This window comes from Mycobacterium uberis, from assembly GCF_003408705.1.
GTDB classification, from domain to species: Bacteria; Actinomycetota; Actinomycetes; order Mycobacteriales; family Mycobacteriaceae; genus Mycobacterium; species Mycobacterium uberis.
In genome coordinates this window covers 1-49,889 of record NZ_QAYL01000005.1, presented here as the reverse complement: position 1 = coordinate 49,889, position 49,889 = coordinate 1, and the positions used below count along the sequence as shown (strand labels likewise).

Below are 49,889 nucleotides of genomic sequence, written 5' to 3'. Positions count from 1 at the left end.
CGCACTCTAAACCGGAAAAACCAGTTTTCCTCGTTTTCTAGGGTTAAGACCCTGGCGTCGCAAGGCAACGAAATCAATCGAAAGAGACAGCAAATAATGACAGCACGTTTTATGACCGATCCGCAGTCGATGCGGGATATGGCGCGCCGTTTTGAAGTGCATGCTCAGACCGTGGAGGACGAGTCTCACAAGATGTGGGCGTCGACGCTGAACATCGCGGGTGCGGGCTGGAGTGGGGCGGCTCAGGCGACGTCCTTTGACGTCATGGGGCAGATGAATCAGGCGTTTCGCAACATCGTGACCATGCTGCACGAGGTTCGTGATGGGTTGGGTGCTGCTGCCACCCGCTATGAGCAGCAAGAGCAGACTTCTCAGCAGATCCTGCAGGGTAGCTAGCTCCGAAAACCGCTGCTGTCCCACTACTTTCTCATTTACTTTACTAATTCAGGAGGACGATAGTTTATGCCCAGTATTAACTACCAGTTCGGGGATATTGATGCGCATGGTGCAACGATCCGCGTACAAGCGGCATCGTTGGAGGCCACGCACCAGGCCATCTTGGCGAGTGTGCGTGATGCCGCTGACTTTTGGGGTGGACAGGGTTCGGTGGCATGTGAGCAGTTCGTCAGTGATTTGGGTCGCAACTTTCAGATGATTTATGAGCAGGCCAACGCTCACGGCCGAAAGGTGCAAGCTGCCGGTAACAACATGGCTGACACGGACCGCTCTGTCGGTTCCGCTTGGGCCTAACCTCAATAAACTGGGCTGGCTAGCCAGTATGTGAAGTGGCAATCCCTTCAAATCGTAAAGACTTTAGTTTGTAGGAGGTTTGATCTTGGTGTCAGTCGAGCACTGTGGTGAGTGATCGCAAAAACTCCGCGATCAAGGGTAGACTGCTAGTCCGTCGTGTAGCGACTCTTGAGCTAGGGAGGGGCAGCTTCACAGCCTGGCAGGTACTCGGCTAAGAGGGCAGGGGCAGCGCAGTCGTCTGTATCCTAGTTCATGCTACTTGTCCGTGGTTGGGCTAGGCAGCCGGTGTTGTGTTTTTCGGCTATGTCCAGACAGATGTATTTCGTAGTCGACAGGGCTAAAGTATGCCGTTGAGGGAATGCCTGCGTTGACGGGCTTCTTCCTTCGGTATGGGAAGTCCTTGTTACGGAACAACTTTCATTCAATAATGGAGTTGTAGTATTTCACTGACTGTGTTTGTTGTGTGGTGTTGTCGGTTGTAACGGCGTCACCGGGTTCTATAGTTGAGAATCCGGTGATGGGGGGCCGTGCTCGGCGTTGTGGGCGGGGCCATGGTGGCAGGGTGTCCATCCGGTTGATGTGAATCGAGTTCAGTCCGTGGCGGTTTCCGCGATGGCTATGCATATTGCCTTTTCATCAACGATGGCATAATCGGTGGCGAAAACGGTGTTCAATGCATGCAGAGCTAGGTTGTTGACCGTGTGGGGGAACCGTGAGAAGCGTTGTAGATCAGCTGGATCGCGTCTCCGGAGAAGGGAGTGTCGGCTCTTCATGGTGGTTTTACAGCGATGTTGCTCATCAGGCGGATGGCTATCGAGCTGTCGATTGTCCAACAGGTGGGCTTCAGTCGATCACCAGAGCGGGGTTGCCTCCCCGTTCGGTGGTGAGCGCCTCGGCGGCTTGGGGTCAGGGTGGATTTGTGGTAGGCGGGGATATGCTCGAAGGTGGTCACGATGTGGTGTGTGAGCATACTGCGCACCTACATCGTGGGGTTGGCTGTTAGGTGATCATGTGCCGGGGCGGACCTCGCCGCTAGTCGAGAATGATCGTTAAGGAAGACAAGCCGGTAGGTTTTGCGATCATTGCTCCGCGGCCCATGTAGCCTGTTGCTGCCCCCGAGCTCGTTGGGGTCAGCTGTCTCGAAAACCGGCCTATGCTCGTTGGCGTTCGGGTCCGTCAACTTCAGCCGATGAAAATGGTGCAGCAGGGTGAAGTCCGAGGACACCCACCCGGTGGTGGTGCGCAAGATCCGGACCGCCTGCGCCACCGTGCGGGTGGGGTTTTCTCTTCAGTGATACGGCCAGCTCCAGCACATGTATGTCAGTGCTGGCGGCTAGCAGCTGCTGGAGCGAGTATCAGCGCTGTCAAGCCTGTTGGCCGCGGGAGCGTTGGATCCATCGGTCCCGTGTCTCCCGCAAAATGCGGATTTGGCTACCGAACAGGTCGGTATAGGTGTCAGCGGTGATCTCGCACATTAGTTTGCCGTGTTGTTTGGTCAATAGCCCTTCATTGAGGGCCGGGCAGGTCATCTGATAGCAGAATAACCTGATCGCTTGCGCGCACTCGCGGCGTTTGTGCTTTTTCAATGACACCTTCTTGGTTCTTCTTTCCCCAGCGAAGGTCTGCCCGAAACCGTTTGTCGAGCAGGCACCTTGACGAGGACCGCCGATCGTCACCCCGTAGCAAGGGAGACTGTGTTGCACAGGCTCAGCTGCGTGGTGGCGGCCAGTCGGTTGCCAACAGCCGACCATCACTTGCCGCGACCGCCATCAGATGTGGTGTTATCGCGCCCAGCAATTCGGCCTCACCGAAGCGGAACCGGATTGCCATGGTCGGTAATTACCACCGCGGCCAGTGTGTAGCGTCATCCGCATCCTGTCGCGTTTGGGATCATTACGTTCACTCCGGCTAGTCACCGCCACACCGAGGAACCAGCAGTGAAGTGCCTTTTGATAGCTCGTCTGCGCAGGCGAGTGGCCAATAGATTTGTGCTATTCTCACGGGTGACGGCACCCTGGTGACCGAAGCGGGTGCGGCAAGTATTTCCTTATGTCGTCATTTAAAGCAGGGAGTCAATTTTTGTTACCCGAGAGCGATTAAAGGAGTTAATTCCGCGTAGTTTAGCCTCAAAATTTCACGGTCGCCTGAGTTTTCCTTTCGTGCTACTGAGATCACGAGTAAATTTTTATTTACGGCGTAACCGTACGACATACGGCACCATCACCTCGTCAGACACCCCCAAGTCACACTCAACGAGCTTCTCTCAACCGATTGAGGCCGCTTCTCGGGATAACTCATACCTGAGTGAAAAATTTCGAAGCTACCGGATACGGTCGACAATGGTCCGAAGATTACTCGAAAAACCGTGGTGTGGTGGCTTACTGTCTTGGATATCATGTCGAGCGGCCGCGCCTGACAGGGCTGATCGGCATCACGCGAGCGGGTTTCACGGTAGCGCGCCGGCGAATAGCAAGCCTAGTGAGTTCGAAGTCAACCCGGCTTCCCGGAAGGGGTTAATGGGTTTGGTGCTTTGGAGACGGTACCGAAGATTATAGCTCATTCCGAATTCGCTGTGTTGATTCAACAACTTAAATGGAGCAGAAATAAAGCAGAAGCTTCCTCGCCTTTGCGTCGCGCTATTAATTTGTGCTATACTAACTCAATTTTCTGTTATAGTTGTCAGTGCTGAGCTGATCTGCCAAACTCGCACAGGCCGGACATGACGAAGGGTTATTGCCCGGATGATCGATGAGGTTGGGGTGAATTAGTCGTGTGCAACGGTGAGAAGTATCCCGACTGGTCGTTTTGGCACCAGTGGATGAAACCCTGGATGGCCGTTGCTCAGTTCTACTACGACTGTGTCGGGGCAACAGGGCAATTCCGCCCGAGCAGTCTGCCCCGCCCGGAACCTGACCGCAGCGGGTGGACACTATAGCCACCTTTGAAAATTGGCAGTAGTACGCTGTTTGCAGGAGTGTGAGTTGATCAGGCTGAAGTAGATACGGACGCGCGTCACCTCGCCTAGATCGCCGTGGCAGATATGTTTTCTCCCTGAAGCAGTCTATGTTTCGTGTTTACGAGGCAGGTAGGGCGGGCTACCCCTGGCGTCACTATATTGGGCTGTTCGTCTCACTCCTGTCGCTCACACAGTTTCGGAAGGCTGGTAGCGAGGGAACACGCCGGTGGGTGGCGGCAGCACCGTGCCAGGGGTCAGCCGCACACCGACGGCAGAGAACATCCGTTGCTCTCCGGCCTGGCCAAGCAAGTCCAATAGCTTGGCGGCCGATTCCGGCATGACAGGCTGAACGAGCAACGCTGCGATGCGCACCGTCTCGCAGGTCGTGTAGAGGACGGTGCGGAACCTGATCTGATCCGCTTCGGATTCGCTCTTGCGTAAGACCCAGGGCTGCTGTGCCGAAAAGTACTTGTTCGCCTCGCCGAGCATTAGCCAGATGGTTTCCAAGGCCAGATGCATCGTTTGTCGGTCAAAATCGTTGCGCACCTGCTCTAACAAGCCGTCGGCCGCCGTGAATAGTGCAGTGTCGGCGGTGGTGAACTCACCGGGTTCGGGCACCACCCCGCCCAGGTTCTTGGCTACCATCGACAGCGACCGTTGGGCCAGATTGCCTAGCTCGTTGGCCAGGTCGGTATTGATCCGGGTGATGATTGTTTCTTTGCTGTAGCTGCCGTCCTGGCCGAACGGGACTTCGCGCAACAGAAAATATCTGACCTGGTCCACGCCGAACGTTTGTACCAGCGCCACCGGGTCGACGGTGTTGCCCACCGACTTGCTCATCTTCTCTCCGCGGTTGTGTAAGAACCCGTGTGCGAAAATCCTTCGCGGTAGCTCGATTCCGGCTGACATCAAAAACGCCGGCCAGTAGACAGCATGGAATCTGATGATGTCCTTGCCGATCATGTGTAAATCGGCGGGCCAGTAACGACCGAACAACTCCGAGTCAGTGTCGGGGAATCCGGCCCCAGTGAGGTAATTGGTCAGCGCGTCGACCCAGACGTACATGACATGGTCAGGATGTTCTGGGACCTGTACACCCCAGTCGCATGAGGTGCGCGAGATAGAGAAATCGTCCAGTCCGCCGGAGACAAAGCTGATCACTTCGTTGCGCCGCACCTCGGGTCCGATAAAATCGGGGTTGGCGTCGTAGTGGGCCAGCAACTTGTCGGCATATGCTGACAGCCGGAAGAAGTAGGTCTGCTCCTTCTCGGTCCAGGTGACCGGCGTGCCGGTTTCTGTTGCGATTCGGGTGCCGTCCTCGAGAAGTTGGGTCTCTGAGTCGACGTAAAACCGTTCGTCTCGCACCGAGTACCACCCGGAATAGGTGCCTAGGTAGATGTCGCCGGCCGCATCCATCCGCCGCCAGATTTCCTTAGACGCTTTGTGGTGGTCGGCGTCGGTAGTGCGGATAAACCGATCGAAGGAGATGTTGAGCGACTCTTGCATACGCTGAAATACATCCGAGTTACGCCGAGCAAGTTGCGTGGTCGGCACACCGGCGGCCTCGGCGGCCTGTGCGACCTTCAGGCCATGTTCGTCGGTTCCGGTCAGGAAACGCACGTCGAAGCCATCGAGCCGTTTGAAGCGGGCAATCGCGTCGGTGGCGATGTATTCGTATGCGTGACCAACGTGCGGTGTAGCGTTCGGATACGCGATGGCGGTGGTTACGTAATAGGACCTCATCGAAACTCCACCTTATTGTGTACGCGTGAGTTCTCACCGTCCAGTTAAACAAGACGTGTCGCCCGCTCCGGAACCCCTGTCGCCGTTGATCGACGCCCATACTCATCTCGACGTATGTGGCGCCCGTGACGCCGATGACGTGAAAGCCATTGTTCAGCGAGCCGCGGCTGTCGGCTTGGTTGCGGTCGTCACTGTCGCCGACGACTTGAACTCTGCACGTTGGGTCACTGCGGCCACCGAGTGGGACCGGCGGGTGTATGCGGCGGTAGCGTTACACCCGACGCGCGCAAACGCGCTAACCGATGCCACTCGGGCCGAGATCGAACGACTGGCGGCCCATCCTCGGGTAGTAGCTGTCGGCGAGACCGGTATGGATCTGTATTGGCCCGGCCGCCTCGATGACTGTGCCTCACCTGATGTGCAGCGTGAGGCGTTTGCTTGGCATATCGATCTGGCCAAGCGGTGCGGCAAACCGCTGATGGTCCACAACCGGCAAGCCGACGCGGAGGTGCTGGACATCTTGCGCGCCGAAGGTGCCCCCGACCAAGTAATCTTTCACTGCTTTTCGTCGGACGTTGGGATGGCCCGCCACTGTGTAAATGCCGGGTGGGTGCTCAGCTTGTCCGGGATGGTGAGTTTCGGTACTGCTCGTACCCTGCGGGAAGCTGTTCCATTGATCCCAGCGCAGCAGCTTCTAGTGGAAACCGACGCGCCATTTTTGACCCCGCATCCCCACCGCGGTTTAGCAAACGAACCCTACTGTCTTCCTTACACCGTTCGGGCGGTTGCTGAACTGCTAGGTCGCACCCCCGAAGAACTGGCACAAATCACTACCAGCAATGCTCGCCGTATATATCAAATAGGATTTGGTTAGTTCAGACGAAGGGAGCGCCGGCGCGATTTTTCTTCCAGCCTGCGCATCGGAGTTGCTACGCATTGATCGGTTCGTTATGATCTTGTGATCAAACGGTGGCCTTGCTGGCCCTGATTTTGTAATTTTCAGAGCCGAAAAGGTCGATGAATTGGTTGCTGAGGTCAGAGTAGGCGAGCGTTGAACCTACTAATCAGGCTCCATCAAACCCCGTCGCCGATGTTGCGACTCATCGTTGGGGTATTGCTGTTAGTCCTTGCGTTCGCTGGCGGCTATGCGGTCGCCGCGTCCAAGATGGTGACATTGACCGTCGACGGGACTGTGATGCGGGTTTCGACCATGAAGTCACGGGTAATTGACATTATTCAGGAGAACGGGTTCACCGTCGGTGCGCGTGACGACCTGTATCCCGCCGCTGATGTCATGGTGCATGACACCGATAACATCGTGTTGCGGCGTAGTCGGCCGCTAGAGATTTCGCTGGACGGCAAGGATGTTCAGCAGATGTGGACGACAGCATCCACTGTGGAAGAGGCCTTGGCTCAACTTGCGATGACCGATACGGCTCCTATTGCGGCGTCGCGCGGCAGTCGTGTTCCGCTGATGGGGATGGCGTTGTCTGTCGTGAGCGCCAAAACGGTGCAAATCAACGACGGTGGCGAGATACGCATGGTGCACCTGGCCGCGCCGGATGTCGGAGGACTGCTGACCGCCGCCGGTATTCCGCTGCTTGCGAGCGATCAGATAGTGCCGAGCGCGACGTCGCCAATTGTGGAGGGCATGCAGATCCAAGTGACCCGCAACCGCATCGAAAGGGTCACCGAGCGGATTCCGCTACCTCCGAATTCCCGCCGTATCGAGGACCCGGAGATGAATATCAGCCGTGTGGTCGTCGAAGACCCGGGTACCTCCGGCACACAGGATGTGACATTCGCTGTGGCCACGGTCAACGGTGTCGAGACTGGCCGGTTACCCGTCGCCAATGTTGTGGTGGAGCCGGCCCGCGAGGTGGTGATGCGTGTTGGCGCCAAGCCTGGCACTGAGGTACCCCCGGTTAGCAACGGGTCTATCTGGGACGCTATTGCGGGCTGCGAGGCTGGTGGCAACTGGTCGATCAACACTGGTAACGGGTACTACGGCGGTGTACAGTTCGACCAAAACACCTGGGTGGCCAACGGCGGGCTGCGATATGCGCCCCGTGCGGACCTCGCTACCCGGGAGGAGCAGATTGCGGTTGCCGAGGTGACGCGGGCGCGCCAAGGATGGGGTGCGTGGCCAGTGTGCAGTGGAAGAGTAGGTGTACGCTGACCATCCGGCTGCTTGGACGTACCGAGATCAAGCGGCTGGTCAAAGAGCTCGAACTTCGGCCACGGAAGTCTCTCGGCCAAAACTTCGTGCATGATGCCAACACGGTACGACGTGTGGTGTTGACTTCTGGGGTAAACCAGTCTGACTTTGTTCTGGAGGTCGGTCCTGGTCTTGGGTCGCTCACACTGGCACTGCTGGCCTGCGGCGCTGCCGTCAGTGCCGTCGAAATCGACCCAGTTTTAGCGGGTCGATTGCCGCAAACGGTTGCTGAGCATTCAAACAGTGAGATCAACCGACTTACGGTGTGCAACCGCGACGTTTTATCCCTTCGCCGTGGCGATCTGGCTATAGGGCAGACAGGCCCGACAGCTTTAGTGGCCAATCTGCCGTATAATGTTGCGGTTCCGGCGTTATTGCATTTGCTCGCCCAGTTCCCGTCTATTCGGACCGTGACGGTGATGGTGCAGGCCGAGGTCGCCGAACGGCTTACCGCCGAGCCGGGTGGCAAGGATTATGGTGTGCCCAGTGTCAAGCTGCGCTTCTTTGGACGGGTCCATCGCTGCGGCGTGGTATCGCCGACTGTTTTCTGGCCGATTCCCCGTGTCTATTCTGGTTTAGTCCGCGTCGACCGTTATGAAACTCCGCCATGGCCGACCGATGAAGCCTTCCGTCGGAAGGTATTCGAGCTGGCGGACATCGCGTTCGCGCAGCGGCGCAAGACATCGCGCAACGCGTTTGTGGAGTGGGCTGGTTCGGGCAACGAGTCTGCGAATCGATTGCTTGCTGCCAGTATTGATCCTGCCCGTCGCGGTGAGACGCTGTCCATTGAGGATTTTGTACGACTGACTGCTGCGACGTTCCGATAATCGGGACGACAGTAGCCATGGTGCGGCGGTACGGCCTGCTTCGGAGTAGGCTTCGGCGAGCTGACGGGCGGTTGATGGTATGCAGCGATAGTCTGCTGCGGTGCCCGCGTCTAATCGCAATACGGCTACACAGTGGGTGCCCACTGGGTCGGTCACCGTTCAGGTGCCCGGAAAGGTCAATCTCTACCTCGCTGTGGGTGATCGCCGCGACGATAATTACCACGAGCTGACGACGGTTTTCCAGGCCGTGTCGCTGGTCGACGAGGTGATGGTGTGCAACGCGGACGTGCTGTCGCTCAAGCTCGTTGGCGAGGGCGCTGACCACGTGCCCACTGACGAACGTAACATCGCCTGGCAGGCGGCCAAGCTTATGGCCGAGCACGTTGGTCGGACGCCAGATGTTTCGATCTTGATAGACAAGTCCATTCCGGTGGCCGGTGGGATGGCGGGCGGCAGTGCCGATGCGGCCGCGGTGTTGGTTGCGATGAACTCGTTGTGGGAACTCGGTGTTCCCCGCCGCGACCTGCTCATGCTAGCAGCGAAGCTAGGTAGTGACGTGCCATTCGCACTACACGGCGGCACCGCGCTGGGGATCGGTCGTGGCGAGGAGTTAGCCACCGTGTTGTCCCGTGGCACCTTCCACTGGGTGTTGGCATTCGCCGACAGCGGTTTGCTCACTCTGGCGGTGTATGCCGAGCTTGACCGGCTCAGGGAGGTCGGAAATCCACCACGGTTTGCCGCGCCCGAGCCGGTGTTGGCCGCCCTAGCCGCCGGTGATCCCGAGCAGTTGGCACCATTGCTGGGCAATGAATTGCAAGCGGCCGCGGTCAGCTTGGATCCGGTGCTGCGGCGTGCTTTACGCGCCGGTGTGGAGGCGGGTGCGCTCGCGGGCATTGTGTCGGGCTCGGGTCCGACCTGTGCGTTCCTGTGTGTCTCGGCGGCCTCAGCGATCGATGTTGGCGCACAGTTGTCTGGTGCGGGAGTTTGCCGCACTGTTCGGATCGCTACGGGGCCGGTACCCGGTGCCCGGGTGGTATCCGCGCCAGTTACTGAAATCTGAACGAAGTGTGAAATCTAAATTCAAACCACGTCATCGTTTGGCATATACTTAAGAAAATTTTAAAATGCTTAGTGGTGACGAGTATCGATACGCAAGAGTATGTAGTGTTTCTGCCCGCCGGCGCACCTGGCGAGCAGTTAATGAGTTGCCCGGTCGTCGGCTCATTGCTGATTCGAGACCTAACCGCTCTCCAACTGTGCATGCGTGCCTGCTATACAGCGATATCAGGCAGGGGAGCCTGAGATTCCATCCAGGTCCTTGGGGGAAACATCGGAACTGAGGAGGGTTTGTGAGCAGGTTTACCGAGAAGATGTTCCGCAATGCCCGCGAGTCTTCCAAGGGCATGGTGACGGGTGAGCCACACAACCCGGTTCGCCATACGTGGGGCGAGGTGCATGAGCGTGCTCGCCGTATAGCCGGTGGGTTGGCGGCTCTAGGCGTTGGTCACGGTGACGTAGTCGGTGTGCTAGCCGGTGAGCCAGTGGAAATTGCTCCGACTGCACAAGGGTTGTGGATGCGCGGCGCCAGTCTAACCATGCTGCATCAGCCTACCCCGCGGACCGACCTGGCGGTATGGGCAGAGGACACAACCACCGTCGTCGAAATGATCGAAGCTAAAGCGATGGTCATCTCCGACCCGTTTATGGCGGCAGCGTCAGTGCTGGAGGTTCGCGGTGTCAAGGTGATGACCGTCGAGCAACTACTGGCAGCCGATCCGGTCGATCCGATCGAAACCGGCGAGGACGATCTGGCGCTGATGCAATTGACATCAGGCTCTACGGGTTCTCCCAAAGCGGTCCAGATCACTCACCGCAACGTGTATTCCAATGTTGAGGCGATGTTCGTTGGTGTCAGATACAACATTGAGAAAGACGTGATGATCAGTTGGCTGCCGTGCTTTCACGACATGGGGATGATCGGGTTTTTGACTGTACCAATGTACTTTGGTGCTGAGCTGGTTAAAGTCACCCCGATGGACTTCCTGCGCGACACCTTGCTGTGGGCCAAGCTGATCGACAAGTATAAGGGTACCTTTATCTGTGGCCCGAACTTTGCCTATGCGCTGTTTGCGAAGCGGCTGCGCAAGCAGGCCAAACCTGGTCAGTTCGACTTGTCAACCCTGCGGATTGCGATGTCAGGCGCCGAACCGGTGGACCCAGCAGACGTCGAGGACCTGATCGACGCGGGCAAACCGTTCGGCCTCAAGCCGGAGGCTATTCTGCCCGCATACGGAATGGCCGAGACCACGCTGGCGGTGTCGTTTTCGCCGGTTGGAGAGGGATTGTTTGTCGACGAGGTGGATGCTGATTTGCTGGCTGCGCTGCACCGTGCGGTGCCAGCCACCAAGGGCAACATTCGCCGGCTGGTCTCGCTTGGTCCGCTGCTGGACGGCCTGGAGGCCCGCATCGTCGACGAGGATGGCAATGTGCTTCCGCCTCGCGGTGTCGGTGTGATCCAACTGCGTGGTGAGTCGCTGACCCCGGGCTATATCACGGTGGGCGGTTTCATCCCGGCCCAGGATGAGCACGGTTGGTATGACACCGGTGACCTTGGCTACCAGATGGAAAACGGTCATGTCGTGGTGTGTGGTCGGGTCAAGGATGTCATCATCATGGCCGGCCGCAATGTCTACCCGACCGACATCGAACGGGCAGCTGGCCGGGTGGGTGGTGTCCGTCCGGGTTGTGCGGTAGCCGTGCGGCTCGATGCCGGACATTCGCGTGAGACCTTCGCTGTCGCTGTCGAGTCAAACGCTTTCGAGGATGCTACCGAGGTGCGCCGCATTGAGTATCAGGTGGCACACGAGGTGCTCAAAGAGGTGGATGTGCGGCCGCGCAACGTCGTGGTTCTCGGCCCGGGCACTATTCCGAAGACGCCGTCGGGCAAGCTGCGGCGGGCCAATTCCGTTACCCTCGTAACCTAACGTTCGGTCGGCATGGCGAGCGGACGCAAACTGCTTTGGTTTGCGGGCGCGTCGTCGTACGGATATGTGCGCTCGCTACACGCAGCTGGAAACCAGGCGGCTACCAAGCGTGAACGCGGTTCTGCGCTAACTCTAGGCCCAGTTCGACCAACAACTCGGTGGCGTCGGCGGCCTGCTCGCAGATCGTAGGCACCTGTACGCGCTCGGCAGTGGTGAAGTTGTCTAACACGAACGACGCCGGATCTTTGTGGTACGGCGGGCGACCAATTCCAATGCGCACTCGCTGAAAGTCTTTGGTACCCAACGCAGCCGCCACCGAGCGCAGCCCGTTGTGGCCCCCTTCGCCGCCGCCAAACTTGAGTCGGATGCGTCCGAATTCGAGGTCGAGGTCATCGTGTATGACAATGATATCCGTGGGCGCCACCGAGTAGAATTTAGCCAGTGGCTCCACCTGCTGACCAGACTCGTTCATGTAGCTGCGCGGTTTGGCTACCAACACCGAGTACCCCGCCAGCCGGCCGCTGACCACGTCAGCGCCGGAATGCTTATGCGCCTTGAATTTTGAGCTCAGCCGCACAGCGAGTAGGTCGGCAACCATAAACCCAACGCTGTGCCGGGTACGGGCATAGTTTTTTCCGAGATTGCCCAGACCCACCACCAAGAGGGGGCACCGCCCTCTGGCCAGGGTGGGTTCGGCCACCACGCGAGCCGTCTACTCGGCCTTGACGGGGACTTCGACGACGACTTTTTCTCCGCGATGTACGAGCAGCAGGTCGGCGTGCATGATGGTGCGGCGGATCGGGTGGACGTCGATTGCCTTGGTCAAGGCGAACTGTTGCTTGCCGGCGATATCGAGGGCTAGCATCGCATTGGGACCAGCGTGCCGGAGTATAGCGGCGAAGTCGTGTGCCGGTAACTCCAGATGTTGTGGCTCCTCACCGTGGCCGTAGAGGACGGCGGGAACCTTACCGTCACGCCGGGCTCTACGGGAGGCACCTTTGCCTGTGTTCGTACGCACCGAGACACTCAGCTGGTTGACCGCTGACTTAGCCATGATGTCGCTCCTGTATGTTCTAGTACCCCGAGGTTCGGGGGCGTGGCCAGGAGCGCGACATTATGTCGGTCTCCGTTGATAACGGTGCTATGGACATCTGGATAAACCGCCATCCACCTTCGCCGTGGTGCCGGGACAGGGTAACGTATTGACATCCCAGAGGGGAAATCGGGTGCCTGTGAACTACTTGGACAGCCTCCAGAGCACGGTGGCGATAGCCTTGTAGCCTAGCTATCCATTGTTTCGACATTCTGGGCCCAATACCGTTTACTATTGCTCCTCGAGGCCAGCGATCATCACGGAATTTCACAGCATTGTTAACTGCCGCTTCGTAGGCCTCTGCGAGGATCAGGGTTTGTCGGGCGATCAGATACTCGGCTTATTCGTCAAGTCCCATCAATCGTTGGCCGGATGCATGCATCGATCCTGCCCCAACATAATACATATGTCCATATATTATATGCATATATGTTGGCGGAGGTAATCCCTGGTGATAGCATTCTGAAATACAATTATCTTTGTTTTGTCCTTTCCCGCCGATAACAACTAGGAACGACTACCATTTCTCGTAGGTTGCGGCCGTCTAGGGTTATTCACTGTGGTGTGGAGGCAGTCATTATTATTTTGGGCCCGGGTTACTTGGTGGCTACGACAAATCCGCGGATGATCGCTTCAATATCGTTTGATTGTGCGACCGCTTCGTTGGCCAAGCTGGTAATGGTGAGCTGAACGAGGTATTGCTGTTTGGCGGGCGGGGGTCCGGTGGGGATTACGATCCGGTTCCATGCATGTAGTCGCCTGCCGTCGAGGTCATAGCTGCCTTGGATCATTGCCGACGGAAAACCGTTGTAGTTTGCTGTCGAGGCGTCCAGCTGCCTGAAGTTCTCGAAGAGTTGGGCGTCGTCGTTTCCGTGCTTGATAACTTGGTCTGGGTCGAAATCCCCGCGTAGCTTGAACACCACGAGCCTTGCCGTCGGGTATTTGCCGCCTTTGGCAATGATCAGTGTCTCCGGCATGATGTTTGGATTGGTATATGGTGACCAGCCCGGTGGCGTCGGTATCGACACTGCCAGATCCGGCAGGGAGCCCGGCGCCACCTGCTGCCCGGTGACGCCGATGCTTTCTAGGTACTGCGGCAAAGGGACGGGCTTGTCGGTCGTGATTGTTGTTGTGGTGGTTATCGAGCTTTTCGACAGGATCGATTGGTAATCAAGGGTTTTCGGACCGCAAGCTACCGCGGACATGCTCACCGTGACCACCGCGGCAGCGGCGGGCAGCCCAGGCCAGATTGTCCGCCTCCTTCGCACGTTGTTCCGGTGCATATCGTCGCCGGAGGCTTTCACAGAAAATCGCGGACCGCGTCGATCGGCCGGGTTAGTCGAGTGCCCTTTGGTGTGACAACCGACCGCCGTGCGATGAGGATGTGGTGTTTCGCCATGGCGTCCAGTAACTGCACATCGGTCGTTGCGGCGAGGTTCGGTTCGGCGTAGATTGGCTCATGTTTGCGCACGACAGTGCGCACATCGACACCGGCAGCGTGGATCGTTCTTATCAGCTTGCTCCGGGAGGGTGACGTCTTCAGAGATTCCGCGATGCTAGGCTCAAAATCGTTGTTCTGCAGCAAGTTTAAAGCTTTATGTAAAGCATTGTATTTGGGATTGCTATAGATAACAGCGTCGTGGGGCTCAACAGCCATCTATGCTTCTCCATCGAATAGCCCTGTGACTGAACCGTTTTCGAAGACTGCGCGTATGGTGCTGGCTAGCAGCGGCGCAATGGACAATACCGTGAGCTGGGGGAAAAATTTGTCTCCGCCGATCGGCAGCGTGTTCGTGACGATCACTTCCCTGGCGCCGCACTGGGCCAGTCGTTCAGCGGCTGGGTGCGACAGCACGCCATGGGTAGCTGCGATGATCACGTCACTGGCGCCGTCGTTACGCAGCAGCTGCACCGCGCCGGCAATGGTGCCGCCGGTGTCGATCATGTCGTCGATTAGCACACAGGTGCGCCCCTGCACTTCGCCTACGACCCGGTTGGATACCACCTGGTTAGGCACGCGTGGGTCGCGGGTCTTGTGAATGAAGGCCAACGGGACGCCGCCCAATGCATCGGCCCATTTCTCAGCGATCCGCACTCGACCGGAGTCGGGGGAGACCACCACCATATTGCCGTCCGTGTAGTTGTCCTTGATATAGCCAGTCAGTAGGTTTTGCCCGCGCATGTGGTCGACAGGCCCGTCAAAGAAACCCTGAATTTGGTCAGTATGTAGGTCGACGGTCACGATTCGGTCGGCACCCGCCGTCTTCAGTAGGTCAGCGACTAGTCGTGCCGAGATCGGTTCGCGGCCGCGGTGCTTCTTGTCTTGTCGAGCATAGGGATAGAATGGCATGACGGCAGTGATCCTCTTGGCGCTGCCCCGCTTGAGCGCGTCAATCATGATCAGTTGCTCCATCAGCCAGATATTCACCGGTGCCGGGCAGGATTGCAGGACGAACGCGTCGCAGCCACGTACTGATTCGTGGAAGCGCACGAAAACCTCGCCGTTGGCGAACTCCCGCGCGTCCTGGGTGGTGACGTGCACGTCGAGTTCTTTGGCTACTTGCTCGGCTAGCTCGGAATGCGCACGGCCCGAAAGGAGCATCAGGTTTTTTCGATTATCGGTCCAGTCGTGGCTCAACGTGCCGCCCCTCACTGTCTCGGGGTTGAGGTAGAGAATGGAAAAGCCTCATCGTACGCAAGCGTCTGGTCCGGACATGTGGCTGGGTTTCCAGAAAACGAATTCACGGTAGCCGGTCGGGTTCAGGCTTCTGTTGGGGCTGTTTGCCGGCATGTGCCGAGGCCTTTTCTGCGGCTTGAGCCGCAGTACTGCCGGGTCGCTTGCGCTGCACCCAGTTTTTGATGTTGCGTTGCGGGCCAGCGGAAACAGCCAGTGCCCCGGGTGGGACATCGTCGCGCACCACCGTGCCGGCGCCTGTGTAAGCGCCGTCACCCACGGTCACTGGTGCGACGAACATGGTGTCCGACCCAGTGCGCACGTGCGACCCGATAGTGGTGCGTTGTTTTGTCGTGCCATCATAGTTAACGAAAACGCTGGACGCGCCGATGTTGCTGTGTTCGCCGATATCGGCGTCGCCAACGTAGGTCAGATGTGGCACCTTGGTTCCGGTCCCGATGGTGGAATTCTTGGTCTCGACGAACGCGCCCAGCTTGCCCTCGGAGCCCAGTACAGTTCCGGGCCGTAGATAGGTGAACGGACCGACCATGGCGCCCTCACCGATCGTCGACGATGTGCCATGCGTGCGGATCACTGCGGCACGCTGACCAACCGAGACATCGGTCAGCGTAGTGTCTGGGCCGATAACGCAGCATCCGCCGATCTGAGTGCGACCGAGCAACTGAGTGCAAGGGTGGATTATGGTGTCCCGGCCGATCGTCACGTCTATGTCGATCCAGGTGGTAGCAGGATCGACAATGGTGACGCCGGCCATTTGGTGAGCGATCACAATGCGACGGTTGAGCTCGGTGCTAAGCTTGGCTAATTGGACGCGGTTGTTGACGCCAACTACCAGTGTACTGTCGTCGACGTGTAGGGCATTCACCGTTTGGCCTTCCTGGCGAACGACGGAGATCACATCGGTGAGATAGAGCTCCTGTTGGACGTTATTGGAGCTCAGTCTGCGTAACGCCGACCGCAGGGCCGCGATATCAAAGGCATAGACACCCGTGTTGACCTCGCGGATTTTCCGTTGTGAAGGCGATGCGTCTGCGTGTTCGACGATTGCCATCACTTCGTTGTCCTGAGTGCGCAGGATTCTACCGTAGTCACGCGGATCACTAAACGTTGTGGTCAGGACCGTCACCGCGGCCGATGTGGTGGTGTGGTTTGCGATCAGATTGGCCAGGGTGTCGGCGTCTAATAGCGGTGTATCGCCCGAGGTGACAACCACAATGCCGGCATAGTTGTCGGGTAATGCGGACAGACCACACAGCACGGCATGCCCGGTACCGCGAGGTCGATCCTGCAGTGCGACGTCGATCGTGCATCCCAGGGTGTCGGCCAGCTCGGCGACCAACGGCGCAATGCGTTGGTGTTTGTGGCCAAGTACGACGACCAGACGCTGAGGTGCCAGCTTGGCGATCGCGTGTAGCGAATGTGACAGCATGCTACGACCGGCGATGGTGTGCAGCACTTTGGGGGTATCTGATCGCATCCGGCTGCCGGTCCCGGCCGCTAAGACCAGGACTGCGGTATCGCCACGGAACGTCACGAATCTCCTTTCGCTCGCGAGCGCGCGTGTCAGTACAGCGACACGCCATCAAGCGTGGCATTGCAAGCGCACTCGCGGCAAAAACACAGCTCCGTCGCCAGGACTCGAACCTGAACTCTCAGAACCAAAATCTGATGTGCTGCCGATTACACCACGACGGATTGCATACCAACGGCGAGTGGTCCACCTTGGTCAGCGGTCGGCGCCATCACGTGACTCTAGTCTGGCGACGAAGCTGGCCGCTTGCGGGCCGAGAGAAGTCGGACAATTCGACCATATGACCCGATACCCTGAATGGCGTGGCGGTGCTGGACAGGGAGCCTGACAAGCAAGATAAAGAAATGCGGGCGCCACGCACTCGGATGACCGGTAGCGAGCGCCGACGCCAACTCATTGGTATTGTGCGCTCGTTGTTTGCTGAGCGCGGCTATGACGGTACCTCAGTCGAAGAGATAGCGCAGCGCGCCAATGTATCTAAGCCGGTCGTGTATGAACATTTCAACGGCAAGGAAGGTCTCTACGCGGTGGTGGTCGACTGTGAGATATCAGCGTTACTGGATGGCATTACCTCGTCGCTAACCAATAATCGGTCTCGGGTTCGTGTCGAGCGAGTTGCACTGGCGTTGCTCACCTACGTCGAAGAACGCACTGACGGCTTCCGAATCATGATCCGTGACTCACCGGCATCGATCAGCTCGGGCACCTATTCCAGCTTGCTCAACGATGCCGTCAGTCAGGTCAGCTCCATCCTGGCCGGAGACTTCGCTTGTCGCGGCCTAGACTCGGGTCTGGCCCCGCTGTATGCACAGGCACTGGTGGGCTCGGTGTCGATGACCGCGCAATGGTGGCTCGATACCCGCGAGCCCGAAAAGGAAGTTGTTGCCGCGCATCTGGTTAACTTGATGTGGAATGGCCTGACTCATTTGGAGGCTGATCCTCGGTTGCAGGACGAGTAATCGAACGAGTGGTCCGGTTGGGGCTCGAGTCAACCGCATTCGTGCGACAGCAGGTCGGTGATCGTTTCGCGGCGGACCAGTGCCCGGGTGCCGACCGTTCTTGACCGCCACTACAAGGTGCCCTGCCGACTATGCTGTAGTTCGATACCGTGTTGTGGCAGTAGGCGCCGGTGCGGGCCACGGCCAGCAAGTTGCCCGTGTGCATGTCCGTTGAGTTGAGGCTTCACCGAATACACTCGGTACAGCGTTACACCGGCCCGGCTGCTGGTCGCCCAACCAGGTCCCACCCTGCTGGCTGGGCAGATGTCAAAGCCGAGCCCTCCTTTGCGCGCCCAGCGTGCTGCTATGATGGTCAGCAGGGATTTTTCAGCGTAGATGATCTCGGTTCTGTGCAAGGCGCGACGGTAACGGCGGGCGCGATGTCGAAAATCGGCTTCGTCAACCACGTAGATCGGAGTGCGGGACTCGTCGGCAATGTCGGTGGGAGGAGCATCGCCTACGTAAAGCCGGTCCTCCTCGTCGGAATATGCCGTAACCGACCAAATCGCGGGATCGAATCACAGGGACGCGGTCTTGCCGATAGGCGGCATGATCTCTAGCAATGGTGCCATTTCCAGGGTGCGCCCTGTCTGTGTTAGGTGCAGTTCTAATATCAATAGTTGCTCGGGTCGATCTTGACGCAGTCCAGTGTTCTCGATGGGGCCCCTAGAATGGCGCATCGTGACCGCATCGGGGCCTGCTTGCCCAGACACCCCAATCGCAGGGCTTGTTGAGTTGGCACTTACGGCGCCAACCTTCGGCCAGCTGGCCGAGCGCGCGGGCCCTCGGCCAGCTGAATTGAGCTTGGTCGGCCCTGCTTGCGTGCGGTTGTTCGTCGCTAGTGCGCTGGCCCGGTTGAGTCCCTTGCTGGTGGTCACTGCCACCGGTCGGGAGGCAGACGACCTTACCACCGAGCTGCGCGGCGTCTTCGGCGACGCGGCGGCGGTGTTCCCGTCCTGGGAGACGCTGCCGCACGAACGACTTTCTCCTGGCGTCGACACCGTCGGTACACGGTTAACGGTGTTGCGCCGGCTAGCTCATCCCGACGATGCTCGGTTGGGTCCACCCCTGCAGGTGGTGGTGACTGCAGTGCGCTCGCTGCTGCAGCCCATGACGCCACAGCTGGGCCTGGTGGAACCTGTCATCTTGAGCGTCGGCGACGAGATCGGTTTTGAACGAGTTATCGCGCACCTGGTCGAGCTGGCCTATAGTCGGGTGGATATAGTTGGCTGTCGCGGTGAGTTCGCTGTCCGCGGTGGGATTCTTGATATTTTCGCTCCGACTGCCGAACATCCGGTGCGCGTCGAGTTCTGGGGTGACGAGATTACCGAGATGCGGATGTTCTCGGTGGTCGATCAGCGATCAATTCCCGGGGTCTGTGTTGACACGTTGGTCGCGGTTGCCTGCCGGGAACTGCTGCTTAGTGACGATGTTCGGGCGCGGGCCGCTGAATTGGCCGCGCAGCATCCCGCCGCCGAGGGCACCATTACCGGCAGCATCAGCGACATGCTCGCCAAGTTGACTGAGGGGATCCCGGTCGACGGCATGGAGGCGTTGGCTCCAGTGCTTCGACCCGGTGATCACGCGCTGCTGACCGACCAACTGGCTGACGGCACACCGGTGTTGCTGTGTGACCCGGAAAAGGTACGTACTCGAGCCGCCGATCTGATCAAGGCCGGTCGGGAGTTCTTGGAGGCGTCGTGGTCTGTGGCCGCACTGGGGACTAACGTTCCTATTGATCTTGAACAGCTGGGAGGATCGAGTCTCGTCGAGTTAGGCGATGTGCAGGCCGCCGCTATCTTGTCCGGTCATCCATGGTGGACGCTGAGCCAGCTGTCCGACAAGTCGGCGTTGGAGCTCGATATCCGGGTGGCACCGTCGGCGTGTGGCCATCAACACGATATCGACGGCATCTTTGCGATGCTGGGTGCACACGTAACCGCCGGTGGATACGCCGTAATCGTCACGCCTGGAACCGGAACCGCCCATCGAGTGGTGAAACAGCTTGCTGATTCCGACATTCCGGCCGCCATGCTGGAATCGGGCGCGGCACCCGGATTCGGTCTCAAACCGGGCGTGGTCGGAGTGCTCAAAGGTCCGCTGTTAAATGGTGTGGTGATACCGGGTGCCAACCTGGTGATCATCACTGAAACCGATCTGACTGGCAGCCGGGCGATGGCGGTCGAAGGCAAACGGCTGACCGCCAAGCGGCGCAACACTGTCGACCCGTTAGCGCTGACAGCCGGCGACCTAGTGGTGCACGATCAGCACGGCATCGGACGGTTCGTAGAGATGGTCGAACGCATCATCGGCGGTGCCCGGCGTGAGTATCTGATGCTGGAATACGCTTCAGCGAAGCGAGGGGGAGGTTACGACAAGCTGTATGTGCCGATGGATTCGCTGGATCAGTTGTCGCGGTATGTGGGCGGGCAGGCGCCGGCGCTGAGCCGGCTCGGCGGCAGCGACTGGGCCAACACTAAGACCAAGGCCCGCCGCGCGGTGCGAGAAATCGCGGGTGAGCTGGTGTCGCTCTATGCCAAGCGGCAGGCTAGCCCGGGACATGCGTTCGGTCCGGACACGCCCTGGCAGGCCGAAATGGAAGACGGGTTCGACTTCACCGAGACTGTCGACCAGCTAACCGCGATCACCGAGGTCAAAGACGATATGGAAAAGCCGGTGCCGATGGACCGGGTGATCTGCGGCGATGTTGGTTATGGCAAGACCGAGATCGCGGTGCGGGCAGCGTTCAAGGCAGTGCAGGACGGTAAGCAGGTTGCTGTATTGGTACCGACCACGCTGTTGGCCGACCAGCACCTGCAGACGTTCATCGGTCGGATGGCCGGATTCCCGGTTACCGTCAAGGGGCTATCTCGGTTCACCGACGCCACCGAATCCCGCGCGGTGATCGACGGCCTGGCCGATGGGTCGGTGGACATTGTGATCGGCACTCATCGCCTGTTGCAGACTGGGGTGCGCTGGAAGGATCTAGGCTTGGTCGTTGTCGACGAAGAGCAGCGGTTTGGCGTCGAGCACAAGGAGCACATAAAGTCGCTGCGTACCCACGTCGACGTGCTGACCATGAGTGCCACGCCAATTCCGCGCACCCTAGAGATGAGCTTGGCTGGGATTCGTGAGATGTCGACGATCCTGACGCCGCCCGAAGAGCGCTACCCGGTGTTGACCTATGTCGGCCCGCACGACGACAAGCAGGTCGCGGCCGCGCTGCGGCGCGAGCTGCTACGTGACGGGCAGGCATTTTATGTGCATAACCGGGTCAGCTCCATCGATCAGGCCGCCGCTCGGGTACGTGGCTTGGTGCCTGAAGCACGGGTGGTCGTCGCACATGGGCAGATGCCTGAGGATCTGCTGGAAACCACCGTGCAGGGGTTCTGGAATCGCGAATACGACATCTTGGTGTGCACCACAATCGTGGAGACCGGCCTGGACATCTCCAATGCCAACACGCTCATCGTCGAGCGTGCCGATACATTCGGGCTGTCCCAGTTGTATCAGCTGCGGGGTCGGGTCGGCCGCAGCCGCGAGCGTGGTTACGCCTACTTTCTCTATCCATCGCAGTCGCCGCTGACCGAGACAGCTTACGACCGGTTGGCGACCATCGCGCAGAACAACGAGCTGGGAGCGGGCATGGCAGTCGCACTCAAGGACTTGGAGATCCGTGGTGCCGGTAATGTGCTGGGCGTCGAGCAGTCCGGGCACGTGGCAGGAGTCGGGTTCGACTTGTACGTGCGGCTGGTGGGTGAGGCTGTCGAAGCGTATCGAGCCGCTGCAGACGGCAAAACGGTTGTTACCTCCGAGGAGCCCAAGGACGTGCGGATTGACCTGCCGGTGGACGCCCACCTGCCGCCAGACTATATCGCCAGTGATCGACTCCGACTTGAGGGCTACCGACGACTGGCTGCGGCGTCTTCTGACCTGGAAGTCGCGGCTGTTGTGGACGAGCTCATCGATCGCTATGGGGCACTGCCAGAACCGGCCCAGCGGCTGGTGGCCGTGGCTAGGTTACGGCTGCTGTGCCGCGGCTCGGGCATAATCGAGGTGACTACCTCGTCGGCTGCGACTGTGCGGCTGTCCCCGATTAGGTTGCTAGATTCCGCCCAAGTGCGGCTCAAGCGGATGTACCCCGGTGCGCAGTACCGCGCCACCACAGCCACAGTCCAGGTTCCTATCCCGCGATCTGGTGGCTCCGAGGGAACCTTAGGTGCCCCGCGTATCCGCGATGTGGAGTTGATCCAGACGGTGGCCGATTTGATAACGGCGCTGCAGGGCATACCGCGGGAGGATATTAGCACACCGAGACAAGAACCAACGCCGAGTGAGGGGCAACAGGTTCGATGATCCAACTCCAGCACTGGCGGCGATGCAGAGCGAAGCGATGAGGATGAGGTGGGGCACGTCCCCCAAGTGGGAAGTAGAAGTAGTGTACCTGCTTTCGGGGGAGAGCGGCGCTCGTGATCGTGGTTTTATTCGACCCGCGTCGTCTGTCGCTGGTTCTGGTCGAGGCAATTGAATTCTTCCAAGGCAAGGTGCAATACGCCGACGAGATGCCCGTCGCGGTGCCCCGATCGCTGCTCGCCGCATGGCGAACGACTGGTCGATGCCGTCGCAATGATGGACAAACTGCGTACCGCTTGTTCCTGGGAAAGTGAGTAGACCCATGGCTCGTTGCGCAGGTACCTGATTGGAGCGGACCCACGAGCTAGTGGATGCGGTCTACAGCGGCAACGCTGAGGCGCTGTACGAAAAATGGCGACGTGTTGTTACAGGTTCTCTATCTACGCCCGCATCGTCGAAAACGCATCGTAACTTCCTTTCACCATCGACGATGTCGCTGTCACGCTAATGTGTGAACTGGGTCATCGAGTATCGGGAATTCTTGTAGGGAAAAAGACTTTCACTTGAGGAGCAATTGGCGCAGTGGGATAGAGTGCGAGGCCGTCGAAAAGCTGCGGAATGTAGTGGTGGACGACGTCCGTACTGGCTAGCCGACATTAGCATGGGTGCAGAAAGTGATTCAATGCGTTCAAAAAACTAGGTTGTCCACTGACCTGATCTCTGTCTAGATAACTCCAGTCTCTATGTCTTCTATGCTATAGAAGCCAAGAACTTGCTTTGCGCAGCTCTCTTGAAGTTTGTGGATGCAGTCCGAGGTGTTGAGAAAGCTGTTGCTGCCGCGTGTCGCGGGAAAACGTTCCGGAGTAATTCGATATGACTTCGCTTGGCGAGATCCTCGATGACGAGTGGCGCGCCCATTGGTCATCCAGTCAATCAGCTATCGATGGGGAGTCTTAGTCGCTGGAGTTTGGGGCGTACAACGCCGATGTTTGCTGATGAACCCTAAGTTTCCAAGCGGTGCAGACAGGAGTCCACATGAATTTCAAAACAGCGATCACAGTAGTGCTTGCTGGATTTATTTATTCACACGGAAACAAAATTTATATCTATAAAAAATGGCTAGCATATGAACTAACCCACATTATCTAATAGCTAATTGATGGTCTGCTGGATTGGTGTGTTATGGCCCCGCAGCTACGGGGTAGTCAGTAAACCCATGGGACGATGATGAGGTCTAAGTTGGTGCCGGGGAGTCATAGGGAGTGTGGTGTCGCCGAGACATTGGTTGCATGTGGTTGCTGTGATTTGCGCGACTGCTATGCTGCTGGCGTCCAGTTGCACCTGGCAGTTGAGCCTTGTCATTCCCGAAGGTGTGCCGCCGCCAGCTGGGGATAGTGTACCACCAGTGGACACTCACACAGACGGTCGGCCCGCTGGCCAGTTGCGTGCGTGGGCAGAGAAACGTTCTGCGGTGTTGGAAATTCCTGTTATCGCGCTGGAAGCCTATGCTTATGCCGCCCGCGTCGCCGAGGTTGAAAACCCGAAGTGCCATATCGCCTGGACTACGCTGGCGGGTATCGGGCAGGTGGAGAGCCGTCACGGCACTTACCGCGGCGCGATGCTGGCACCGAACGGCGATGTACGTCCCCTTATACGTGGTGTTCGTCTCGACGGCACCGGCGATACTGTCTTCATCGTCGATGACGATGAAGACAGTATGCAGGCTGATGGCGGGGTGGTGCGCGCGATGGGACCGATGCAGTTTATTCCGGAAACATGGCGTTTGTATGGGGTTGACGCCAACAACGACGGCATCGCCAGCCCGGACAACATCGACGATGCCGCGTTGTCGGCCGCTGGCTATTTGTGCTGGCGCGGAAAAGATCTGGCGACACCACGAGGCTGGATCACCGCACTGCGCGCCTACAATAACTCCGGCGTTTATGCACGGGCCGTTCGAGACTGGGCGACCGCCTATGCATCCGGTCATCCGCTGTAGAAGGATTAGGCGGGGTGGCCCAGACTTTACGCTAAAGGCGGCTCGGGACCGATGCGTAAGTGGAAGTTATTCGCTGGCGGGGTTAAGCCGGGTCGAGTCAACCCACAGGATGTCCACGCATCAGCCACGACACAAGGAGAATCCCAGTGCCGATTATCGAGCAGGTCGGGGCCCGCGAGATCCTCGATTCCCGTGGCAATCCGACGGTCGAAGTCGAGGTGGCGCTAGTTGACGGAACGTTTGCCCGCGCAGCGGTGCCTTCGGGTGCATCGACCGGTGAGCACGAAGCCGTCGAGTTACGTGATGGTGACAGTCGTTACGGCGGCAAGGGTGTGAAAAAAGCCGTGCACGCCGTGCTCGACGAGATCGGCCCGGCTGTGATCGGCATCAACGCCGATGACCAGCGGCTGGTCGATCAGGTGCTGTTGGATCTCGACGGCACTCCGGACAAGTCTCGGCTGGGTGGCAACGCGGTCCTGGGCGTATCACTTGCCGTCGCTAAGGCGGCCGCGGATTCAGCGGAATTGCCGCTGTTTCGCTATATTGGCGGACCCAATGCGCATATCCTGCCGGTGCCGGTGATGAACATCCTTAACGGCGGTGCGCACGCCAGCACCGCTGTCGATGTTCAGGAGTTCATGGTGGCGCCGATCGGGGCGCCTAGCTTTGTTGAAGCGCTGCGTTGGGGTTGCGAAGTATACCACTCGCTCAAATCAGTCCTGAAGAAAGAGGGGCTAAGCACCGGTCTGGGCGATGAGGGTGGTTTCGCTTCTGACGTGCCCGACACCACTGCGGCGCTGGACCTGATAAGCCTGGCTATTGAAGCGGCAGGTTTCAAGCCGGGTGTCGATGTGGCACTTGCCCTTGATGTGGCGGCCACTGAATTCTATACGGACGGCACCGGCTATAACTTCGAGGGTACGACCCGCACCGCTGATCAGATGACTGCGTTTTATGCCGATTTATTGGGCTCGTATCCATTGGTGTCCATCGAAGACCCGCTATCCGAGGACGATTGGGACGGTTGGGTCGCCCTGACTGCGTCGATAGGGGAGCGGGTGCAGATCGTTGGGGACGACATCTTTGTCACCAATCCTGAACGACTGGAGGAAGGGATCGATCGCGGTGTGGCAAACGCGTTGCTGGTCAAGGTGAACCAGATTGGTACGTTGACCGAGACGCTCGACGCTGTCGCATTGGCACATCACAGCGGATATCGCACGATGATCAGCCATCGCAGCGGTGAGACCGAGGATACGACGATCGCCGACCTGGCTGTCGCTCTTGGTAGCGGACAAATTAAGGCGGGAGCGCCCGCTCGCAGTGAGCGCGTCGCCAAATACAATCAGCTGCTGCGAATCGAAGAGACACTTGGCGACGCCGCCCGTTATGCCGGCGATCTGGCATTTCCACGGTACGTCGTGGAAATGAGATAAGTGACAGCCAATCCGAAACATGGCTAGATTTTCCATGCCCGATGCGAAACGGCCAGATCCGAAGCGCCGATCTCCGGCATCGCGCCCGGTGAAAGCAGGCGACCCGGTTCGAGGCCATCGCTCCACCAAGCCCGTCGTTAAGCCGTCTGTCAAGCCTTCCCGGACCCCGTCGGCGTCGTCCCAGGTCGGTCGTAACGCGACGCGAGCGCTGACTGAACATGTCGTCGAACCCATCAAACAGTCGATAATCGAATCCCTGGAACGGCGGTCGGATCAGAGGTTGGGCTTCACTGCGCGGCGTGCAGCAGTCCTGGCCGTCGTTGTTTGTGTGCTGACGCTGACCATTGCCGGACCGGTACGCACCTACTTCGCGCAGCGCACCGAGATGGAGCAGTTGGCGGAAACCGAAGCTACCTTGCGCCGCCAAATTGCAGATCTTGAGCAGCAGAGAGGCAAACTTGCTGACCCGGCCTATATTGCGGCGCGGGCCCGGGAGCGCCTCGGCTTTGTGATGCCCGGAGATGTCCCGTTTCAAGTTCAGCTTCCATCGAGGGCTGCAGTGCCCTCGCAGTCAGGAGACCACGCTGCGAAACCGGTCAACAACGACCCGTGGTACTCTGCCCTATGGCATACCATTGCTGATGTTCCGCACCTACCGCCGATTGTCGACTCGCCGACGCTAGGGCCAGGTGGTCTCGTGCTACCGTCTGCTCCGACCCCTATGACGTCCGATGGTTGACCGTGCTGACCTAGAAGCGGTGGCTCGGCAACTGGGTCGCCAGCCTCGTGGGGTCCTCGAGATCGCCTACCGTTGCCCCAACGGTGAACCCGGCGTCGTGAAAACCGCGCCGAAACTTGCGGACGGTACTCGGTTTCCAACCTTGTATTATCTTACACATCCGGTGCTCACTGTTGCCGCAAGCCGGCTGGAATCGACTGGACTGATGCGTGAGATGACCGAGCGACTGGGCCACGATCCCGAGTTGGCTGCCTCGTATCTGGGAGCGCACGAGTCGTATCTGGCCGAGCGGGACGCAATCGAGTCGCTAGGTACCACGTTCTCTGCTGGCGGCATGCCCAACCGGGTCAAGTGTTTGCATGTGCTGATTGCCCACTCGCTGGCCAAGGGGCTTGGGTTGAACCCGCTCGGCGACGAGGTGCTCGCGCGGTTGGCCGCCGGTCCGGCGACGGTCGCGACTTTAGTGGCAGGGCCATGGAAGGAACGTGGGCAGTGAGCCGGGTAGCCGCGATTGATTGTGGTACCAACTCGATTCGGTTGTTGATCGCCGACATAGCGGGTGGACAGTTACGTGATGTGCATCGCGAGATGAGGGTCGTGCGTCTGGGACAGGGAGTCAATGCAACGGGTGAGTTTGCGCCGGATGCAATTGCTCGGACCCGAGTCGCGCTGGTCGACTATGCTGCGCTGCTCAGTGCTCATCGCGTCGAGCGGGTGCGGATGGTTGCCACGTCAGCCGCGCGGGCTGTCGCCAATCGTGATGTGTTCTTCGCGATGACAGCCGACGTGCTTGGCGCTGTGATCCCTGGTTCGGTTGCTGAGGTGATCACCGGAGCCGAGGAAGCTGACTTGTCTTTTCGCGGCGTGGCCGGCGAATTAGATAGCTCCGGTGCGTCTTGCGTGATCGTCGACTTAGGTGGTGGTTCCACAGAGATCGTGCTTGGCAGTGGGTCGACAGGGCGTGGGATAGTAGCGAGCTATTCGGCCGACGTTGGCTGCGTGCGGCTGACCGAACGTTATTTGCACTCCGACCCGCCGACATCCGAGGAAATTGCTGCGGCCCGCCAGATGGTGTGTGAACAGCTCGAAGTAGCGTTGCAGGTGGTGCCGGTTGAGCAAGCGCGGACCTGGGTTGGGCTAGCCGGAACGATGACAACGTTGTCTGCCCTGGCTCAGAATATGACGACGTATAACGCTGCGGCTATGCATCTTTCGCGGATTTGTAGTGCTGATTTACTGGTGGTCTGTAACCGGCTGATCGGTATGACATGCAAGCAACGCCTCGCACTTCCACCGATACATAAGGGCCAGGCTGACGTAATCGGTGGTGGTGCGATCGTGGTCCAGGAGTTGGTGCGCGAGCTGCGTACCCGGTCGGATATTGACGAGCTGACAGTCAGCGAACACGACATTCTGGACGGTATCGTGTTTTCAATTGCCGGGTTAGCCTCGGTCGATGTTTCAACGGCACGGTCAAGTTGTTGACTGGAGTGGTGGATTGCTTAAGGTTTTTGGTGTGCGCGGACACCGAGGAATTGATTTGTCACCATCTGGTAAGTGCCCCCAATGGTGAACAGAGATGATCAATCACTTCGCTGCTGCATTCGGCTGTCACAATGACTGACATCGACTGCGTCGCAATCTTTTCAAATCACTTTCTGATGCCTATCAACGAGGTCAATGTCTGCTGCAATGCAAAATCTATATAATGGTCGACTGCGCGCACGACTCCAATACCCGCACGTGCGCGGAAAGCAGTTAATCAATGTGGATGATCCACGTGTTTGCGGTGCCTACTAGGTGCCTACTATTTTGGGATTTTGTGCTAACTATTTACGTTGTTCCTATCGTCTTCGCGTCATGACTGGAGGCAGTCGAGCAGGGGTGTTCGGTGTCCACTGAGTCCACTGGAAACGCCGTCATACACAGTGATTCAGATGCATTGGCCAGGTGCTCCACGAAGAGTACTCCGCCAGTTCTGCGGTGATCATATTGGAGGGCGACCAGCTGCTCGGTGACATGGTGTATAAATATTACGATACGGAAGTTGTGAGCTGATCACAAGCATGTTCAGAACGTGCAATACTTCATGGGTTGATCTCATCACTGTGACGGCCGAGCAAAGCAACGATGACAAGGCCGTGTCGGCCCAGTTGCTTCTGGTGGGCAATCGAGGTGAGTCGCTTGCCAGTGAATCCTTGGAAGCCGTACGTAAGGTTGTCGCGGAAACGCAGGCTCTGTCTTGGGAGCAAGACCTATGCCAGAGGGCATCGTCGCTCATTATGGATATGCGGCACAGTGATGAAAAATAAATTTTTTAATGATAACCGTGACTTCGATCGCGATGATTTTCGTGATATTGTTCCTTTTTTATCGCTCGTCCATTACTGTTACAGCTTTGCTGTTAATAGTCGGAGTTGATTTAATTGCGGTGCGCGCAGTTGCCACTCTTCTCGCACATAGTGGGGCCGTTGATCTTACTATTTTTGTGATCAGTATAATTATGTCGTTGGTAATTGTCGCCGACACAGATTACAAGACTTTCCTCTTAGGGCGATATCAGGAGGCACGCTAGGCCAGCTAAGACAAAGAGGCCGCCCTTACCCTACATACTCTGGAACCACCTCTAGCATTTTGTGCATTGGCTTGACCATTGCCGGTGCAACTATGCGTCTCGACTTCACCCGGGTGCTCTCCTTATAAGAGTCTGGCGATTCCCACTACGGTAGGGATGCTTATTACCTTGGCGGTCCGTGTTGATGCTGGGCTCGGCAATGCTGTTCGTTGGCAGCCGTTTTGGCCTGTTCGACTCCCGGCTGCTGCTCAAAGTTTTTGGTTAGCGATGGGTTCGGCACCGCGGTAGGGTGATGACCCCTGCCTCTGCTGATCGTCACTGTGACGGTTACTTGCTGGCTCTGCTCGGATTTACAACGACCGGGCATACTTTTTCGCCTCCGCCCCGGCGAATGAAGGATTTGCTACCGTGGATCGTAACTGCTATCAGGTCTGGATGAAGCCGGGTATTTTAATGATCAAGCCGGATCACAATATGCGAAATTTGACGTATTTTTTGATTCTGGAAAAGCTAATTAAAGGGCTATTTCGTGTTCTGGTTATTTCGTTGATTGAGGCCACTATTCGACCCAAAGGAACGGCAATAGACAATGCGTTAATATGATTGTATATCAAAATGAGAAGCGCCAATAAGCTACTATCAATACGACCGGATTAACTGCCTGCTAAAACAAGCATATGAGATGGACAAAATGGCTATGATTCTGAATCATCTAAATGCTTTGCTGCCACAGCTTACTGATAATAACTACCGTGCGGCTGGTAACACGCTATAGATACAAAAAGTTGCTAACTATGTTTGCGAATGTATCATAGATTTTGACAACTTTGGCAAGCAGTTCGCAGGAATTTATATCAAGAAATATGCTAGTTGTATAGTAAAGTACTGAGCTAATCTAGATCAATTATTTACATATTTAGATGGACTGGAAAAGTACATGAAAATATGAATCTTTAGTGCCAGATTTAAAATAACCTTAGACACGACGATTTTCTGAATGCTCAGACTACTACGACTACTAGTCGTAGTAGTAGATGCTATGAAGAGCATACTAAACTATCAGATAAATAGTGCCCAGAAGAATGTCTGTGACTATAGATAAAGTGCATTATATAAGCGATAATTTGAATGCCATAGAAAATGCTTTAAATGCTGCTAAGAACGATGACCAGTTCTACCTTCCGTCGGAAGTTTTAAAAAATTTACTATTTCCAATTTTTCATGCACTCATGACTAGTTCTAGACGGACACTAGGCGTAGTTTAACATTTTGCATCATAAATACCCTAAAATAACTGAGTTAATAGCGAGTATTGACACTATAAAGACGGTGACAGAAGAGTTACTCACAGGAACGCCTTTGGCGTAAACCAAGATCTACGTAACCCGTACGGAAGCTGCCGTCAAAGATATTGCCGAGGGTACCAACTGGGATCTCCTGGTCGCCGGTATTGTCATATCATGCTTCATTTTCATCGTCATGCTTATCCGTACTCACGTCTTTTGTCGCCGCCGAGGTGATTGTCAGTACGGCGGCCTTGTTGCTAGGTGCTTCCCTTGGGCTGTCGGTATTGATTTGACAGCCCATTGTTAGTATAGATTTGTATTATATGGTAACGATGATGTCGATCATAGCCCTTTTGGTGGTTGTTGGTTTCGCGGTTCAAATGGAAAATTGATACTGGACTGAACATCAGAATTATTCGTTCGATGAGCAGTACCAGGAAGGTTGTTACGAACGCGGACTTGGTATTCGATTTTTGGTTGCTCGAGATGACTACGAATCTCTGAAAGAGACTGTGCACTTGCTATAAAACCCGACGAATGCACGTAGCCTGCTTACCGCGATCGAACGGCTCGAAGCCGGTGGCAAGGTCCCTCGGGATCTCGTTGAATGCAACTGGTCTGGGAGGAATCGGTTTGGGAGGACTACCTGTACTGGCAGTTGCAAGACCGCAAAATCCTTCGCCGTATAAACCAAATTATCGCCGATATTCGGCGTAACGAGAGTGGGAGAATTCGGGAAAATCTGACTCACTCAAACATGGATTGCGCAGTTACTAGCCACGTCGACGCACTGCTGAACTCCGCCTGGTTTATAAGATTGTTGATGACAGCGTTCGGATCGAACAACATCAATTCTATTAGATCTAACTAAAGTACTGCCATGTGGCACCGTGCTCAATAGTAAACATCTTTCATAGATGAGGATTGGGTACCCTGTAGTTCTTCGAAGACTCCCTAGCGGGCGTGCAGGACATAGAGGCTTAGTTTAGACACCTGCACTCGGATGTTCGATCATCGGAAGCCGCACCCGAAAAACAGTGCGGCCGTTAGCGGATTCGGCGACAACCGAGCCATTATGCGCTTGGACGATCGAGCTGACGATAGCAAGACCCAATCCATTGCCTAACCCACTGGCCCGGGACTTGTCCGCGCGGACGAACCGCTCGAATAACCGGGGCAGGACATTGGCGTCAATGTCGGGCCCGTCGTTACCGACCGTCAGTTCGGCGTATAGCCCACCGGGGTCACAGCGGTGGCAGGTAATACCCGTTGTCACTGTTACGCCCGGCGGTGTATGTACCCGTGCGTTGCTGAGCAGATTGCTAACCAGTTGGTGGAGTCGGGCGTGATCCCCGCGGACCCATACTGGCTCGTCAGGTAGGTCATTAATCCAACGGTGCGTCGTTGCCGTGACCGCCACGTCGTTCACCGCGGTAACCACCAGTTTAGCCAAGTCGACGTCGTCGGTTTGTAGGTCTTCGCTTTCGTCTAACCAGGAGAGCAGCAGCAGCTGGTCGACGAGCGACGTCATGCGTCGTGCTTCTGATTCAATACGAGCTAAGGCGTACTCGGTGGTTGGCGGCAGCGCCACACTATCTTGGCGGGTGAGTTCGGCATAACCGTGAATTGCAGCCAATGGCGTTCGCAGCTCGTGGCTGGCTTCGGTGATGAATTGGCGCATTCGTAAGTTGGACTCAGCGCGTTGCGACAACGCGCTATCTATGTTGTCCAGCAACCGATTGAGCGTTTGTCCGATGATACCGACTTCATTGTCTGGGTCGATATCCTGCGGCTGAATTCTTGCGTAGATTCGGTCGTCATCGCCTGTAAGTGGTAATGTAGCCGCCTCCGCGGCGGTCGCGGCAACCCGATGCAGCGGGCGGAGGGTATACCCGACCACCCAAACTGTGAGTGCCGCCGTGAGCAGTAGCGCGCTAGCCACAAGAACGATGGTGGTGATGTTTTTGCGCGCAATGATTTGGTTGGCAAGGGTAAGCGACACGCCGACAACGAGGATGTCGGATCCTTCCACGCGGCAGTCGACCCGGTAGGATCCCAGGCTGCCGAGGTTTTCGGTGTGGGCTGAACCGTCGGCCCATGTCTGCGCTTCGATAGCACGGACTACGTCCGGCGGAGCAGGTCGCGGCTGGTCTTTGGAGAAGACTGCCGAGCCGACCACGACACCGTTGTGTATTATGGCGATCAGACTTCCCGGCGTCTGTTCGGTGAACTCTAACAGTGCCTCTTCCACCGACGGAGTGCTGGCGTGCATCGAAGTATGTTCGCCGTTGCGGTATCTCGCGTATGCGTTGCCGAATGCATTCAGAGATTCGGCAACCGCTGCGTCATTCATCGTGGTGACATATCCGCGTAGACTCAGCATGGAGAAGAAGCTGGCGGCTACCAGCACTACGGTGACGACGGCCAATACACCCAACAGCAACTGGTGGCGCAAGGAACGGGGGAGCCACCATGGAACTTTTCTGGATGGGATATTCTGGTCCGTTATCATATGGAGGCCGTTCGAGAGTTATTCTGATGGCCGCAGCATATATCCAACACCGCGGACGGTATGGATCATCGGCTTTCTGCCGAAGTCGATTTTTTTCCTCAAATAAGAGATGTATAGATCGACGATGCTGGTGCGGCCGGCGAAGTCGTAGTTCCAGACCTGATCGAGGATCTCGGCGCGACTCAGTGCCCGGCGGGGATTGCGCATCAGGAAGCGAAGCAGTTCGAACTCGGTTGAGGACAGTGATATCGGTGTGCCAGCGCGGGTGACTTCGCGGCTGGCGGTGTTGACTCGCAAATCGCCAACTTTGAGAGCCTCGGCTGCTGGTGGGGTAAGCTGAGCGGCAGAGCGTCGTAACAACCCACGAAGTCGCGCGACCAGCTCCTCGAGGCTGAACGGCTTAGTCATGTAGTCGTCGGCGCCTGAGGTTAGGCCGGTGACCTTGTCCATGACCGAGTCGCGTGCTGTCAGGAACAGTATCGGGGTGTCCAGGCCCGACTCTCGGACTCGCTCCAGAATCTGTAGTCCGTCCATGTCGGGGAGCATGATGTCGAGGACCAGCACGTCGGGGATGACCTTGTCGAACTTGGCTAAGCCCTCGCGTCCGTTGTGGGCGATTTCGACCACCCAGCCTTCATAGTGCAAGGCCATCGTCACCAGGTTGGTCAGCGCCGACTCGTCGTCGACCAGCAAAACTCGGATTGGTGTTCCGTCGGCCCGATAGATTCGGGGCAATTGTCCAAGAATAGCCTGGCGCGGTCCTTGACTATCCGCGCATCCCGACATTGCGGTCATTTTCCCTCACGTCTTAAGTGCATATCCGATTGTCATCTATTTCATGGAATTCTCCAATATAAACGTTAGAGCTCAACACACTGTCATGTATAGCTGTTGTTCTGGTGGGGTTTCGCGGTTTTCGAAGTGTAGTTATCAAATCGTCGGTTTACGAATAGTTTTCGTCGGCGAAATGACGTTGTCGTTCGGCGTGTGAGCCCTCGATGAACTACATGCTTGCCGTTGACACAGGACGACGATGTCTTGGTCATGGCCAGCGTGACGTTACGATAAGTTGTGGATGCCAGGAGAGTTCAATATCTTTTATGGCAAGCATGGTGCACCAACGCCATCTACTGATCAGACGACCTGTCTTCGTGGGTGTGGTCACCGAGGGTTGCCACCCAGAGTGGGGGTGGTCCAGCGGGCCGGTAACAATGCTTTGTCGGTCGGCTAAGCCACGTTACTCGGTACTTGGCGGTGCCGTCGAGTTGGGCCGGAGCGCTTCTTGTTACATTAGTGGACCCGGCTGACACCATGTGGGTCAACGCAGTTCGGAACAACCCCGTCCGGTTACTATGTGGTGCGGGAGTTTTCAAGCTGTTGCTGTGAGCGTGAGTATGAAAGGTAGTGCAGCAAGTCTAGTTCTGCGCCTAGCTGATTTGACGTTCTCCGGTTGAATAAAGCTGTGTCCAGTAAACAAAAAGGTAAGGTTACGCACACACGCTTCGTGTGCGGGTTTCTCTGTTATGTGGTGTCAGGCTCAGTTGGCTTCGACGGTGTTGGCGGGGCGGGCCGTGTTGTTGCCGGTGGTCTGTACTTTTTGGCTATGGGAGTTGGCCTGCTCTTACATCACTGGAGCCGCCCCAAAAATAGGCAGGATCAAGCATATTACGGATGCTAGCCCCATGGGCATCGACGTCGCCGAACTGGCAGTCGGCCATCGTGATAGCTCTCCTGATATGTGAGCTAGCTGCCCAAGATCTGCTGCGAGGTTTGCTCTTGCTGCTCGTAGTTGTTGATGTAACGCACCCCGTGCAGCATGTTCACGATGTTGCGAAACGCTTGATTCATTTGTCTTATGGTGTTTTAGAATGTCGTCTGTGCGGTCTCACTCTAGCCCGTACCTGCAATATTCGGCGACAACACCCACATCTTGTGGGCCTCATCCTCGCCCGTTTGGGCGTGAATCTCAAACGGCTCATCATGTCCTGCATTGCGTGTGGATCGTTCATAAGGCATGGTATAACGTTAAGTGTCGCCTAATCTAAAAGTATTTAGTTTGTCGAATTTCTTTGTATTTAATGGGGTATCATGAGAGCCACATAATGGATAGATTATGGCCTAGTGGTTAACCCATGACCTCAAATGCGTGACGTATCTCTTCCTTTTTCACATCAGACCATGGCTTGTTTGGGTATGGCGATGGGATTGAATTGCGTGTCGCAGGCCGGCAAACACGCCGGCACCCTTAGTGGTCGCCGTTATCCTGGGCGTCCTCGGTATCCGAATGAACGGCCCGGCTTCATTCGGTACGGTTTAGCCACTGCCTTACTGGTGGGGCGGTAGAGGAAGTCAAGGTCACCGGGGTGGCCGCAGACCAGCTGGCAGGCACGGATAGATCGCCGACTACGGACGCCTCGCCCAGATCAGCCGCCAACGCCCTTCTTAAGCCTGTTTGCGCTACCGTGTGCGCCAGGTCCGCTTCCCCGCGATGGCCCGCACCAGCAGCGCCAGCAACGTCACTGGTGGTAACTGCTGGTGTTACAGTGTCAAGTGTGTGCCAACGACACTGCGGTCAGAATAGGTGGTACTAACAAACCAAGCCGCAATGGCACCGACCTGTTGAACGCTATATAAATATCAATAGAGTGCCCAAAATGCCGTCGACCGCATTCCCGGAAGGTCTGAACTTCGGGGGCAAAAGGCCCCCCCAAATTCGAACTAAGAGCGGTCGGGTTGACAAGCAACGACACCGTGTTCTGCAGGTTCGAGAGCGGAATTCAATCTCCGGATTGGGGAGGACGCCGTAGCCTGGCTAGCGGCGGCAGCTTGCAGGGCTGTCTCACCCGGATTAGTGGTCTGCGTTACCGGCGTCAGCAGCCGAAGCATCCCGGTCGTCGCCGAGAAGACGGCGTAAGTGTATAATAATGGCGGTATCTTGGCTCAAGATCTCGGCGTAGTGCGCCTCGGTGGTCCATAATTGTTTGGTGTGCTGGTACCCAGGATGTTCGTCGCTACTAAATCGACCTAAATGGCGGTGAACACTTCCGGCGACACCGCCGCATAGGAGGGCAGCTTGCTGGGTGGCCGCCGTCGTGGTGCGCAGCCAGCTCAATAGAGTGGTTGGGCTGCGGTCGCAACTGCTGCCGATCCCGCACCGGTACATTGCTCGCCGGTCAGCCTGTTAACAACTGACTCCTACGAGGAAGCTGTAGTACTTAATTCTGTGGCTAGGTTGTTTCAGGTGGTCGCGGCGGTTATTATCAGGTCGGCTCTTGCGCCAGTGTATATGCGTGCGAAGTTGGTATACCGAAGGTATAGCCGCAAAATCTAATGCCATTTCGATACCTTGTTGCTAGTGACTGAATTTCGCTTCTTTAATTTAAGTACGTTGGGCTGTGTTTACGCTTACTACGTTCATCGGCTTCGGTATGACGACCGGTGTGACGCCGTAGTGCAGCACACCGAAGCCGGCGGAATTTCGGACGGTGGAGGTCAACCCAAACCTGTCTGGCGCCAAGGTGTCCGACGCGGCTTGCGGTGCGGCGGTACTCTAAACTTACGGTCTTGACCGCCGTGGTGCTCGTGACCGGAACTATACCGACCCAACTCGGCGGCATCGATAACTTGTTTCCGGCCATGGCCGCCTGGGCCCAATCTCGCGGCCAACGGTAGCCTGTACATGTTCGCACTAGCTGCCCCAGGGCCGGCTGGCCCCGTCGTCGTGGTGCGGTTAGCTGCACTGGCGGCGCCATCAGCGTCAGCCGAAAGTAGACTGCCACTCGCCATCCCGATCAGGCACTACATAGCAGAGGCCCAGTTCCCATCCTCATAGCTAAGAAAATTCGCCAAGGTACCGGATAAGCTCAACGCGTTTCCGTCGGTGCTGCTGACGGGGCCACTGAGCATTGTGCTCACCTTTTTATATTGAGTGATGTCAAGGGTATCGATGGCTCCGCCGGACCGGATACTGGCCGCGGACATGTTAGCGGCTTAGGTGGTTTCCATATGGACTGGCACTGAGCCCCAAAGTGTTTACAAATTGCTCTTTAGTAGCTTGGACTTCGGTGGCGATTTGCTGATAAAGAGTGCTCTAGATGACAAAGATCACCGTCTGCAGGGTCGATACCTCATTAGCGATTACGGGAGTGGGCAACAACGGCCGCGTTTTCCGCTGTCAGCAAACTACTGATCGTTACTAGCTGCGTCGCTGTGGCGGCTAACTTTTCGAATATCTTTTTAGATAATGACATCAATCGCTCCTAAAGTAAAGTGTGAAGATTCCGGCCCAAAACTCCGGGCCAACTCTGTGTGTTGTCGTAAGGCCAGTGATCCCCGTCTCCACCGTTCTGATCGAAAGAGCCAGGGGCATAGGAGTGTACGGTTTCTTAACGCCAATGCAGGCAGTTTCAGCAAGCTCCAGTCGGGTGACATGGTGGTGTCATCTTATTCCCATCGGAGGTGCCCATTAATGCACGTTGTGAGCGGGTTTTACGCTAAGCGAGGCTTCAGCGCACGTCGGGTAATCAAGCGGTGTGGCGTTGGGATGCGATGTCCCAGAATCGGCTTCCGCACGCTAGATTCGCTGTCGGGCCCCCATAGCCCAATTGGCAGAGGCAGCGGACTTAAAATCCGTCAAGTGTCGGTTCGAGTCCGACTGGGGGCACTGGTAGCAGGCATGCTGAAGATTGTCTCGATACATCTAGCTGTTGGGGATTCGGTTTGCGGTGCTGTTGGCGCGGCACAGCGTCGATTCCGGCCGTGTCAGCGAAGGTGATGACCGCGGGCGCATTTCCGGGCATCGGTGTCAACGATCCAACGATCAGTGTGGCAGTGCCGCGGCGACCGGCTATGCAGCAACAGATGTGGCATTCTGTCAAGCCAGCTGGGTGCCGTTGGAAGCAGGTCAGCAACATGGCGTTGTTCTTCCCGTCATTTCGGTAGTGGCTCCAGGGTTGTCTGCCGGCGTCATATCCGAGATGTCGCCTGGCTGGGACACTTGGACGTTAAGGGTTGGGTTGCTGGCGAACGCAGCAGCTACGTGAGGGTAGTGGGGACTTCAGCATGTCGTGCTGATCTGTGCAGCGTGTAACCCACCTGGGGTGTCTCGACGACGCCAAGCATCAGTGTTCAGGTGAAGGCCCGGCTATCGAGGCTGAAGTCTTTGCTCTCATATGAAGCGGTGCGCCCGATAATTTTTCTCGGCGCACTATAAGACGACATCATCTACGGGCTGTGAGCGGAGAGCGTTATCAACCGGGAGGCTGTCGGCACCTCAAGGTTGGTTTTCCACCGCGATACAGAGCGCGTCGACTTCGAGATGATCAGGGTTCCCGGGCCCTGGCCCGAAGTAGGTTTATGCCGATGAGTCGGCCGTTGGCTTTGGCAAGCCACATCGACCGCCCAGGTTAGTTTAGCCGGTGGGTATATTTGTTGTTGCTCCAGTTTTGCCCACTGAACATGTCCAAGCATAGAGGGTGCCAGGATTCCGGCGTAGGACTGTTGCCAACATGGATAGTGCATCTTCACGACGCTGTCGTAGCCCGCGGGATCAGCTTGCCGGATCTGGATACCGTCGAGAGTCTGTGTCACTTCGACTGCACTAGTTCATTGGTTGTATGTTGGAGTGTTCCGAGCCCTTGGTCACTGATAATCGATTGTATATATTTAGTGGAAGCGCTTGCCCGGAAACGGATAGTAGAGCCGATTGGGTCGCGAACGCGGTTGCACTGGACTTTGCCGTCGAGGACAGGATCAATGCCCATACACTGGCTTGTTGTGGGTGTGTTAACTGTCTTTGTGCTGTGGATCGTCTATGTTGGGTGCTTGTCGGTAACATCTCTTCACAGTTGCGGTGTCGGTCGTGTTGGTTCACGACGCGGGTCGACCTCTGTGCCAGCGTCAGGGGAACGGCTGGAAGACTGGACAACCGGACTGGGGAGTCATCGACGCTATTGAGATTGAATTGCCCATCCGTAACGTCGCGGTCAGCCACAACTGTTCTATACGTCTATGTCCCCCAGGTGCAGCCCTCAATTCGGTGCAGTGGTCGCCTTCGTCGATGTCAGAAGCAACACGTTCATCGGCACTTGCAGGTTTGGCTAGATCGGTGACCTTTTCACCGGGTTGACGCTCAGTGTAGACGGTGAGCGTGCTTGCCTAGTCGGCGATGACAACGTCACGGGGCTGTGTACGCTGACCCGCGACGTCATCGGTATCGTTTTGCTGGCAGAGTTGCCGTCGTGCGAAATCGAAATCCCGGACGAAAAAGTACCTGTACAGCGCTGACTTGCCGGTGAGGTTATCGTGATGTCGGTTGTCTCGGCCACCGGGTCAGATGTTGTGAACACGCTACTGGCATGCGGAGCCGCGATAGCGGGCATATAGTGCTTTCCCACCGAATGTGTTGCGGTGCCCCTGCCGAGATTCATAGGGCGATATATCCATGTACAGCACGATGTTGACAATCACCGCAATACTGCTGCATGGCTGCGGTGTGCACAGTGACAAACGATTAGCGTCAACTAGCAGGTTGATTGAGAAGAGTAACAATGGCGAACCGGAGCGCATTCCGCTGCCCAGCAAGACACTGGCTCAGAAACCTAAACCACCACCACTGCCGATACAGCGGGAAACCGAACTGAGTACGAGTACCCAGGGCCGTGAGGCTTCTTCATTGGGGGGTGCAGCTATCGATATTGTGCGGAAGGTGATTGACGGTGACAACAGCGATGGATGAGTAATGCAGCGAATGGGTTGCGTTAATCGCAAAGGAATTTGATCGGAAGTATGAGCGGCGGGATAGATTGAACACGCGTATCTGCCTACGGCAATAACTAGCGCTAAGACGCTGATAGTCTTTTCAGTGACGGTTGTCACGGTTTTGAAGGGCCTGCACTGTATAGTCTCGCGAGTCCTCAAGGTGGGTGCTTATTAGGTGCGTTGGTATTGCTGTTGGCTGCTGCGTTCTCCGCCTTTTGGCGGAAGTGACCCACGGGAACTTCTAGTTCGCCGCTGTCAACGATATGAATCGAATGTTTAGCGTAGAGCTGTGGTTCGTGTACAACATCGAAGCGCGAAACTACATGGCACACCTCAACTTTGTGTCAATCCGTTCATTACGTGCTGGGAAAAATCGTTAAGTACCGATTTCTAATACTCAGCTTGTTTACCCAAGTGATAGGAGTGTCTCTCCCGGTTGTCGGCTGTCATGGGCTGAGCGCAGCTCGTCGCGCTCCCGCCCTATCCGCAGACATCAAGGTCACCAGTGCAGCCTAGACCGTTAATTTGCCGGCTAGTCATTGTCGTGCAGCAGCGACTGCGGCCTGTCTCTTTTCTGCGATGTTCAGCCGAGAGAGAGATGACAACACCGCGACCCAACTGTTGGCAGCGTCGGCGACATAGTGGTGGCCATGTCCGTCTGGCACATCGACGGCGACCGTCATGTCGGAAGAGACCGGCCGGGAAGTAGTGACCATCGGAATACATTGCTTCTGGGGAAGTACATCGTAGCTCCGCTTTTCTTGCCGCCAGTTTCGGTCTAGAGATTAAAGCCAAGCTTCAGAGTTTACCGCGCGATCGGGTTGGAGGCGTGCTGCAGGTACACCGACCTTCGGTCTGTCTCGCGGCGCGTTCGAGCGTTGAACCACGATCGCGGGTCGCGGCCAGTTGGGTCCAGATGGTGTTGTTGAACGTCTGTCCGCTGAACAACGAATGCGCCGTCGATGCTGGTGACAACGTTGTTAAGGTTCATGAACGGCGCCTCGCCACCGGGCGATCCCAGAGTTTCGTCGAACACGACGAGCGTAGGTTGCTGCGCGTACGGCATGCGCCGGACCAGTTTGTCAACGGCTTCAAAGAGTGCTTGGCCGGCGCGCCGGGCATTGTCCTTGTCCACCCACGAAGGACAGCCAGCTGGGCATGAACGTATATTTGCATATTCACGATCGCGGTGTTGCTGTTGTGCATGCACTCCAACGTGTCGGCTTCCGCCTCCGTTGATCCACCTGGTTCTGGTGGTCGTTGTGGTCGCGACGCCAGGACGCTGCAATCCGCCGGTCCGCTGCAGTTCGCGCGCCACCAAGTCTATGGTAGCCGAGATGCCATTCGCGGAGTCCAGTCCCGCGTAGCCAGGGTGGGCTCGATGGCTGAGGCAGCGTTGAACGCCGCGAGTTGATCGAAGGTTAGGCTGGCCTCCACGAAAATTCGGTCTTGATGACTCAGCGACTCTCAGGACACCAGCGATTCTGGGCTGCCGAATCGAAGCCGGGATTTCGGTGGTGCGGTATTGGGATTCACCTCAGTTGTTGACCGGGGTGAAGATGTTCTTCAAGGTGCGCATTATGACTTTGATGACGACGCCGTTTAGCAACGTGGTAGTCAGCACCACGAACAGGGATCACCACGATGGTCGCTGACACGCGGAACGGTACAATCCGATCGACCGGCAACACAAGGAAATTGACGAGTCTGCGGATCATCTGGTCGATTTCAACCAGAGTAAACAGCACCACTAGCAACAATTCTGCAGCCAGCGGATTGTAGTATTATTTCACGTGTTCAACGCTCATCAGGTCGCGGATCTGATCTTGCCAGATCTTGGAACTAGATCGCCATGACGACCAGCCCCGACTGGGCCGATGCCGATGAGCGCCAGCTAGGGGCCCGGTACTGCGCCGGACGGACTGGAATCCTGAGTGCGTATGTCGCGGATCAGTCACACGCCAAAGACACCAAGGGCATAATCGATCGTGCTGGAGCAACAGCTGACCAGCCCGTGAACAGCGGACCTTGCGGCAGTAGCGACGTCGTCATCGAAAACCAGATGAAAATCAGACCAACCACGGCTTCGGTGAAAGTTGTAGTAGCGAGTCTACCAGGCGCTGCGGGTTGGTTGCGAAACTGGCGTTTTGGTTTCGCTGGGTTTAGCGAGCGCGTGAGTGTCGGCGGATTCCTCAGTATCGACAGTTGATTCGTTGATTCACTGTTAACCGATTCGTCGTCAGCGGCCGTCGTCCCAGAACATGTTTCGTTCATCGGTGGGTGAACTGGGGAGCGCGTTTCTCGATGAATGCCGCCATTCCTTCGGACTGGTCGTAAGTCGCGAAGGTTGAATGGAAAAGCCGGCGTTCGTAGCGTAGTCCTTCAGTCAGCGTGGACTCGAAGGACCGATTGACTGCTTCCTTGGCCATCCGTGCCGCTGACCGCGACATCTGTGAAATGGTGGTGGCGACGGCCTTGGCCTCGGTCAGCAAATCGTAGGCCGGCACCACCCGTGAGACCAGGCCGCTGCGTTCAGCTTCGGTCGCATCGATGGTGCGACCGGTGAGGATCAGGTCCATTGCTTTGGCCTTGCCAATTGCTCGGGTCAGGCGCTGTGAGCCGCCCATACCGGGCAGCACGCCGAGTTTGATTTCTGGCTGACCGAATTTTGCTGTGTCGGCGGCGATCAACAGATCGCACATCATCGCCAGCTCGCAGCCACCGCCGAGTGCGTATCCGGCTACCGCGGCGATAGTCGGGGTGCGCACGGCTGCTAATTTGCCCCAGTTGGCGAAGAAATCAGCGTCGAATGCGTCCGCGAACGTCAGACTGGTTATCTCTTTGATGTCGGCGCCGGCAGCGAACACCTTGAGGGAACCAGTAATGAGGATCGCCCCTACGCTCGGATCGTTGTCTAATTCTGTTGCTGCACTAGTCACTTCGTTCATCATCTGGCTATTGAGCGCGTTCAATGCTTGTGGCCGGTTCAGTGTGATGGCGCCAACTCGCTGATCGCGCTCAACGAGGATGGTGTCGTAAGTCATGTGTGATCCTCCTTGAAATTTAAGTCGTCGTCGATCGGTTGGAAATACGCATCGATGTCGGCTGTCGTGACTTCAGCCAGCGTCGTTGGTGACCACTTCGGATTGTGATCTTTGTCGATCAGCTGCGCGCGGATGCCCTCCACCAAATCGTGTGACCGTAGTGACGCCGATGACACCCGATAATCTTGGGTCAGAACGTCTTCTAGCGTTTCCAATTTGGCGGCGCGACGTACCGCTTGCAGTGTTACCGACAACGCGACGGGTGAGCGGCTGGTGATTAGGGTGGCGGCGTCTTCAGCAGGTTCCGCATCATGGCTACGCAACGCAGCGACGATGTCTTCGACCGTGTCGCCCACGTAGCATTCGTCGATCCAATCGCGTTGTGCAGCAAGGTCACTTGGTGGAGGCTCGATAGCGAAGCCAGCTAGCGCGCTGTTGATGCCGTCGGCCACGACCGCTCGTGTGAACGCGTTGAGGTCGCTGTGCGGTACGTAGTGGTCGGCAAAGCCTAGTGCGATGGCGTCGGCCCCGGAAAACGGTGCTCCAGTGAGTGCGGCATGTAGACCCAGTGCGCCGGGCGCGCGAGACAACAGGTATGTCCCGCCGACGTCTGGGACGAACCCGATACCAACCTCGGGCATTGCCACTTGCGTGGTATCAGTCACCACCCGAGTGTTTGCGTGTGCGCTGATGCCGACACCACCGCCCATCACGATGCCGTCCATCAACGACACGTACGGCTTGGCGAACCGGGCGATTTGGCCATTGAGCAGATACTCGCTGCGCCAGAACCGTCGTGCTTCGACTCCGTCCTTACGGGCGCTGTGATAGATTGCAACGATATCGCCACCGGCGCACAGTCCACGTTCCCCGGCTCCAAATAGCATCACTGTGCGCACCGTGTCGTCGTCTTGCCAACGGGTGAGTGTGGTGATCAGTGCGTCCACCATCTGCTGGTTCAGCGAGTTGATCGCCTTGAGACGGTTAAGCGTGATAATGCCAACACCAGCCTCAACGCGGGCCAGGACCTCATCTGATTCGCCAGCCATGCTCTAGCCTCCCACTCGTTGGAGAATCTGGCCCGAAAAATTCCGCCCAGCGCATTGATCAGCAATCTAGATCGTTACTAGTTCGATGGCATTCGTGGGTAAGGTTTATGTTTATCCCGACAACAAACATACGAGCCCGGCAATATCGAAGAAAACTGCAGCTCGATGGGGAACTCGGGCGTGCGGTTGATCGTTAAAGCAAGTGTTCGTATGGCTCGAAGCCACAGCCACAAGAGAGGATCCGACGGTGCGCGAGACAAGCAACCCGGTATTTCGTTCGCTCCCTAAGCAGAGGGGCGGATACGCGCAGTTCGGCACTGGCGCGGCCCCGATGCGGCAGGGGTACTATCAAGCCGATCCTTATCCCGCGGTTCCCTACCAGGAGGCCAAGCTTGCCCGGCCGCTAACCATCGATGACGTCGTTACCAAAACCGGCATGACGCTGACGGTGTTGATAGCCTCGGCCGTCGTTTCCTTCTTGCTGGTGGCGTTGAATCTTGCATTAGCCACGCCGCTTACCTTGGTTGGCGCTTTTGGCGGCTTGGCGCTGGTGCTGGTTGCCACTTTTGGGCGTAAGCAAGACAGCCCGGCAATCGTGCTTAGTTATGCTGTACTGGAGGGATTGTTCCTTGGCGCTGTGTCGTTCCTTTTTGCCAACTTCCAAGTATCGTCCGCCAGCGCTGGCGCATTGATCGGAGAGGCTGTTCTGGGCACCTTTGGGGTGTTTTTCGGCATGCTCGTCGTCTATAAAACCGGGGCCATCCGAGTCACCCCGAAGTTCACCCGAATGTTGGTCGCAGGGATGTTTGGTGTGTTGGCCTTAATACTCGGCAATTTCGTGCTGGCGATGTTTGGTGTGGGTGGTGGAGCAGGTCTCGGTTTGCGTAGCGGTGGGCCTGTGGCGTTCATCTTTTCATTGGTTTGTATCGGCATCGCGGCATTCAGCTTCCTGATCGACTTCGATGCGGCCGATCAGATGATTCGAGCAGGAGCGCCGGAGAAGGCGGCGTGGGGTATTGCTCTGGGATTGGCTGTGACGCTGGTCTGGCTGTATGTCGAGATCCTGCGTCTGCTCAGTTATCTTCAGAACGATTAGCTCCCTATGCGACAAGAGCCAGCACACTGTCAGGTGTGCTGGCTCTTGTCGCATCATGCTGTAGGAGGCCTTGACTGAGCCGCTCGATCACCAATCGCCATGCCTTGCCTGCCGCTAAAAGCACATGGGGTTTACAGATCCAGCGTCTTGTCGTAGGTGGTGAGGTTGTTCAGCAGCGTGATAACCTAACATCTGTTAGTCATGACAAACGGGTGGGTTAGCGTGATCGCTCCGCTCGAGACGTTCAGCTTGTCTTTGTCGATTCCCTGCTTGCGGGCTGAACTTGGGACCTATACCGCACAGGCCTTTGTTGATCTCGGCCAAATTCATGTCGCTCATCGATATGCCAGCTCGTTGCAGAGCCTGCTTAAACGCCTCGAATGGGTTCAGGCCTATGTCTCCGGTAAGAGTCTGTTGGCTCTGATGGACACGATGCGCGCCAGCGGTAGTCAGGCCCAGTTCCTCGGCCTTCGTGTTGCTGGTAATCACTAACGCAGCGGCACTGTCGTTGAGTGCGTGGGTATTTCCTGCGGTCACGGTGCCGCTAGGCCGGAACGCGGATTTGCGCTCGGCGACCTTCTCGTCAGTGGTATCCGATTATGGCCCGTCATCGGTGCTCGCCGTGCTGCTGTCAGGGAGGGCGATCGGGTAATATTTCGCGCTCAAAGAACCCACTCTTGATTGCCTCTTAAGCTCGGTTTTAGCTGCGCACCCCCAGCGGCCTTGGTCCTCGCGGCTGATGCCGGGGAGCATGGCGACGTTTTCAGAGGTCTGGCCCGTTGCGATGTGGACGTCGAGTAGCTTGTCATCGGCGTGGGAATCGTGCCATTCGTCGGTGTTTGCGGCTGCCGCGGCCGAGCGTTGCTGGGCCTCGGCTAAATAGTAGATTGTTGAATTCGGACTCACTGCCTGGCAGGCCACATCCCAAGATGAGGTCGTCGATTTGGTGCGGGTTTAGCGCTGGCATCTTGCCGAGGGTGGCGTGCACAATCTGAACGGCCAGGCCATTGGGTCGCATACGGGCGAGCGGTCTCTTCATGGTACAGCTGATCGGGGAGTGTGCGGTGGCAACGATGACGGTTGCCGGCATGGCGATTTCCTCCATTGGGGTGCAGGCACACCGACAGGTGGTAAGTCACCGGCGAGACAAGCCGTATGACGTAGCTCTAAATTTAGTTGTTGCTCTCAATGGTTTGAACTGGCCCGGGCCGCAAGATTGCGGGCGAACCCTGGCAGGCCGGGCACCGCCACAGCCTTGACATGCCACTGGGCTGCGTGTGCTTACCGGGGATAGGTCTTTTCGTGTAACGCCTCGCACAGCACCCGCAGCAGCTGGTCAGCCGCTAACGCATATGCCGTGGCTGAGGGGTGGTAACCGTCGGCGGAAAACATCTTTTCGGGCATGGCCCGGAATTGGGGCGCCAGCAGATGTGCCAGTGGTACTGGCACACCGCCGGCCGCTCGGACGGCTGTGGTCTGGGCTCGGGCCAGCCGTAGCCCACGGGTGCTTGCTAGCCAGCGCAGTGGCTGCGGGATGGCCGAGATGACCCCCAGATCCGGGCAGGTCCCGACGACCACCACCGCGCCCCGGGCATGCAATCTGTGCACCGCCACGCCCAGTCGTCGCGCTGACTGGCTGATGCCATTGAGCGAAGTGACGTCGTTGGCCCCGATCATCATCACCGCCGCATCCGGCGGCGGTCCAGCCACAAACATCGCATCGACTTGGCTGCACACACCTTTTGAAGTGGCGCCGACAATGGCTTTGGTGCTTAGCCGGATGTGCTTACCGGTCTGCTCTGCCAATCCGCGCGCGATGAGCACGCCCGGTACTTCCTCGGCACTATCGCAACCGTACCCGGTCGCCGTAGAGTCGCCAAAAATCATCAGGTGTAGGTTGACGGGAACGCCGCGCCGCCACCGCTGCACAGGCTCGCCACCGGGAGCGTACACGCCGTCGGCGCGTGGCGGGATATCCCAGGATTTAGGAATGACGGTGCGTGCGTATGTCGCCTGGCCAACCAGCAGATTGCGTGCACCCAGATAAGCCGTGCCTGTCGAGGCGAGTGCACCCGCTGTGGCTAGAGCGATCATTGACCACCGCGGCACCCTTACGATCACGCCACTAGTTTAAAGCGGCCATGATGACATTTGCGTGAGTAGCTGAGAGATAACGCGATTACGGTGTGGATCAATTGTGGTATCGAGTCATACTCTTCAAACGTTTTACTCAGAAACGGCTGGCAAGCTAAGTTTTCGAGAGGCTTGGCTGAACGCCCCGGGGAGCGGTTTGAACCAGACGCTTAGTCGCCTCGTCATCTAAACTAGATTAAGGCGTAGGAAGTGTCGACATGACCGCACCCAGCAAGGTACCCGGCTCCCTCCGCGATGTCATCTGCTCACACGAGGTATTTTTCAAGGCACGTAGAATTGAAGCGTGCGGATTCGAGAACCTCGACGGTGCCCCTGTTGAGGTTCTCGAGTCCGGGCCCAGCGTTGCTGGGCGAGTTGTTGCGCTGGCGTTGCGACTGACGATCCGGCCAGTTTTGGCGGTCGGCAGCTACGTTCCTAGTGCGCCGTGGCCGTGGGGCCTCATCGACGTGGCGTCCCGCATTCTACTCCCTCGGTCCGCGACCATTCGCACCACGGTGAGCTTGCCCAATGCGTCAGCACAGCTAGTGCGCGCGCCTGGAGTGCTACCTGTGGATAGCAGTCGGCGTGTCATTGTCTACTTGCACGGTGGTGCGTTCTTGACCTGTGGAGCACACTCGCACAGCAAGCTCGTCGAGATGTTGTCAAACTTTGCTGACTCGGCGGTTCTTGTGGTCAACTATCGGTTGCTGCCTAAGCACTCGATCGGGATGGCCCTCGAGGATTGCTACGACGCTTACCGGTGGTTGCGGTTGCGCCGACATCATCCCAGCCAGATTGTGCTGGCTGGGGATTCTGCCGGTGGATATCTCGCGCTCGCTCTCGCACAGCGGCTGCAGGAGGAAGGCGAGGAGCCGGCAGCGCTCGTGACCATCTCGCCACTGCTACAGCTAGCAAAGGAATGCAAACAGGCGCATCCTAACATTAAAAGCGACGCAATGTTCCCGGCACGGACATTCGATGCACTTGTCACGTTGGTTGCTAGTGCGGCCGCGCAGCGCAAAGTCGACGGCAAGCCAGAAGAGATCTATGAACCGTTGGAACACATCAAACCTGGCCTGCCGCGGACATTGATCCACGTTTCTGGATCTGAGGTATTACTACACGACGCGCAGTTGGCCGCAACCCGGCTGGCAGCGGTTGGTGTGCCGGCCGAGGTACGGGTTTGGCCCGGTCAGGTCCATGACTTTCAGTTGGTCGCGCCGCTGGTGCCAGAAGCGGTCCGTTCGTTGCGTCAGATTGGCGAGTACATCCGCGCGGCTACCGGCTAGTGGATCGGGGTGGCGCGCCAGCACCCGAGCGGTTGTGGGTGGCAAAGATTCGCCTGAGACGATGAACGCATGCGGATTGCGCAGCACATCAGTGACCTCATCGGCGGCACGCCACTGGTCCGCCTGAACTCCGTCGTCCCGGCTGGCGCCGGGACCGTGGCGGCAAAAGTCGAATACCTCAACCCCGGGGGCAGTTCCAAGGACCGGATTGCGGCCAAAATGATTGATGCGGCAGAGGCCAGCGGTCAACTGAAGCCGGGTGGCACCATCATTGAACCTACGTCGGGCAATACCGGTGTTGGCCTCGCTTTGGTCGCCCAGCATCGCGGGTATAAGTGTGTGTTCGTCTGCCCCGACAAAGTCAGCGAGGACAAGCGGAATGTGCTGCTGGCATACGGCGCCGAGGTAATTGTGTGTCCGACGGCCGTTCCGCCCGACGACCCGGACAGTTACTACAGTGTTTCCGATCGGTTGGTCGCAGAAATTGACGGTGCCTGGAAGCCAGACCAGTACGCTAACCCGGCAGGACCGGTTAGCCACTACGAGACTACCGGCCCGGAGATTTGGGTCGACACCGACGGTAAGGTAACCCATTTCGTCGCCGGCATCGGTACTGGCGGGACAATCACTGGCGCAGGCCGCTACCTCAAGGAGGTGTCCGGCGGATCGGTACGTATTATCGGTGCCGACCCGGAAGGGTCGGTGTATTCGGGTGGCATCGGTCGGCCATACCTGGTTGAGGGGGTCGGCGAGGACTTCTGGCCGGCGGCGTATGACCCAACGGTGCCCGATCAGGTCATCGCGGTGTCTGACTCCGACTCGTTCAATATGACCAGGCGGTTGGCCCGTGAAGAAGCGATGCTGGTCGGCGGGTCGTGCGGCATGGCGGTTGTGGCCGCCCTGCAGGTGGCCGAGGAAGCTAGGCCGGACGCACTGATCGTGGTCTTGCTGCCGGACGGCGGCCGAGGGTACATGTCGAAGATTTTCAACGACGCCTGGATGTCGTCGTATGGGTTCCTGCGTAGCCGCCTGGACGGGTCGACCGAGCAGCCCACGGTGGGTGATGTGTTGCGCCGGAAATCGGGCGCACTGCCCGACTTGGTGCACACCCATCCATCGGAGACAGTGCGCGACGCCATTGGCATTCTGCGGGAGTACGCAGTCTCCCAGATACCGGTTGTCGGCGCCGAGCCGCCAGTGATGGCGGGCGAGGTTGTCGGTAGTGTCTCCGAACGGGAACTACTTTCGGCCGTGTTCGAAGGTCGTGCTAGCTTGGCTGACGCGGTCTCCGAGCACATGAGCCCGCCGCTGCGGCTAATCGGCGCCGGTGAGTTGGTCAGTATGGCTGGCAAGGTGTTGCGCGACTCCGACGCGTTGATGGTGGTGGAGAAGGGCAAACCGGTCGGGGTCATTACTCGATACGACTTATTGGGTTTCCTCTCAGAGGGCGCGCCGCGACGTTAGCTGGGGCGATTGAGCCGCAAATTAGTTCGGCTGCGAACAAATTGTTGATGACGACCTGGTGCGCCGAAGTCCTCGCTCACTCGCTATATGAAGTCATTCTCAGGTAGGGTAATGCGGCCTAGTTCCGCTCCTCCGCAGTAGGAAGGGTGCCATGACCGATCAACCGCCGCCTAGCGGGTCTAATCCGCCACCTGCTCCGCCCCCGCCTGGGTCATCCAGTGGGCACGAGCCTTCGTCTGCTCCGTCTGAGCTAGGTGCTGCCTATCCGCCGTCTGGTGGTGGGTATCCCCCGCCTCCGCCGTCTGGTGGTGGGTATCCCCCGCCTCCGCCGTCTGGTGGTGGGTATCCCCCGCCTCCGCC

The 49,889-nt window shown here is 57.5% G+C and carries 45 protein-coding genes, 2 tRNA genes and 6 pseudogenes; 30 read left to right on the top strand and 23 right to left on the bottom strand.

From position 1 onward, the window contains the following. Window positions 1-96 precede the first annotated feature (96 nt). Window positions 97-396: a WXG100 family type VII secretion target gene (locus tag MUBE_RS04365; RefSeq protein ID WP_116539434.1), complete on the top strand. Its 300-nt coding sequence runs from the start codon at window positions 97-99 to the stop codon at window positions 394-396. Between the two features lie 66 nt (window positions 397-462). Next, window positions 463-750 carry a WXG100 family type VII secretion target gene (locus MUBE_RS04360; protein ID WP_116539621.1) on the top strand — a complete coding sequence of 96 codons (288 nt, stop codon included), beginning with the start codon at window positions 463-465 and terminating at the stop codon, window positions 748-750. 979 nt (window positions 751-1,729) lie between these two features. Here MUBE_RS04360 and MUBE_RS04355 read toward each other — a convergent pair. The 4 genes from MUBE_RS04355 to metG all read right to left on the bottom strand — a co-directional run bounded on the left by MUBE_RS04355 (window position 1,730) and on the right by metG (window position 5,449). Continuing rightward, window positions 1,730-2,017 carry a hypothetical protein gene (locus MUBE_RS04355; RefSeq protein ID WP_116539620.1) on the bottom strand — a complete coding sequence of 96 codons (288 nt, stop codon included), beginning with the start codon at window positions 2,015-2,017 and terminating at the stop codon, window positions 1,730-1,732. Window positions 2,018-2,114: 97 nt separating this feature from the next. Continuing rightward, on the bottom strand, window positions 2,115-2,342 hold the full coding sequence (locus MUBE_RS04350; protein WP_165849694.1) for a hypothetical protein: 228 nt from the start codon (window positions 2,340-2,342) through the stop codon (window positions 2,115-2,117). A 115-nt stretch (window positions 2,343-2,457) separates the two neighbouring features. Beyond that, a complete protein-coding gene (locus MUBE_RS18855) occupies window positions 2,458-2,580 on the bottom strand; it encodes a hypothetical protein (RefSeq protein WP_279386664.1) in 123 nt (40 codons plus the stop codon). Window positions 2,581-3,892: 1,312 nt separating this feature from the next. Continuing rightward, the gene (gene metG / locus MUBE_RS04345) at window positions 3,893-5,449 is read right to left on the bottom strand and encodes a methionine--tRNA ligase (RefSeq protein WP_116539618.1); all 1,557 of its coding nucleotides are present in this window, start codon (window positions 5,447-5,449) and stop codon (window positions 3,893-3,895) included. Between the two features lie 25 nt (window positions 5,450-5,474). Here metG and MUBE_RS04340 point away from each other — a divergent pair, with 25 nt between their 5' ends. From MUBE_RS04340 to MUBE_RS04320, 5 genes are all read left to right on the top strand, one after another. After that, window positions 5,475-6,323, top strand: a complete 849-nt coding sequence (locus tag MUBE_RS04340) for a TatD family hydrolase (protein WP_207801650.1) — start codon at window positions 5,475-5,477, stop codon at window positions 6,321-6,323. A gap of 177 nt (window positions 6,324-6,500) precedes the next feature. After that, a complete protein-coding gene (locus MUBE_RS04335) occupies window positions 6,501-7,628 on the top strand; it encodes a resuscitation-promoting factor (protein ID WP_207801649.1) in 1,128 nt (375 codons plus the stop codon). Continuing rightward, window positions 7,583-8,494 carry a 16S rRNA (adenine(1518)-N(6)/adenine(1519)-N(6))-dimethyltransferase RsmA gene (gene rsmA, locus MUBE_RS04330; RefSeq protein WP_116539616.1) on the top strand — a complete coding sequence of 304 codons (912 nt, stop codon included), beginning with the start codon at window positions 7,583-7,585 and terminating at the stop codon, window positions 8,492-8,494. Before MUBE_RS04335 ends, rsmA begins: the two co-directional genes overlap by 46 nt. A 100-nt stretch (window positions 8,495-8,594) precedes the next feature. Further along, a complete protein-coding gene (locus MUBE_RS04325) occupies window positions 8,595-9,554 on the top strand; it encodes a 4-(cytidine 5'-diphospho)-2-C-methyl-D-erythritol kinase (protein ID WP_207801648.1) in 960 nt (319 codons plus the stop codon). 289 nt (window positions 9,555-9,843) lie between these two features. Next, the gene (locus MUBE_RS04320; RefSeq protein ID WP_116539615.1) at window positions 9,844-11,478 is read left to right on the top strand and encodes a fatty acyl-AMP ligase; all 1,635 of its coding nucleotides are present in this window, start codon (window positions 9,844-9,846) and stop codon (window positions 11,476-11,478) included. A gap of 100 nt (window positions 11,479-11,578) precedes the next feature. Here the strand turns inward: MUBE_RS04320 and pth are convergent, their stop codons facing one another. The 7 genes and pseudogenes from pth to MUBE_RS04285 all read right to left on the bottom strand — a co-directional run bounded on the left by pth (window position 11,579) and on the right by MUBE_RS04285 (window position 16,961). Next, window positions 11,579-12,178, bottom strand: coding sequence for an aminoacyl-tRNA hydrolase (gene pth, locus MUBE_RS04315; RefSeq protein WP_116539628.1), 600 nt, complete (start codon window positions 12,176-12,178; stop codon window positions 11,579-11,581). Between the two features lie 15 nt (window positions 12,179-12,193). Then, window positions 12,194-12,532: pseudogene (locus MUBE_RS04310) on the bottom strand (50S ribosomal protein L25); the annotation flags it as partial. A gap of 635 nt (window positions 12,533-13,167) precedes the next feature. After that, on the bottom strand, window positions 13,168-13,854 hold the full coding sequence (locus tag MUBE_RS04305) for an LpqN/LpqT family lipoprotein (protein ID WP_116539627.1): 687 nt from the start codon (window positions 13,852-13,854) through the stop codon (window positions 13,168-13,170). A gap of 17 nt (window positions 13,855-13,871) precedes the next feature. Continuing rightward, window positions 13,872-14,228, bottom strand: coding sequence for a thioredoxin domain-containing protein (locus MUBE_RS04300; protein ID WP_116539614.1), 357 nt, complete (start codon window positions 14,226-14,228; stop codon window positions 13,872-13,874). Beyond that, a complete protein-coding gene (locus tag MUBE_RS04295) occupies window positions 14,229-15,209 on the bottom strand; it encodes a ribose-phosphate diphosphokinase (protein ID WP_116539626.1) in 981 nt (326 codons plus the stop codon). A 103-nt stretch (window positions 15,210-15,312) separates the two neighbouring features. Next, window positions 15,313-16,800, bottom strand: a complete 1,488-nt coding sequence (glmU, locus tag MUBE_RS04290) for a bifunctional UDP-N-acetylglucosamine diphosphorylase/glucosamine-1-phosphate N-acetyltransferase GlmU (protein ID WP_116539613.1) — start codon at window positions 16,798-16,800, stop codon at window positions 15,313-15,315. 89 nt (window positions 16,801-16,889) lie between these two features. Next, window positions 16,890-16,961, bottom strand: a tRNA-Gln gene (locus tag MUBE_RS04285). A 201-nt stretch (window positions 16,962-17,162) separates the two neighbouring features. Between MUBE_RS04285 and MUBE_RS04280 the strand changes: the two genes are divergently transcribed. After that, on the top strand, window positions 17,163-17,756 hold the full coding sequence (locus tag MUBE_RS04280; RefSeq protein ID WP_133297051.1) for a TetR/AcrR family transcriptional regulator: 594 nt from the start codon (window positions 17,163-17,165) through the stop codon (window positions 17,754-17,756). A gap of 110 nt (window positions 17,757-17,866) precedes the next feature. Here MUBE_RS04280 and MUBE_RS19895 read toward each other — a convergent pair whose 3' ends face one another. Then, window positions 17,867-18,202 carry a hypothetical protein gene (locus MUBE_RS19895; protein WP_116539612.1) on the bottom strand — a complete coding sequence of 112 codons (336 nt, stop codon included), beginning with the start codon at window positions 18,200-18,202 and terminating at the stop codon, window positions 17,867-17,869. A gap of 274 nt (window positions 18,203-18,476) precedes the next feature. Between MUBE_RS19895 and mfd the strand changes: the two genes are divergently transcribed. The 11 genes and pseudogenes from mfd to MUBE_RS19875 all read left to right on the top strand — a co-directional run bounded on the left by mfd (window position 18,477) and on the right by MUBE_RS19875 (window position 31,054). Next, window positions 18,477-22,151, top strand: coding sequence for a transcription-repair coupling factor (mfd, locus tag MUBE_RS04270; RefSeq protein WP_116539624.1), 3,675 nt, complete (start codon window positions 18,477-18,479; stop codon window positions 22,149-22,151). 113 nt (window positions 22,152-22,264) lie between these two features. Then, window positions 22,265-23,105: pseudogene (locus MUBE_RS04265) on the top strand (nucleoside triphosphate pyrophosphohydrolase). Window positions 23,106-23,415: 310 nt separating this feature from the next. Then, window positions 23,416-24,147, top strand: a complete 732-nt coding sequence (locus tag MUBE_RS04260) for a lytic transglycosylase domain-containing protein (RefSeq protein ID WP_116539623.1) — start codon at window positions 23,416-23,418, stop codon at window positions 24,145-24,147. Window positions 24,148-24,293: 146 nt separating this feature from the next. After that, window positions 24,294-25,583, top strand: coding sequence for a phosphopyruvate hydratase (gene eno, locus MUBE_RS04255; RefSeq protein WP_116539611.1), 1,290 nt, complete (start codon window positions 24,294-24,296; stop codon window positions 25,581-25,583). Between the two features lie 34 nt (window positions 25,584-25,617). Continuing rightward, window positions 25,618-26,322: an FtsB family cell division protein gene (locus MUBE_RS04250; RefSeq protein ID WP_116539610.1), complete on the top strand. Its 705-nt coding sequence runs from the start codon at window positions 25,618-25,620 to the stop codon at window positions 26,320-26,322. After that, on the top strand, window positions 26,315-26,818 hold the full coding sequence (locus MUBE_RS04245) for a DUF501 domain-containing protein (RefSeq protein ID WP_116539609.1): 504 nt from the start codon (window positions 26,315-26,317) through the stop codon (window positions 26,816-26,818). Before MUBE_RS04250 ends, MUBE_RS04245 begins: the two co-directional genes overlap by 8 nt. Further along, a complete protein-coding gene (locus tag MUBE_RS04240) occupies window positions 26,797-27,807 on the top strand; it encodes a Ppx/GppA phosphatase family protein (protein WP_116539608.1) in 1,011 nt (336 codons plus the stop codon). The genes MUBE_RS04245 and MUBE_RS04240 overlap by 22 nt, the downstream gene beginning before the upstream one ends. 581 nt (window positions 27,808-28,388) lie before the next feature. After that, entirely contained in the window at window positions 28,389-28,634 is a 246-nt protein-coding gene (locus tag MUBE_RS19890) for an MMPL family transporter (protein WP_116539607.1), read from the top strand. Window positions 28,635-28,642: 8 nt separating this feature from the next. Beyond that, window positions 28,643-28,897, top strand: a complete 255-nt coding sequence (locus MUBE_RS19885) for an MMPL family transporter (RefSeq protein ID WP_116539606.1) — start codon at window positions 28,643-28,645, stop codon at window positions 28,895-28,897. A gap of 1,374 nt (window positions 28,898-30,271) precedes the next feature. Then, window positions 30,272-30,490 (top strand): MMPL family transporter, encoded by a 219-nt coding sequence (locus MUBE_RS19880; protein WP_116539604.1) that lies wholly within the window; start codon window positions 30,272-30,274, stop codon window positions 30,488-30,490. A gap of 300 nt (window positions 30,491-30,790) precedes the next feature. Then, the gene (locus MUBE_RS19875; RefSeq protein ID WP_424399031.1) at window positions 30,791-31,054 is read left to right on the top strand and encodes a type II toxin-antitoxin system YoeB family toxin; all 264 of its coding nucleotides are present in this window, start codon (window positions 30,791-30,793) and stop codon (window positions 31,052-31,054) included. A gap of 114 nt (window positions 31,055-31,168) precedes the next feature. Here MUBE_RS19875 and MUBE_RS04210 read toward each other — a convergent pair whose 3' ends face one another. Both MUBE_RS04210 and MUBE_RS04205 read right to left on the bottom strand, forming a co-directional pair. Next, window positions 31,169-32,695 carry a sensor histidine kinase gene (locus tag MUBE_RS04210; RefSeq protein WP_116539603.1) on the bottom strand — a complete coding sequence of 509 codons (1,527 nt, stop codon included), beginning with the start codon at window positions 32,693-32,695 and terminating at the stop codon, window positions 31,169-31,171. Window positions 32,696-32,713: 18 nt separating this feature from the next. Further along, a complete protein-coding gene (locus tag MUBE_RS04205) occupies window positions 32,714-33,490 on the bottom strand; it encodes a response regulator transcription factor (RefSeq protein ID WP_116539602.1) in 777 nt (258 codons plus the stop codon). A gap of 728 nt (window positions 33,491-34,218) precedes the next feature. Here MUBE_RS04205 and MUBE_RS04200 point away from each other — a divergent pair. Next, on the top strand, window positions 34,219-34,437 hold the full coding sequence (locus MUBE_RS04200; protein ID WP_133297048.1) for a hypothetical protein: 219 nt from the start codon (window positions 34,219-34,221) through the stop codon (window positions 34,435-34,437). A gap of 1 nt (window position 34,438) precedes the next feature. On the opposite strand, the pseudogene MUBE_RS04195 reads toward MUBE_RS04200, so the two are convergent. Together MUBE_RS04195 and MUBE_RS17135 are read right to left on the bottom strand one after the other, a co-directional pair. Continuing rightward, a pseudogene (locus MUBE_RS04195) lies at window positions 34,439-34,704 on the bottom strand (WXG100 family type VII secretion target). Between the two features lie 290 nt (window positions 34,705-34,994). Beyond that, a complete protein-coding gene (locus MUBE_RS17135; RefSeq protein WP_279386663.1) occupies window positions 34,995-35,129 on the bottom strand; it encodes a PPE family protein, SVP subgroup in 135 nt (44 codons plus the stop codon). Between the two features lie 299 nt (window positions 35,130-35,428). On the opposite strand from MUBE_RS17135, the gene MUBE_RS15505 reads away from it, so the two are divergent. The 5 genes from MUBE_RS15505 (at window position 35,429) to MUBE_RS04160 (ending at window position 39,431) form a co-directional block, all read left to right on the top strand. Beyond that, complete coding sequence (locus MUBE_RS15505) at window positions 35,429-35,617, top strand: hypothetical protein (protein ID WP_165849692.1); 189 nt, start codon at window positions 35,429-35,431, stop codon at window positions 35,615-35,617. A gap of 1,667 nt (window positions 35,618-37,284) precedes the next feature. Beyond that, a tRNA-Leu gene (locus MUBE_RS04175) sits at window positions 37,285-37,358 on the top strand. 43 nt (window positions 37,359-37,401) lie between these two features. Then, window positions 37,402-37,737, top strand: a complete 336-nt coding sequence (locus MUBE_RS04170; protein ID WP_116539597.1) for a hypothetical protein — start codon at window positions 37,402-37,404, stop codon at window positions 37,735-37,737. Window positions 37,738-38,818: 1,081 nt separating this feature from the next. After that, window positions 38,819-38,980, top strand: coding sequence for a hypothetical protein (locus MUBE_RS15500; RefSeq protein WP_165849691.1), 162 nt, complete (start codon window positions 38,819-38,821; stop codon window positions 38,978-38,980). A gap of 157 nt (window positions 38,981-39,137) precedes the next feature. After that, window positions 39,138-39,431, top strand: coding sequence for a hypothetical protein (locus MUBE_RS04160; RefSeq protein WP_116539596.1), 294 nt, complete (start codon window positions 39,138-39,140; stop codon window positions 39,429-39,431). 559 nt (window positions 39,432-39,990) lie between these two features. Here MUBE_RS04160 and MUBE_RS17130 read toward each other — a convergent pair. The 3 genes from MUBE_RS17130 to MUBE_RS17120 all read right to left on the bottom strand — a co-directional run bounded on the left by MUBE_RS17130 (window position 39,991) and on the right by MUBE_RS17120 (window position 41,205). Further along, window positions 39,991-40,170: an alpha/beta-hydrolase family protein gene (locus tag MUBE_RS17130; protein WP_243632819.1), complete on the bottom strand. Its 180-nt coding sequence runs from the start codon at window positions 40,168-40,170 to the stop codon at window positions 39,991-39,993. 89 nt (window positions 40,171-40,259) lie between these two features. Next, the gene (locus MUBE_RS17125; protein WP_243632818.1) at window positions 40,260-40,772 is read right to left on the bottom strand and encodes an alpha/beta-hydrolase family protein; all 513 of its coding nucleotides are present in this window, start codon (window positions 40,770-40,772) and stop codon (window positions 40,260-40,262) included. Between the two features lie 214 nt (window positions 40,773-40,986). Beyond that, the gene (locus MUBE_RS17120) at window positions 40,987-41,205 is read right to left on the bottom strand and encodes a hypothetical protein (RefSeq protein ID WP_243632817.1); all 219 of its coding nucleotides are present in this window, start codon (window positions 41,203-41,205) and stop codon (window positions 40,987-40,989) included. 101 nt (window positions 41,206-41,306) lie between these two features. Here MUBE_RS17120 and MUBE_RS17115 point away from each other — a divergent pair, with 101 nt between their 5' ends. Continuing rightward, the gene (locus MUBE_RS17115) at window positions 41,307-41,663 is read left to right on the top strand and encodes a hypothetical protein (RefSeq protein WP_243632816.1); all 357 of its coding nucleotides are present in this window, start codon (window positions 41,307-41,309) and stop codon (window positions 41,661-41,663) included. A 61-nt stretch (window positions 41,664-41,724) separates the two neighbouring features. Here MUBE_RS17115 and MUBE_RS04150 read toward each other — a convergent pair whose 3' ends face one another. Both MUBE_RS04150 and MUBE_RS04145 read right to left on the bottom strand, forming a co-directional pair. Further along, window positions 41,725-42,498: an enoyl-CoA hydratase gene (locus tag MUBE_RS04150; RefSeq protein WP_116539595.1), complete on the bottom strand. Its 774-nt coding sequence runs from the start codon at window positions 42,496-42,498 to the stop codon at window positions 41,725-41,727. Then, window positions 42,495-43,547 carry an enoyl-CoA hydratase/isomerase family protein gene (locus MUBE_RS04145; protein ID WP_116539594.1) on the bottom strand — a complete coding sequence of 351 codons (1,053 nt, stop codon included), beginning with the start codon at window positions 43,545-43,547 and terminating at the stop codon, window positions 42,495-42,497. Before MUBE_RS04145 ends, MUBE_RS04150 begins: the two co-directional genes overlap by 4 nt. Window positions 43,548-43,794: 247 nt before the next feature. On the opposite strand from MUBE_RS04145, the gene MUBE_RS04140 reads away from it, so the two are divergent. Beyond that, the gene (locus tag MUBE_RS04140; protein WP_116539622.1) at window positions 43,795-44,643 is read left to right on the top strand and encodes a Bax inhibitor-1/YccA family protein; all 849 of its coding nucleotides are present in this window, start codon (window positions 43,795-43,797) and stop codon (window positions 44,641-44,643) included. Window positions 44,644-44,716: 73 nt separating this feature from the next. Here MUBE_RS04140 and MUBE_RS04135 read toward each other — a convergent pair. After that, window positions 44,717-45,733 (bottom strand): annotated as a pseudogene (locus tag MUBE_RS04135) (thiolase family protein); the annotation flags it as partial. A gap of 82 nt (window positions 45,734-45,815) precedes the next feature. Then, window positions 45,816-46,752, bottom strand: a pseudogene (locus tag MUBE_RS04130) (SGNH/GDSL hydrolase family protein). Window positions 46,753-46,994: 242 nt separating this feature from the next. Here MUBE_RS04130 and MUBE_RS04125 point away from each other — a divergent pair. The 3 genes and pseudogenes from MUBE_RS04125 to MUBE_RS04115 all read left to right on the top strand — a co-directional run. Then, entirely contained in the window at window positions 46,995-48,065 is a 1,071-nt protein-coding gene (locus tag MUBE_RS04125) for an alpha/beta hydrolase (RefSeq protein ID WP_116539592.1), read from the top strand. A 69-nt stretch (window positions 48,066-48,134) separates the two neighbouring features. Then, on the top strand, window positions 48,135-49,529 hold the full coding sequence (locus tag MUBE_RS04120) for a cystathionine beta-synthase (protein WP_116539591.1): 1,395 nt from the start codon (window positions 48,135-48,137) through the stop codon (window positions 49,527-49,529). Window positions 49,530-49,680: 151 nt separating this feature from the next. Beyond that, a pseudogene (locus tag MUBE_RS04115) lies at window positions 49,681-49,889 on the top strand (RDD family protein); the annotation flags it as partial.

Coding starts and splice junctions, on each gene's coding strand:
- MUBE_RS04365 (WP_116539434.1), top strand. CDS start 97: ATGACAGCACGTTTTATGACCGATCCGCAGTCGATGCGGGATATGGCG.
- MUBE_RS04360 (WP_116539621.1), top strand. CDS start 463: ATGCCCAGTATTAACTACCAGTTCGGGGATATTGATGCGCATGGTGCA.
- MUBE_RS18855 (WP_279386664.1), bottom strand. CDS start 2,580: ATGGCAATCCGGTTCCGCTTCGGTGAGGCCGAATTGCTGGGCGCGATA.
- metG (WP_116539618.1), bottom strand. CDS start 5,449: ATGAGGTCCTATTACGTAACCACCGCCATCGCGTATCCGAACGCTACA.
- rsmA (WP_116539616.1), top strand. CDS start 7,583: ATGGGGTGCGTGGCCAGTGTGCAGTGGAAGAGTAGGTGTACGCTGACC.
- MUBE_RS04305 (WP_116539627.1), bottom strand. CDS start 13,854: ATGCACCGGAACAACGTGCGAAGGAGGCGGACAATCTGGCCTGGGCTG.
- MUBE_RS04300 (WP_116539614.1), bottom strand. CDS start 14,228: ATGGCTGTTGAGCCCCACGACGCTGTTATCTATAGCAATCCCAAATAC.
- MUBE_RS04280 (WP_133297051.1), top strand. CDS start 17,163: ATGACCGGTAGCGAGCGCCGACGCCAACTCATTGGTATTGTGCGCTCG.
- MUBE_RS04250 (WP_116539610.1), top strand. CDS start 25,618: ATGCCCGATGCGAAACGGCCAGATCCGAAGCGCCGATCTCCGGCATCG.
- MUBE_RS04245 (WP_116539609.1), top strand. CDS start 26,315: ATGGTTGACCGTGCTGACCTAGAAGCGGTGGCTCGGCAACTGGGTCGC.
- MUBE_RS04240 (WP_116539608.1), top strand. CDS start 26,797: ATGGAAGGAACGTGGGCAGTGAGCCGGGTAGCCGCGATTGATTGTGGT.
- MUBE_RS19890 (WP_116539607.1), top strand. CDS start 28,389: ATGTTCAGAACGTGCAATACTTCATGGGTTGATCTCATCACTGTGACG.
- MUBE_RS19885 (WP_116539606.1), top strand. CDS start 28,643: ATGATAACCGTGACTTCGATCGCGATGATTTTCGTGATATTGTTCCTT.
- MUBE_RS19875 (WP_424399031.1), top strand. CDS start 30,791: ATGCAACTGGTCTGGGAGGAATCGGTTTGGGAGGACTACCTGTACTGG.
- MUBE_RS04210 (WP_116539603.1), bottom strand. CDS start 32,695: ATGATAACGGACCAGAATATCCCATCCAGAAAAGTTCCATGGTGGCTC.
- MUBE_RS04205 (WP_116539602.1), bottom strand. CDS start 33,490: ATGACCGCAATGTCGGGATGCGCGGATAGTCAAGGACCGCGCCAGGCT.
- MUBE_RS04200 (WP_133297048.1), top strand. CDS start 34,219: ATGTGGTGTCAGGCTCAGTTGGCTTCGACGGTGTTGGCGGGGCGGGCC.
- MUBE_RS04160 (WP_116539596.1), top strand. CDS start 39,138: ATGTACAGCACGATGTTGACAATCACCGCAATACTGCTGCATGGCTGC.
- MUBE_RS17130 (WP_243632819.1), bottom strand. CDS start 40,170: ATGGTCACTACTTCCCGGCCGGTCTCTTCCGACATGACGGTCGCCGTC.
- MUBE_RS17115 (WP_243632816.1), top strand. CDS start 41,307: ATGACGACCAGCCCCGACTGGGCCGATGCCGATGAGCGCCAGCTAGGG.
- MUBE_RS04150 (WP_116539595.1), bottom strand. CDS start 42,498: ATGACTTACGACACCATCCTCGTTGAGCGCGATCAGCGAGTTGGCGCC.
- MUBE_RS04145 (WP_116539594.1), bottom strand. CDS start 43,547: ATGGCTGGCGAATCAGATGAGGTCCTGGCCCGCGTTGAGGCTGGTGTT.
- MUBE_RS04125 (WP_116539592.1), top strand. CDS start 46,995: ATGACCGCACCCAGCAAGGTACCCGGCTCCCTCCGCGATGTCATCTGC.
- MUBE_RS04120 (WP_116539591.1), top strand. CDS start 48,135: ATGCGGATTGCGCAGCACATCAGTGACCTCATCGGCGGCACGCCACTG.